Source organism: Mycobacterium sp. pUA109 (assembly GCF_041287095.1).
In the GTDB taxonomy this organism is placed as follows: domain Bacteria; phylum Actinomycetota; class Actinomycetes; order Mycobacteriales; family Mycobacteriaceae; genus Mycobacterium.
The window spans coordinates 56,072-113,325 of the sequence record NZ_JBGGKS010000016.1 but is presented as its reverse complement, the minus strand read 5'-3'; the positions used below and the strand labels follow the sequence as shown (position 1 = coordinate 113,325).

General features: G+C 69.6%; 55 protein-coding genes and 1 pseudogene (2 of these 56 running past the window's edge). 47 read left to right on the top strand and 9 right to left on the bottom strand.

The window, feature by feature from the left end:
- On the bottom strand, positions 1-280 hold the 5' end (the start) of the coding sequence (locus tag ACAG26_RS18820; RefSeq protein ID WP_370484581.1) for a TetR/AcrR family transcriptional regulator. The gene continues 359 nt to the left of window position 1, outside the view; 280 of the gene's 639 nt are visible here — the first part of the coding sequence; its start codon is at positions 278-280; its stop codon lies off the left edge, out of view.
- A 116-nt stretch (positions 281-396) separates the two neighbouring features.
- On the opposite strand from ACAG26_RS18820, the gene ACAG26_RS18815 reads away from it, so the two are divergent.
- From ACAG26_RS18815 to ACAG26_RS18805, 3 genes are read left to right on the top strand one after another with little or no spacing between them, the layout of a single operon-like run.
- Positions 397-1,467, top strand: coding sequence for an oxygenase MpaB family protein (locus ACAG26_RS18815; RefSeq protein WP_370484580.1), 1,071 nt, complete (start codon positions 397-399; stop codon positions 1,465-1,467).
- On the top strand, positions 1,464-2,801 hold the full coding sequence (locus tag ACAG26_RS18810) for an oxygenase MpaB family protein (protein ID WP_370484579.1): 1,338 nt from the start codon (positions 1,464-1,466) through the stop codon (positions 2,799-2,801). The genes ACAG26_RS18815 and ACAG26_RS18810 overlap by 4 nt, the downstream gene beginning before the upstream one ends.
- 20 nt (positions 2,802-2,821) lie before the next feature.
- Complete coding sequence (locus ACAG26_RS18805; RefSeq protein WP_370484578.1) at positions 2,822-4,165, top strand: replication-associated recombination protein A; 1,344 nt, start codon at positions 2,822-2,824, stop codon at positions 4,163-4,165.
- 72 nt (positions 4,166-4,237) lie between these two features.
- On the opposite strand, the gene ACAG26_RS18800 is transcribed toward ACAG26_RS18805, so the two are convergent.
- A complete protein-coding gene (locus ACAG26_RS18800) occupies positions 4,238-4,909 on the bottom strand; it encodes a GntR family transcriptional regulator (RefSeq protein ID WP_370484577.1) in 672 nt (223 codons plus the stop codon).
- 69 nt (positions 4,910-4,978) lie between these two features.
- Between ACAG26_RS18800 and ACAG26_RS18795 the strand changes: the two genes are divergently transcribed.
- From ACAG26_RS18795 to ACAG26_RS18785, 3 genes are read left to right on the top strand one after another with little or no spacing between them, the layout of a single operon-like run.
- Positions 4,979-6,328 carry an LLM class flavin-dependent oxidoreductase gene (locus ACAG26_RS18795; RefSeq protein WP_370484576.1) on the top strand — a complete coding sequence of 450 codons (1,350 nt, stop codon included), beginning with the start codon at positions 4,979-4,981 and terminating at the stop codon, positions 6,326-6,328.
- Between the two features lie 8 nt (positions 6,329-6,336).
- Positions 6,337-7,521, top strand: coding sequence for a CaiB/BaiF CoA transferase family protein (locus ACAG26_RS18790; protein ID WP_370484628.1), 1,185 nt, complete (start codon positions 6,337-6,339; stop codon positions 7,519-7,521).
- Between the two features lie 18 nt (positions 7,522-7,539).
- A complete protein-coding gene (locus ACAG26_RS18785; protein WP_370484575.1) occupies positions 7,540-8,448 on the top strand; it encodes a CoA ester lyase in 909 nt (302 codons plus the stop codon).
- 98 nt (positions 8,449-8,546) lie between these two features.
- Here the strand turns inward: ACAG26_RS18785 and ACAG26_RS18780 are convergent, their stop codons facing one another.
- Positions 8,547-9,167 carry a hypothetical protein gene (locus ACAG26_RS18780; protein ID WP_370484574.1) on the bottom strand — a complete coding sequence of 207 codons (621 nt, stop codon included), beginning with the start codon at positions 9,165-9,167 and terminating at the stop codon, positions 8,547-8,549.
- A gap of 144 nt (positions 9,168-9,311) precedes the next feature.
- On the opposite strand from ACAG26_RS18780, the gene ACAG26_RS18775 reads away from it, so the two are divergent.
- From ACAG26_RS18775 to aroQ, 12 genes and pseudogenes are all read left to right on the top strand, one after another.
- The gene (locus ACAG26_RS18775; RefSeq protein ID WP_370484627.1) at positions 9,312-9,713 is read left to right on the top strand and encodes a secondary thiamine-phosphate synthase enzyme YjbQ; all 402 of its coding nucleotides are present in this window, start codon (positions 9,312-9,314) and stop codon (positions 9,711-9,713) included.
- 111 nt (positions 9,714-9,824) lie between these two features.
- Complete coding sequence (gene alaS / locus ACAG26_RS18770; RefSeq protein WP_370484573.1) at positions 9,825-12,506, top strand: alanine--tRNA ligase; 2,682 nt, start codon at positions 9,825-9,827, stop codon at positions 12,504-12,506.
- Between the two features lie 3 nt (positions 12,507-12,509).
- Positions 12,510-13,007, top strand: a complete 498-nt coding sequence (ruvX, locus tag ACAG26_RS18765; RefSeq protein ID WP_370484572.1) for a Holliday junction resolvase RuvX — start codon at positions 12,510-12,512, stop codon at positions 13,005-13,007.
- Between the two features lie 46 nt (positions 13,008-13,053).
- Positions 13,054-14,235, top strand: coding sequence for an endolytic transglycosylase MltG (gene mltG, locus ACAG26_RS18760; RefSeq protein WP_370484626.1), 1,182 nt, complete (start codon positions 13,054-13,056; stop codon positions 14,233-14,235).
- Positions 14,232-15,026: a shikimate dehydrogenase gene (locus ACAG26_RS18755; RefSeq protein ID WP_370484571.1), complete on the top strand. Its 795-nt coding sequence runs from the start codon at positions 14,232-14,234 to the stop codon at positions 15,024-15,026. The genes mltG and ACAG26_RS18755 overlap by 4 nt, the downstream gene beginning before the upstream one ends.
- 8 nt (positions 15,027-15,034) lie before the next feature.
- The gene (locus tag ACAG26_RS18750; RefSeq protein WP_370484570.1) at positions 15,035-15,442 is read left to right on the top strand and encodes a prepilin peptidase; all 408 of its coding nucleotides are present in this window, start codon (positions 15,035-15,037) and stop codon (positions 15,440-15,442) included.
- A gap of 379 nt (positions 15,443-15,821) precedes the next feature.
- The gene (locus ACAG26_RS18745) at positions 15,822-16,238 is read left to right on the top strand and encodes a hypothetical protein (protein ID WP_370484569.1); all 417 of its coding nucleotides are present in this window, start codon (positions 15,822-15,824) and stop codon (positions 16,236-16,238) included.
- A complete protein-coding gene (locus ACAG26_RS18740) occupies positions 16,226-16,564 on the top strand; it encodes a hypothetical protein (protein ID WP_370484568.1) in 339 nt (112 codons plus the stop codon). Before ACAG26_RS18745 ends, ACAG26_RS18740 begins: the two co-directional genes overlap by 13 nt.
- A gap of 140 nt (positions 16,565-16,704) precedes the next feature.
- Positions 16,705-17,913, top strand: a complete 1,209-nt coding sequence (aroC, locus tag ACAG26_RS18735) for a chorismate synthase (protein ID WP_370484625.1) — start codon at positions 16,705-16,707, stop codon at positions 17,911-17,913.
- A pseudogene (locus ACAG26_RS18730) lies at positions 17,913-18,419 on the top strand (shikimate kinase); the annotation flags it as partial. The gene aroC and the pseudogene ACAG26_RS18730, both read left to right, overlap by 1 nt.
- Before the next feature lie 167 nt (positions 18,420-18,586).
- Positions 18,587-19,675 carry a 3-dehydroquinate synthase gene (gene aroB / locus ACAG26_RS18725; protein WP_370484567.1) on the top strand — a complete coding sequence of 363 codons (1,089 nt, stop codon included), beginning with the start codon at positions 18,587-18,589 and terminating at the stop codon, positions 19,673-19,675.
- Entirely contained in the window at positions 19,672-20,100 is a 429-nt protein-coding gene (gene aroQ / locus ACAG26_RS18720) for a type II 3-dehydroquinate dehydratase (RefSeq protein WP_370484566.1), read from the top strand. Before aroB ends, aroQ begins: the two co-directional genes overlap by 4 nt.
- Here the strand turns inward: aroQ and ACAG26_RS18715 are convergent.
- Positions 20,097-20,774, bottom strand: coding sequence for a B-4DMT family transporter (locus ACAG26_RS18715; protein WP_370484565.1), 678 nt, complete (start codon positions 20,772-20,774; stop codon positions 20,097-20,099). The two genes, aroQ and ACAG26_RS18715, sit on opposite strands and share 4 nt — an antisense overlap.
- Positions 20,775-20,807: 33 nt before the next feature.
- On the opposite strand from ACAG26_RS18715, the gene ACAG26_RS18710 reads away from it, so the two are divergent.
- The 15 genes from ACAG26_RS18710 (at position 20,808) to ACAG26_RS18640 (ending at position 37,121) form a co-directional block, all read left to right on the top strand.
- The gene (locus ACAG26_RS18710; protein ID WP_370484564.1) at positions 20,808-21,908 is read left to right on the top strand and encodes a M24 family metallopeptidase; all 1,101 of its coding nucleotides are present in this window, start codon (positions 20,808-20,810) and stop codon (positions 21,906-21,908) included.
- Between the two features lie 13 nt (positions 21,909-21,921).
- Positions 21,922-22,485 (top strand): elongation factor P, encoded by a 564-nt coding sequence (gene efp, locus ACAG26_RS18705; protein ID WP_071029927.1) that lies wholly within the window; start codon positions 21,922-21,924, stop codon positions 22,483-22,485.
- A 2-nt stretch (positions 22,486-22,487) separates the two neighbouring features.
- Positions 22,488-22,964 carry a transcription antitermination factor NusB gene (gene nusB, locus ACAG26_RS18700; protein WP_370484563.1) on the top strand — a complete coding sequence of 159 codons (477 nt, stop codon included), beginning with the start codon at positions 22,488-22,490 and terminating at the stop codon, positions 22,962-22,964.
- A 38-nt stretch (positions 22,965-23,002) separates the two neighbouring features.
- Positions 23,003-23,344: an antitermination protein NusB gene (locus ACAG26_RS18695; RefSeq protein WP_370484562.1), complete on the top strand. Its 342-nt coding sequence runs from the start codon at positions 23,003-23,005 to the stop codon at positions 23,342-23,344.
- Between the two features lie 404 nt (positions 23,345-23,748).
- On the top strand, positions 23,749-26,517 hold the full coding sequence (locus ACAG26_RS18690) for an aminotransferase class I/II-fold pyridoxal phosphate-dependent enzyme (protein ID WP_370484624.1): 2,769 nt from the start codon (positions 23,749-23,751) through the stop codon (positions 26,515-26,517).
- Positions 26,518-26,567: 50 nt separating this feature from the next.
- Positions 26,568-27,539 carry a phosphotransferase family protein gene (locus tag ACAG26_RS18685; protein ID WP_370484561.1) on the top strand — a complete coding sequence of 324 codons (972 nt, stop codon included), beginning with the start codon at positions 26,568-26,570 and terminating at the stop codon, positions 27,537-27,539.
- A 4-nt stretch (positions 27,540-27,543) separates the two neighbouring features.
- Positions 27,544-28,329, top strand: coding sequence for a fructosamine kinase family protein (locus tag ACAG26_RS18680; protein WP_370484560.1), 786 nt, complete (start codon positions 27,544-27,546; stop codon positions 28,327-28,329).
- A 152-nt stretch (positions 28,330-28,481) separates the two neighbouring features.
- Complete coding sequence (locus ACAG26_RS18675; RefSeq protein ID WP_370484559.1) at positions 28,482-29,231, top strand: GntR family transcriptional regulator; 750 nt, start codon at positions 28,482-28,484, stop codon at positions 29,229-29,231.
- Positions 29,228-29,455, top strand: coding sequence for a ferredoxin family protein (locus ACAG26_RS18670; RefSeq protein ID WP_370484558.1), 228 nt, complete (start codon positions 29,228-29,230; stop codon positions 29,453-29,455). The genes ACAG26_RS18675 and ACAG26_RS18670 overlap by 4 nt, the downstream gene beginning before the upstream one ends.
- A gap of 24 nt (positions 29,456-29,479) precedes the next feature.
- Positions 29,480-30,892, top strand: coding sequence for an ABC transporter substrate-binding protein (locus ACAG26_RS18665; RefSeq protein WP_370484557.1), 1,413 nt, complete (start codon positions 29,480-29,482; stop codon positions 30,890-30,892).
- Complete coding sequence (locus ACAG26_RS18660; RefSeq protein ID WP_370484556.1) at positions 30,889-31,743, top strand: ABC transporter permease; 855 nt, start codon at positions 30,889-30,891, stop codon at positions 31,741-31,743. The genes ACAG26_RS18665 and ACAG26_RS18660 overlap by 4 nt, the downstream gene beginning before the upstream one ends.
- A complete protein-coding gene (locus tag ACAG26_RS18655) occupies positions 31,740-32,480 on the top strand; it encodes an ABC transporter ATP-binding protein (RefSeq protein ID WP_370484555.1) in 741 nt (246 codons plus the stop codon). Before ACAG26_RS18660 ends, ACAG26_RS18655 begins: the two co-directional genes overlap by 4 nt.
- Positions 32,477-35,164, top strand: a complete 2,688-nt coding sequence (locus ACAG26_RS18650; RefSeq protein ID WP_370484554.1) for a fumarate reductase/succinate dehydrogenase flavoprotein subunit — start codon at positions 32,477-32,479, stop codon at positions 35,162-35,164. The genes ACAG26_RS18655 and ACAG26_RS18650 overlap by 4 nt, the downstream gene beginning before the upstream one ends.
- 143 nt (positions 35,165-35,307) lie before the next feature.
- Entirely contained in the window at positions 35,308-35,871 is a 564-nt protein-coding gene (locus ACAG26_RS18645; protein ID WP_370484553.1) for a TetR/AcrR family transcriptional regulator, read from the top strand.
- Positions 35,872-35,954: 83 nt separating this feature from the next.
- Positions 35,955-37,121 (top strand): acyl-CoA dehydrogenase, encoded by a 1,167-nt coding sequence (locus tag ACAG26_RS18640; protein WP_370484552.1) that lies wholly within the window; start codon positions 35,955-35,957, stop codon positions 37,119-37,121.
- Positions 37,122-37,273: 152 nt separating this feature from the next.
- Here the strand turns inward: ACAG26_RS18640 and ACAG26_RS18635 are convergent, their stop codons facing one another.
- Together ACAG26_RS18635 and ACAG26_RS18630 are read right to left on the bottom strand one after the other, a co-directional pair.
- On the bottom strand, positions 37,274-38,479 hold the full coding sequence (locus ACAG26_RS18635) for a serine hydrolase domain-containing protein (RefSeq protein ID WP_370484551.1): 1,206 nt from the start codon (positions 38,477-38,479) through the stop codon (positions 37,274-37,276).
- 60 nt (positions 38,480-38,539) lie between these two features.
- Entirely contained in the window at positions 38,540-39,169 is a 630-nt protein-coding gene (locus ACAG26_RS18630; protein WP_370484623.1) for a class I SAM-dependent methyltransferase, read from the bottom strand.
- Positions 39,170-39,275: 106 nt separating this feature from the next.
- Between ACAG26_RS18630 and pyrR the strand changes: the two genes are divergently transcribed.
- Genes pyrR through pyrF form a run of 7 tightly spaced genes read left to right on the top strand, consistent with a single transcriptional unit; the run spans position 39,276 to position 47,879 of the window.
- Positions 39,276-39,839 (top strand): bifunctional pyr operon transcriptional regulator/uracil phosphoribosyltransferase PyrR, encoded by a 564-nt coding sequence (pyrR, locus tag ACAG26_RS18625; RefSeq protein ID WP_370484550.1) that lies wholly within the window; start codon positions 39,276-39,278, stop codon positions 39,837-39,839.
- Positions 39,836-40,792, top strand: a complete 957-nt coding sequence (locus tag ACAG26_RS18620; protein WP_370484549.1) for an aspartate carbamoyltransferase catalytic subunit — start codon at positions 39,836-39,838, stop codon at positions 40,790-40,792. The genes pyrR and ACAG26_RS18620 overlap by 4 nt, the downstream gene beginning before the upstream one ends.
- A complete protein-coding gene (locus ACAG26_RS18615) occupies positions 40,789-42,081 on the top strand; it encodes a dihydroorotase (RefSeq protein ID WP_370484548.1) in 1,293 nt (430 codons plus the stop codon). The genes ACAG26_RS18620 and ACAG26_RS18615 overlap by 4 nt, the downstream gene beginning before the upstream one ends.
- Positions 42,078-42,578: a transporter gene (locus ACAG26_RS18610; protein WP_370484547.1), complete on the top strand. Its 501-nt coding sequence runs from the start codon at positions 42,078-42,080 to the stop codon at positions 42,576-42,578. The genes ACAG26_RS18615 and ACAG26_RS18610 overlap by 4 nt, the downstream gene beginning before the upstream one ends.
- Positions 42,575-43,699: a glutamine-hydrolyzing carbamoyl-phosphate synthase small subunit gene (carA, locus tag ACAG26_RS18605; protein WP_370484546.1), complete on the top strand. Its 1,125-nt coding sequence runs from the start codon at positions 42,575-42,577 to the stop codon at positions 43,697-43,699. The genes ACAG26_RS18610 and carA overlap by 4 nt, the downstream gene beginning before the upstream one ends.
- Positions 43,699-47,058, top strand: a complete 3,360-nt coding sequence (gene carB / locus ACAG26_RS18600) for a carbamoyl-phosphate synthase large subunit (RefSeq protein ID WP_370484545.1) — start codon at positions 43,699-43,701, stop codon at positions 47,056-47,058. The genes carA and carB overlap by 1 nt, the downstream gene beginning before the upstream one ends.
- On the top strand, positions 47,055-47,879 hold the full coding sequence (pyrF, locus tag ACAG26_RS18595; RefSeq protein ID WP_370484544.1) for an orotidine-5'-phosphate decarboxylase: 825 nt from the start codon (positions 47,055-47,057) through the stop codon (positions 47,877-47,879). Before carB ends, pyrF begins: the two co-directional genes overlap by 4 nt.
- A gap of 58 nt (positions 47,880-47,937) precedes the next feature.
- On the opposite strand, the gene ACAG26_RS18590 is transcribed toward pyrF, so the two are convergent.
- Positions 47,938-48,375 carry a hypothetical protein gene (locus ACAG26_RS18590; RefSeq protein ID WP_370484543.1) on the bottom strand — a complete coding sequence of 146 codons (438 nt, stop codon included), beginning with the start codon at positions 48,373-48,375 and terminating at the stop codon, positions 47,938-47,940.
- A gap of 600 nt (positions 48,376-48,975) precedes the next feature.
- Positions 48,976-49,239, bottom strand: coding sequence for a hypothetical protein (locus tag ACAG26_RS18585; RefSeq protein ID WP_370484542.1), 264 nt, complete (start codon positions 49,237-49,239; stop codon positions 48,976-48,978).
- Positions 49,240-49,624: 385 nt separating this feature from the next.
- Here ACAG26_RS18585 and ACAG26_RS18580 point away from each other — a divergent pair, with 385 nt between their 5' ends.
- Together ACAG26_RS18580 and zwf are read left to right on the top strand one after the other, a co-directional pair.
- Positions 49,625-51,535 carry a glycoside hydrolase family 15 protein gene (locus ACAG26_RS18580; protein ID WP_370484622.1) on the top strand — a complete coding sequence of 637 codons (1,911 nt, stop codon included), beginning with the start codon at positions 49,625-49,627 and terminating at the stop codon, positions 51,533-51,535.
- Positions 51,536-51,546: 11 nt separating this feature from the next.
- Complete coding sequence (gene zwf, locus ACAG26_RS18575) at positions 51,547-52,992, top strand: glucose-6-phosphate dehydrogenase (protein ID WP_370484541.1); 1,446 nt, start codon at positions 51,547-51,549, stop codon at positions 52,990-52,992.
- Positions 52,993-53,065: 73 nt separating this feature from the next.
- On the opposite strand, the gene ACAG26_RS18570 is transcribed toward zwf, so the two are convergent.
- Positions 53,066-53,377 (bottom strand): hypothetical protein, encoded by a 312-nt coding sequence (locus tag ACAG26_RS18570; RefSeq protein WP_370484540.1) that lies wholly within the window; start codon positions 53,375-53,377, stop codon positions 53,066-53,068.
- Between the two features lie 511 nt (positions 53,378-53,888).
- On the opposite strand from ACAG26_RS18570, the gene mihF reads away from it, so the two are divergent.
- The 5 genes from mihF to metK all read left to right on the top strand — a co-directional run.
- Complete coding sequence (gene mihF / locus ACAG26_RS18565) at positions 53,889-54,206, top strand: integration host factor, actinobacterial type (RefSeq protein WP_003932123.1); 318 nt, start codon at positions 53,889-53,891, stop codon at positions 54,204-54,206.
- Positions 54,207-54,300: 94 nt separating this feature from the next.
- Positions 54,301-54,861 (top strand): guanylate kinase, encoded by a 561-nt coding sequence (gene gmk, locus ACAG26_RS18560; protein ID WP_370484621.1) that lies wholly within the window; start codon positions 54,301-54,303, stop codon positions 54,859-54,861.
- 52 nt (positions 54,862-54,913) lie between these two features.
- Complete coding sequence (gene rpoZ / locus ACAG26_RS18555; RefSeq protein WP_370484539.1) at positions 54,914-55,231, top strand: DNA-directed RNA polymerase subunit omega; 318 nt, start codon at positions 54,914-54,916, stop codon at positions 55,229-55,231.
- Positions 55,232-55,276: 45 nt separating this feature from the next.
- Positions 55,277-56,521 (top strand): bifunctional phosphopantothenoylcysteine decarboxylase/phosphopantothenate--cysteine ligase CoaBC, encoded by a 1,245-nt coding sequence (gene coaBC, locus ACAG26_RS18550; protein WP_370484538.1) that lies wholly within the window; start codon positions 55,277-55,279, stop codon positions 56,519-56,521.
- A 108-nt stretch (positions 56,522-56,629) separates the two neighbouring features.
- Positions 56,630-57,254 carry the 5' portion of a methionine adenosyltransferase gene (metK, locus tag ACAG26_RS18545; protein WP_370484537.1) on the top strand. The gene runs 587 nt beyond the window's last position, so only the first 625 of its 1,212 coding nucleotides appear in the window; the start codon lies at positions 56,630-56,632; its stop codon lies off the right edge, out of view.

The following is a 57,254-nucleotide window of genomic DNA, read 5'->3' as shown; positions in this document are numbered from 1 at the left end:
CGGCCACCGCATCCAGGGCCAACCCCTCGGCCAGGGCGGCGACGAGCCGACGCATGATGTCGTCTTCGGTGCGGGCGCGCAGCGCGACGACGATCGAGTCCTTGTCGTTGAAATAGCGGTAGACGGTGCCGATGCTCACATGGGCGTGCTTGGCGATTTGGTTCGTCGACAGACCGTGATAACCCTCCCCATCAAGAAGCTGAGCGGCCGCATCCAAAATCTCGTCGATCGTCTGCTGGGAGCGTTTCTGAACCGGAATACTGCGGTTTGACCTGGCCATATATCGGCCGCCTTCTTCTGCTGGGGTGCCTCAAAAAATGAGTGGAAGTCGAGTTCTCCTCAACTTTAGGCTCGATGTGAGCTAGGGCACAACACCCGAGAGGACGGTGGGCCACGGTGTCGGTTGATGACGTGATCCGCAGGGTGAATCCGCTCGACGCGGTGATCCGCCTGCTGGTGCCGCTGGACGACGGGCCGGCGCCCGACCTGTCACCGCTGTGGGCGGAGCTGCGCCGGCGACCCACCGCCGTGTTGAATCCGATGGACCTGTTCTTCGAGATCCAGCGGCCGGAATACTTCAAGAAGGCCCGCTTCGACGGCCCGCCGTGCGACCCGGGCTGGTTCGGCCCCGACAGCGCCGCCTGGTACGTGCACACCCACACCCCGTCGGTGGTCGTGGGCATGATCAACACCGCGCTGATCGACATCCTGCACCAGGACATCCAGTACGCGGTCTATGACCATTCGAAGCTGGTCGGGCGCCGGCCCGACGGCACCGTGCGCTCGGGCACGTTTTCCAGCAGCGGCCTGGTGGTGCGTGCGGCACACACGTTTTCGTTCTTCACCGGGGTCATCTACGGCTCCACCGAAACCGCGGAGTCGTTGTGCCAGACCGTCAAGGCGATGCACCATCGGGTCAAGGGAGTCCGCCCCGACGGCAAGCCGTATGACGCCGACGACCCAGAGTTCTTCCGCTGGACCTATGCCACCGTGGTCGACGGCCTGGCCGGTGCGCATGAGCGCTATCACCCGAAACCGTTGCGCGGCGCCGACCTGGACCAGTTTTACCGGGAGTATTCGCGGGTGGGCGAGGCGCTGGGCGGCACCGGTCTGCCGCAGAGCAAGGCCGAATGCCGCCGGGTGCTGGTCGAATCCCCGTCGGCGGCCGAGGTGGGGCTCAACGTTGACAACAGCAAGTATCTGCAGTTGCTGAACCCGCCGGGGATCACGCCGCTGCGCCCGGTCTATGACTTCGCCTACTGGGTGATCATGGATATGATGCCGCCGCCGGTGCAGCAGGCGGTCGGTTTTCGGCAGCCGAACCTGTTGGTGCGCCACGGCTATCGGCATCTGGCCCGGGCCTTGCTGAACGCGCCGCGGATGCTGGGCGAGATCCGGGAGGTGCGAGCGGCGTGGCGCCGGGTCTCGGTTGCGCCGGCCCTGATTCCGGAACGGACCGCATCATGACCGTCGTCGCACCCACCGGGCATCCCAACGACTACTACTACCGGCCGGGTATGCCGCTGCGGCCATCGCCGCCGCGGCTGCAACCCGACCCCGCCTGGGCCGACCTGGCGGTGTTCGACGACTTCCGGCCGGCGACGCTGACTCGCCGTCAACAAGACCTGCTGGAGTTGTTCATCGACCACTACTGGCAGGGCGATGCGTTGATGGACGCGGTGGTGGAGCGGTTCCGGGTGATCAGCGTGGCGCGCGGCCGGCTGCTGCTGGAGCAGGCCCTGGATCACGGTATCGACAGCCTGGCTGACCCGCCGGCCGAGCTGGTGGATCTGTTTGCCAGCCTGGACAATCCGCCCGACTGGCACGACCCCAAAGAGTGGGAGCGCGGCCGTCGGCTGTGGATCGACTGCTCACTGGCCGGCAAGGTCGGCATGGCGATCCAGGACGCCATCGGTACCTTCGTCGGCGCCGAGGTGTCCTCGGCGACCGGGGCCACCAAGCGCTTCGTCAACGCCCCGTTGCTGCGCAACGTGGAGACCGCCAAATGGTTCCACGACGCCACCAAGCCGGGCTTCGTCGATCGCTATAGCCCGGAGTTCAAGGAAACGGTGCGGGTGCGGCTCATGCACTCCCAGGTGCGGCTGGGGTTGCGGCGCTCCTGGGGCGACGAGCATTTCGGCCATCACGGCAACCCCATCTCGACCAGCCTGACGATGGGCGCCGCGGTGACGTTCGGTCTGCTGCCGATGCTGACCGACCACCACCACGGCCGGACGCGGTCGACCGCCGAGATGGATGCGGTGATGCGGTACTGGTCGTATATCGCCTACGTGTTTGGCGTCGCGCCGGAGATCATCCCGACCACCGCCGAGGACGGCATCATGCTGGCCGACTATGCGACCGCCACCGCGGGCGGCCCCACCGACTGGACCGCGCAGATGACCCAGGCGGCCTCGGACAACCTAGCGGGCATTCCCGGTGTGCCCGGCGTGCTCGCGCGCGCGGCGGTGAGCCCACTGGTCGGCGCCGTCGCCTACTACAGCGGTGATCCGCTGGCACGCGCGCTGGTGTCGGCCACCCCCTACCGTGACGTACCGATCCAGCCGTGGAAGACGCTGACCGGCTTGGCTGTTCACGCCTGCGTCAAGTCCCGCATGGTGCTGGACCGGGTGCCGGGGGCCGGGCTGCGCCGGGTCGTGCGCGCGGCGCGCGGCGATCCGTGGGAGGCGCTGGGGGTGCGTGTCGCCACGATGGCGGCCCGGCGCCGGGGGATCACCGGCACCCCCTACCGCCACCACGACGACACCCCCAACACCGCCGCCGGGTGCCCGGTGCACTGAGTTCGTCGCGCCCGCGTGGTATGCCTGAAACCGTGTCCGACGGTCTTTTCGACGTGCCCGGCGAGCGGCCCGCACCCAGCGGCGACCGCGGCGTGCCGGCCGGGGCGCCGCTGGCGGTGCGGATGCGCCCGGCGTCCCTGGACGAGGTGGTCGGGCAGGACCACCTGCTGCAGGACGGCTCGCCGCTGCGCCGACTGGTCGACGGCTCCGGTGCGGCCTCGGTCATCCTCTACGGCCCGCCGGGCACCGGCAAAACCACGTTGGCATCGCTGATCTCGCAGGCCACCGGGCGGCGCTTCGAAGCGCTGTCCGCGCTGTCGGCCGGGGTCAAGGAAGTGCGCGCGGTGATCGACGTGGCCCGCCGCGCCGCCGTCCACGGTGAGCAGACCGTGCTGTTCATCGACGAGGTGCACCGGTTCTCCAAAACCCAGCAGGACGCGCTGCTGTCCGCGGTGGAGAACCGGGTGGTGCTGCTGGTGGCGGCCACCACCGAAAACCCGTCGTTCTCGGTGGTCGCGCCGCTGCTGAGCCGGTCGCTGATCCTGCAGCTGCGCCCGCTGGGCGCCGACGACATCCGCACCGTCGTGCAGCGCGCCATCGACGACCCCCGCGGGCTGGGTGGGGGCGTCACGGTGGCACCCGAGGCCGTCGACCTGCTGGTCCGGTTGGCCGCCGGGGACGCCCGCCGGGCGCTGACCGCGCTGGAGGTCGCCGCCGAGGCAGGCGCCGACGTCAGCGTCGAAACCATCGAGCAGTCGCTGGACAAGGCGGCGGTGCGCTACGACCGCGACGGCGACCAGCACTACGACGTCATCAGCGCGTTCATCAAATCGGTGCGCGGCTCCGACGTCGACGCCGCCCTGCACTACCTGGCCCGGATGCTGGTCGCGGGGGAGGACCCGCGGTTCATCGCGCGGCGGCTGATGATTTTGGCCAGCGAGGACATCGGCATGGCCGACCCGACCGCGCTGCCCACCGCGGTCGCCGCCGCACAGACCGTGCAGCTGATCGGGCTGCCCGAAGCCCAGCTGACCCTTGCGCACGCCACCGTGCACCTGGCCACCGCGCCGAAATCCAACGCCGTCACCACCGCGTTGGGTGCGGCGATGGCCGACATCAAGGCGGGCAAGGCGGGCCTGGTGCCGCCGCATCTGCGTGACGGCCACTACTCCGGGGCGCAAGCGCTGGGCAACGCCGTCGGCTACAAGTACTCCCATGACCACCCCGATGGCGTTGTGCCGCAACAGTATCCACCCGATGAGCTGGTCGGCGTGGACTACTACCAGCCCACCGGGCGGGGTGGCGAACGCGAGATCGGCGGCCGGCTGGAACGGCTGCGGGCGATCATCCGCCGTCGCCGCTAGGCCCTTTGCGGCGCCGCCTTCGCGCCGAGTGGGAATTTCACGACGCGACACGCCGGCGATGCGTCGTCGGATTCACTCTCGGCGCGGGGTTGCCGCGCCGGTGCGCGCCAGCCAGTCGGCCAGCGAGCGGCCCGCGTCGAGCACATGCCGCTCGGCGATGGCGCGGGCCCCGTCGGCGTCGCCGTCGGCCAGCGCGGCCACCAGCTTCTGGTGGTCTTCCAGCGAATGGTGTTCGTGCTCGGGGAACACCGTCAAAAAGTTCGTCGGCACCACCCGCACCGCGTAGCGGATCTGCGCCGACAGCCGCGGCGAATGCGCGGCCCGGTGAATTTCCTGGTGGAACCGCCAGTTCGCGTCGCCGATGCTGTCCGCGCCGGCCTGCGCCTCCACCGCGGCCGCCAGCTCCCGCAACCGGGCCACCTCCTCGGCGGTGAGCCGCTGCGCGGCCCACGCCGCGGCCTGTCCGGTCAACACGCCCAGGATGGTGAAACTGTCCAACACGTCGTCGGGGCTGATCCCGATCACGGTGACCCCGCTGCGCGGCGCCACCTTCACCAGGCCCTCGTAGGACAACTCCAGCAGGGCTTCGCGGACCGGGGTGCGGCTGGTGGCGAACTCCTCGGTGATGGCGTCCAGATCCAGCCGGACCCCGGGCGCCAGCGCGCCGGTGAGGATGCGGTTGCGCAGCTCGCGTGCCGCGCGCTCGCGCACCGTGCCGGCGATATCGACGTTGTTGGCCGCCATGGCCCGAGCATAGGGCACGGCCAGTATCTAGCACTTGATATCTGAAATATCAGATGCTAGACACGTCATATGACCACACGCAGCGACCAGATGGCGCTCGTCGCCTTCATGCAAGCGGGCAGCACCTCGGTGTACGCGGGCTCGTGGCGGCACCCCGCCACCGAGCACGGCTACCTCGACGCCTCCTACTACGCCAAGATCGGTCGACAACTCGAAGAGGGCTGTTTCGACCTGATGTTCTTCGACGACCGGCTGGCGATGCCGGGCATCTACGGCGGCTCGGTCGCCGACGCGGTGCGCTTCGGGGCGCGGCCGGTGAAGCTGGACCTGTCCGTGGTGCTCGGGGTGCTGGCCCAGGCCACCTCCCGGATCGGGCTGGGCGCCACCTACTCCACCACCTACTACGCGCCGTTTCACGTTGCGCGCACTTTCGCCACGCTCGATCACCTGTCCCGGGGACGTGCGGCCTGGAACGTGGTCACCTCGGTCAACGACGGTGAGGCGCAAAACTTCGGCCTGAAAAGCCATCTCAGCCACGACGAACGCTACGACCGGGCCGACGAGTTCCTGGATGCGGTCGCCGGGTTGTGGGACACCTGGGAGGACGACGCGATCGTGGCCGACCGGGAAGCCGGCATCTACGCCGACCCGGACAAGGTGCACGAACTGGGGCACGAGGGTCAGTACTTCTCGGTGCGCGGGCCGTTGACGGTGCCGCGCACCCCGCAGGGCCGGCCGGTCCTCATCCAGGCCGGCTCGTCGGGGCGGGGACGCGAATTCGCGTCCCGCTGGGCGGATTTGATCTTCACCGGGGATCCGGGCATCGAGGTGGCCCGCAGCCACTACGCCGACCAGAAGGAACGCATCGACGCCGCCGGCCGGGACCCGTCGTCGGTGAAACTGTGTCCGATGGCCTACGCGGTGGTCGGGGAGTCCGAGGACCACGCCAAACAGCGCGAGCAGGTGTTCCTCAACGAACTGGTGGACCCGATGGCCAGCCTCACCCTGCTGTCGGAGCTGATGAACTACGACTTCGCCAAGCACAACCTGGACGACCCGATCACCGACGAACTGATCGCCTCGGTGTCCGGGATCCGCGGCCTGGTGCAGAACCTGCGCGCCCACATCGGCGACAACCTCACGCTGCGTGACCTGGCCGGGCACCGGGCCACCCTGCTGCAGGGGCCGCGGTTCGTGGGCACCGGACCGCAGGTCGCCGACCAGATGGAGGAGTGGTTCCACGGCGGCGCGTGCGACGGATTCGTGTTGGCCGCCACCCATCTGCCCGGCGCCTTCGAAGACGTGGTGCGGATGGTGGTCCCGGAGTTGCAGCGGCGCGGGCTGTTCCGCACCCAATACCAGGGCAGCACGCTGCGCGAGCACCTGGGTCTGGCCCGGCCCGCCCGCGCGTTCGCATGACCGGCATGATGCTGGACGGCATCCGGGTGCTGGATTTGGCCACCCTGGCGGCCGCGCCGCTGGCGGCCACCTACCTCGGCGAATTCGGCGCCGACGTGATCAAAATCGAGCAGCCCGACGGCGGGGATCCGATCCGCAGCTGGGGCAACCAGCGCGACGACGTCGGGCTGATGTGGAAGTCGGTCTCCCGCAACAAACGGTCGATCACCTGCAACTTGCGGGTGCCCGACGGTCAGCAGCTGGTGCGCAAGCTGGTGGCACACGCCGATGTGGTGATCGCCAACACCCGACCGCAGACACTGCGCAAATGGGGCCTGGACTACCCGGCGCTGCGCGAAGTCAACGACCGCATCGTCATGCTGCACATCACCGGTTTCGGGCTGACCGGCCCGAAAAGTGAGCGACCCGGCTTCGGCACCCTCGGGGAGGCGATGAGCGGGTTCGCCAACATCACCGGCGAGGCCGACGGGCCCCCGACGTTGCCGCCGTTCATGCTGGCCGACGGGGTCGCCTCGCTCAACGGCGCCTACGCGGTGATGATGGCGCTGTATCACCGCGACGTGCACGGCGCGCCCGGCCAGCTGATCGACATCAACCTGATCGACCCGCTGGCGCGGCTGCTCGAGCAGACCCTGCTGGGCTACGACCAGCTCGGGTTGGTGCCCACCCGGGCCGGCAACCGCTGGGACATCTCGGCGCCGCGCAACACCTACCGCACCGCCGATGGCCGCTGGCTGGCGATGTCGGGCAGCTCACCGGCGTTGGCGCTGCGGGTGTTTCGCGCGATCGGGCGCGCCGACCTGGTCGACGACGCCGACTTCTCCGACCCGCAGCGGCGGCTGGCCCGGGCCCGCGAGGTCGACCAGGTGGTCGCCGACTGGGTGGCCACCAAGACGCTGGCCGAGGCGGTGGCGGTCTTCGACGCCGAACAGGTGGCCGCCGCGCCGGTGTATGACATCACCGACCTGGTCGCCGACGAGCAGCTCGCCCACCGCGAGGTGTTCGTCAAGGTCGGCGACTCCCAGCTGGGCGCGATGACCGTGCAGGCCCCGGTGCCGCGGTTCTCCGACGCCGCCGGGCGCGTCGAGCATCTGGGCCCGCGGCTGGGGGAACACAACACCGAGGTGTACGGCGAGCTGCTGAACCTGACCGCATCCGACATCGACGACCTGCGCGCCCGCGGCGTGCTGTGAACTAAGGAGACCACCGAAATGACCTCGCTGTTGCGCCGCTCGGAGCTTGCCGTGCCCGCCAGCAACGACAACATGTTCGCCAAGGCGGCCGCCTCGGAGGCCGACCTGGTGTTCCTGGACCTGGAGGACGCCACCGCGCCCGCCTATAAAGAGGCCGCCCGGGCCAAGGTCATCGCCGCGCTCAACGACCTGGACTGGGGGCGCACCGCGCGCGCCATCCGGATCAACGGGTTGGACACCCAGTGGTGCCACGACGACATCATCGAGGTCGTCACCGCGGCCGGGGCGAATCTGGACACCATCGTGGTGCCCAAGGCGTGCACCGCCCGCGACGTGTGGTGGGTCGACGTGCTGTTGACCCAGCTGGAGGACAAGCTGGGGCTGGATCGCAAGATCCGGCTGGAGGTGCTGATCGAGGAGGTCGAGGGCCTGGCCAACGCCGAGGAGATCGCGAAGGCCAGCCCGCGCGTGGACGCGCTGATCTTCGGTGTCGGCGACTTCTCGCTGTCCCAGGGCGCCCGGGTGGACACCAACTTCGTCCCGCTGGGCGAGTACCCCGGCGACTTTTGGCACTACGCCCGCGCCAAGGTGCTGGTCGCCGCCCGGATCGCCGGGATCGACGCGATCGACTCGCCCTATCCCGACTACGCCGACCTCGACGGCTACCAGAAGGAAGCCCGACGCGCGTCGCTGCTGGGTTACACCGGCAAGTGGGCGATTCACCCCAGCCAGATCCCGGTCGCCAACCAGGTGTACGCGCCGACCCCGGAGGAGATCGCGCTAGCCGAACGCAATATGGCCGCCTACCGCGACGGCGAGGCCAAGGGTTTGGGTGCGGTCGGGGTCAACGGGGTGCTCGTCGACGCTGCGCACGTCAAGATGGCCCAAGCCACCCTGGCGCGGGCCGCCCTGATCAACGGGGCGTAGGCGCCGCCGTGCGCCGAGATCGACACCAGCGCGGCATCCACTCGCTGTTGTTCGCGCTGCTGTCGATCTCGACGCCGGGGGCCTCGCGGGGCTAGCGGCTACACCAGCTCGGGCACCCGCAGGTGAGCCAGCGCCAGCTCGAATTCACATTCGTCGAGTTCCTCGGCGCCCGCCTCCCGCAGCGACCTGAGCTTGAGCTCGGTGGCCTGGTCCCGGTTGCGTTCCATCGCCTCAACGCTGTCGAAGGTGGCGCACGACACGGCGCGCCCCGACGCGCGGTCCACCATCAGGCTGGCGCTGCAGAACCCGGTGAGGTTTTCCAGTTGCGGCAGCACCGAGTCCTTGTAGTGCTGGATGCCCTCGTCGACCCGGTCCGGGGACACCTTGACCCAGGTGGCCCGTACCCCAGAGCCGTCCTGGCTGCGGTGCTCCCGATGCAGCACCGCGATATCCCATTCCTCGACGTCGGGTGCGCCCCCGAACGTCGCCGCGGCCCGGTCCCGAATCGGCCGTACCCGCTCGGCGCTGTCGTGCATCGCCTCGTCGTTCTCCCACGAACTGGTGGCGATGCAGCGACCGGATTGCCGGTCGACCAACAACGACACACCGACACACCCGTCAATCTGCTGGAGGGCGGGCATCACTTCGTCGCGAAGATGCGCAATTCCTGCGTCAATGGACGACGGTTGCGCGGTAATGGTGCTAGAGCGTGCGTACACGATCCGCTCCTCGGTCGGGGCAGCGCCCCGGTGGCGCCACCGGTCCAGGTACCACCTTCCTCCGCTGGATCCGCTGTGGCAATGGGCTTTTGCGTCTGCTCGGCGGAGAGTCTCCACGTAGGGTGGAGACATATGGACACCCACGTGCTCGACATCGACACCGCGCGGCGTCGCACCGTCGACCTCACCGCGCAGGTCCGGTCGTTTTGCGCCGGGCACGGCGACGGCCTGTGCAATGTGTTCGTGCCGCACGCGACGGCCGGGGTGGCCATCATCGAGACCGGCGCCGGCAGCGACGCCGACCTGGTCGACACGCTGGAGCGGCTGCTGCCCCGCGACGACCGCTACCGCCACGCCCACGGGTCACCGGGCCACGGCGCCGACCACGTGATGCCGGCGCTGGTGGCGCCGTCGATCACGGTGCCGGTCGCCGACGGGGCGCCGCTGCTGGGCACTTGGCAGTCCGTGGTGCTGGTCGACCTCAACCGGGACAACCCGCGGCGAACGGTACGGCTGAGTTTTGTTGGGGCTGCCACGGCGCGGTAGCCCCGGTGACCGCGGCCACAGCCGCCGCTTCGTTGGCGTAAAAGAGGGAATGAGAAGACCGGTACTGTAGTGCCGTTAATAAGGTGCGATGCGGCAGGAAAGCGACTTCAAGTGCAGACACACGAGATCAGGAAACGGTTCCTCGATCATTTCGTGAAGGCGGGCCACACCGAGGTGCCCAGCGCCTCGGTGATCCTCGACGACCCCAACCTGCTGTTCGTCAACGCCGGCATGGTGCAGTTCGTGCCGTACTTCCTCGGCCAGCGCACCCCGCCGTACCCGACGGCCACCAGCATCCAGAAATGCATCCGCACCCCCGACATCGACGAGGTCGGGGTCACCACCCGGCACAACACCTTCTTCCAGATGGCCGGCAACTTCTCGTTCGGCGACTACTTCAAGAAGCGCGCCATCGAGTTGGCGTGGTCGCTGCTGACCGCCAGCATCGACGACGGTGGCTACGGGTTTGACCCGGAGAAGCTGTGGGTCACCGTCTATTTGGACGACGACGAGGCCGTGGGGCTGTGGCAGCAGATCGCCGGTCTGCCCGCCGACCGGATCCAGCGCCGCGGCATGGCCGACAACTATTGGTCGATGGGCATCCCCGGCCCGTGCGGCCCGTCCTCGGAGATCTACTACGACCGCGGCCCGGAATTCGGCGTCGACGGCGGCCCGATCGCCAACGAGGACCGCTACCTCGAGATCTGGAACCTCGTGTTCATGGAAAACGAGCGCGGCGAGGGCGCCTCCAAAGAGGACTTCGAGGTGCTGGGGCCGTTGCCGCGCAAGAACATCGACACCGGGATGGGTGTCGAGCGGGTGGCGTTTTTGCTGCAGGGCGTGCACAACGTCTACGAAACCGATCTGCTGCGGCCGGTGATCGACACCGTGGCCCGCAAAGCTCCCCGCGGCTACGACATCGGCAGCCACGACGACGACGTGCGTTACCGCATCATCGCCGACCATTCCCGCACCGCGGCGATCCTGATCGGCGACGGCGTCAGCCCCGGCAACGACGGCCGCGGCTACGTGCTGCGCCGCCTGCTGCGCCGGGTGATCCGCTCGGCCAAGCTGCTGGGCATCGACGGCCCCATCGTCGGCGAGCTGATGGCATGCGTCCGCGACGCGATGGGCCCGTCGTATCCGGAGCTGGTCAGCGACTTCGATCGGATCCACCGGATCGCGGTGGCCGAGGAGACCGCGTTCAACCGCACCCTGGCGTCCGGGTCCAAGCTGTTCGACGACGCCGCCCAGGCCACCAAGGCCGCCGGTGCCACGGTGCTGTCCGGCACCGACGCGTTCACCCTGCACGACACCTACGGCTTCCCGATCGAGCTCACCCTGGAGATGGCCTCGGAAGCCGGCCTGGCCGTCGACGAAGCCGGGTTCCGCACCCTGATGGCCGAGCAGCGGCAACGCGCCAAGGCCGACGCCGCCGCCCGCAAACACGCCCACGCCGACCTGAGCGCCTACCGGGAGCTGATCGACGCCGGGCCCACCGAGTTCACCGGGTTCGACGAGCTGACCTCGGAGGCGCGGATCCTGGGCGTGTTCGTCGACGGCAAACGGGTGCCGGTGGTGAGTCACGGTGACGCGGTGAGCGCCGACCGGGTGGAGCTGGTGCTGGACCGCACCCCGCTGTACGCCGAAGCCGGCGGGCAGATCGCCGACGCCGGCACGATCAGTGGCGGCGCCACTGCCAAGGCCGCCGTCACCGATGTACAAAAGATTGCCCAAACACTGTGGGTGCACCGGGTCAACGTGGAGTCCGGGGAATTCGTCGAGGGCGACACCGTCATCGCCGCGGTGGACCCGGCGTGGCGCAAAGGCGCCACCCAGGGTCATTCGGGCACCCACATGGTGCACGCCGCGCTGCGGCAAGTCTTGGGGCCCAACGCCGTTCAGGCCGGGTCGCTGAACCGGCCCGGGTATCTGCGGTTCGACTTCAACTGGCAGGGCCCGTTGACCGACGAGCAGCGCCGCCAGGTCGAGGAGGTCACCAACGAGGCGGTGCAAGCCGACTTCGCGGTGCACACCTTCACCGAAGAGCTGGAGAAAGCCAAGGCGATGGGCGCCATGGCGATGTTCGGGGAGCGCTACCCCGAGCGGGTCCGGGTGGTCGAGATCGGCGGCCCGTTCTCGCTGGAGCTGTGCGGCGGCACCCACGTGCACAACTCGGCGCAGATCGGCCCGGTCACCATCCTGGGCGAGTCCTCGGTGGGTTCCGGGGTGCGCCGGGTGGAGGCCTACGTCGGGTTGGAGTCGTTCCGGCACCTGGCCAAGGAACGGGCCCTGATGGCGGGGCTGGCGTCGTCGCTCAAGGTGCCCTCCGAGGAGGTGCCGGCCCGGGTGGCCACCCTGGTGGACCGGCTCAAGGCCGCCGAGAAGGAACTCGAACGCGCCCGACTGGCCTCGGCGCGGGCCGCCGCCGCAAATGCCGCCGCCGGCGCCGAGCGCATCGGTAATGTCCGACTGGTGGCGCAGCGGATGTCCGGCGGGATGACGGCGGGGGACCTGCGGTCGCTGGTCGGTGATATCCGCGGCAAGCTCGGCAGCGATCCCGCCGTGGTGGCGTTGATCGCCGAGGGCGACGACTCGGTGCCCTACGCGGTTGCCGTCAACGCCGCCGCCCAGGACGCCGGGCTGCGCGCCAACGACCTGGTCAAAGCGTTGGCGGTGCAGGTGGACGGCCGCGGCGGCGGCAAGGCCGACCTGGCACAGGGGTCGGGGAAGAATCCGTCCGGGATCGAGGCTGCTCTCGACGCGGTCCGGGCCGAGATCGCGCGGAGTTAGCCGGTGACCGACACACATCGTCTGCCGGACCGGCCCGCCGGGCCGGTCCGGGGGCGGCGGCTGGGCATCGACGTGGGCAGTGTGCGGATCGGGGTGGCCTGCAGCGACCCGGACGGCATCCTGGCCACCCCGGTGGAGACCGTGCGTCGGGAGAAGTCCAATACCCACCTGGCCCGGATCGCCGAGCTGGTCGCCGAGTACGCGGCCGTCGAGGTCGTGGTCGGCTTCCCGCGCACCCTGGCCGACCGGACCGGGCCCGCGGCCCGCGATGCGATCCACCTGGCCGACGCGTTGGCGCGGCGCATCGACCCGATCCCGGTGCGGCTGGCCGACGAGCGGCTGACCACGGTCAGCGCGCAGCGGTCGCTGCGGGCCGCCGGGATACGCGCCAAGGGCCAACGCGGCATCATCGACCAGGCGGCGGCGGTGGCGATCCTGCAGAGCTGGCTGGATCAGCAGCGCGGCGCGCTGACGCCGCCCGGGGGGGTCAACGGTGCCTGAATCCCGCCGAGCCCGCCCGGAGGCCGTCGGACCGCCCCGCCGGGCGATGAGCCGCGCCGAGCGCAACCGGGCCCAGCGGGGTCACCGCCGGCATCGCCTCGCCAGCGGGTTCGCCATCGCCGCGCTGATCGTGGTCATCGTGGCCGCGGTGTTCCTCGGCTCCAAGCTGTGGCACAGCTTTTCCGGCCCGTCTAACGACTACCGCGGCGACGGCAAACGGGATCTGGTGATCGAGGTCCACACCGGCGACTCGACCACCGCGATCGCCGAGACGCTGCACACCCACGGTGTGGTGAAAACCGTCAAGGCGTTCGTCGACGCCGCGCACGGCAACTCCAAGATTTCGGCGATCCAGCCCGGTTTCTATAAGACCCGCACCGAGATCCCGGCATCGTCGGCGGTCACGCGGCTGGTCGACCCCAACAACCGGGTGGGCCGGCTGGTGATCCCGGAGGGCCGTCAGCTCGACGACACCACCGACATGAAATCCAACGCGGTCACCGACGGCATCTTCAGCCTGATCTCCAAGGCCAGCTGCGTGGATCTGGACGGGGACCGGCGCTGCGTCAACGTGGACGACCTGCGGGCGGCGGCCGGCACCGGCCCGCTGGCCGCGCTGTCGGTGCCGCCCTGGGCCACCCAGCAGGTGACGGCGATGGGCGACGACCATCGCCGGGTCGAGGGCCTGATCGCGCCGGGCACCTGGAACGTCAACCCGTCGGCCTCGGCCCAGAAAATCCTGGGCACCCTGATCGCCGACAGCGCCGCCAGCTACGCGCAGTCCGGGCTGCAGGACACCGCCACCGCGTTGAACATGACGCCCTACGACGTGCTGGTGGTGGCGGCGCTGGTGCAGCGCGAAGCCAAGCCACAGGACTTTCCCAAGGTGGCCCGGGTCATCTACAACCGGCTCAACGAGCACCGCAGCCTGGAATTCGACTCGACGGTGAACTACCCGTTGGACCGTCGGGAGGTGGCCACCACCGACGCCGACCGCGCCCAGCACACGCCGTGGAACACCTATCTGCTGCACGGGCTTCCGGCCACCCCGATCTGTTCCCCCGGGGTGGAGGCGCTCGGTGCGGCCGAGCGGCCGGCGGAGGGGGACTGGCTGTACTTCGTGACCATCGACGACGCGGGCACCACGCTGTTCACCCGGGACTACCAGCAGCATCTGGCCAACATCGAGCTGGCCCGACGCAACGGTGTCCTCGACAGCACCCGATGAGCGCCCGCAAGGCGGCCGTGCTGGGGTCGCCGGTCGCGCATTCGCGCTCCCCGCAGCTGCATCTGGCGGCCTACCGCGCGCTGGGCCTGCACGACTGGAGCTATGACCGCATCGACTGCGGCGCCGACGAGTTGCCGCGGCTGGTCCGCGGTTTCGGGCCGGAGTGGGTCGGGGTGTCGGTGACCATGCCGGGCAAGTTCGCCGCGCTGGCGTGCGCCGACTCGGCGACGGCGCGCGCGGAGTTGGTCGGCTCGGCCAACACCTTGGTACGCGGCGCCGACGGGTGGCACGCCGACAACACCGACATCGACGGGGTGCGCGGCGCACTGGGCGCGGTGTCCGGGCGCGCCGTGGTCCTCGGCTCGGGCGGGACCGCCCCGGCGGCGGTGGCGGCGCTGGCCGATCTCGGCGTCGACGGGATCACCGTGGTGGCCCGCAACCCGGACAAGGCCGCCCGGTTGGTGGACCTCGGCGCCGGGCTGGGGGTGCCGACCGTCTTCTGCGGCCTCGACGATGCCGGATTGGCCGAGGTGGCGGCGGCCTCGGCGGCGCTGGTGTCCACCGTGCCGGCCGAGGTGGCCGCGCGGTACGCGCCGGTGCTGGCGCCGGTGCCGGTGCTGCTGGACGCCATCTACGACCCGTGGCCGACGCCGCTGGCGGCGGCGGTGGCGACCGCCGGTGGCCGGGTGATCAGCGGCCTGCAGATGTTGCTGCATCAGGCGTTCACCCAGGTGGAATTGTTCACAGGGCGCCCGGCTCCGCGAGCGGCGATGGAGGCGGCGCTGGGTTAGCCTGCCGCATGCTGGCGGGGGCGGTGCTGCTGTGGCTGGGGGCGCTCAGCGGCTACGACGCGGTGTGCCGTCGGCTGCCGAACTGGCTCACCCTGCCCGGCGCGGTGTCGATCCTGGCCGGTGCCGCGCTGGCCGGCCGCGGCGGGCCGGCGGCGGCGGGGGCGTTGGCGCTGGCCGGGGTGTATCTGCTGGTGCACCTGGTGGTGCCGACGGCGTTGGGCGCCGGGGACGTCAAGCTGGCGCTCGGTGTCGGCGCTTTGACCGGGTGTTTCGGTGTCGACGTGTGGGTGTTGGCGGCGCTGGGCGCGCCGGTGCTGACCGCGGGGTGGGCGCTGCTGCGCGGGGTGCGCGTGGTGGCGCACGGGGTGGGGATGTGTGTGGCCAGCGCCGTCGCGGTGGGGCTGGTGCTGTGGTGAGCATTTCTTCCGGGTGACGCGCAGCACCCCCCGGTCACTTGGCTACGTCTGGCCACTTGGCTACCAGGAGCCACTCCGGCATCCGCTCCCAACCAGGTGGTATTGCTCGAAGTCGATGGCATATCCGATATCACCGCTGGTCTGCTATCAATGGCGATATCCGTTCCGCGAAGGCCCTAATCCTCCGGACAGCGACGCAAGAGGCTGCTGAGGTTCCTGAGGCCTGACCGGGTGCCCGAACATGTCGTAGGCCGTTGGTACTACCAGCTCGTACACACGACGACAGGTTTCGCCATGAACACCATTCCGAAGACGGCTTCCGCAATTTCTGTCTGCGCGTTGCCCGTCACGCTGGCCGCGGTGTAGGTGTGGTTCGGCTATGCAGGGCGGCGATGCGGGTTGTCGGGGCAGTGTCGATCGCTCGCGGGTGCGCCATGTAGCACAGCACGAACTCGACACCGCGGCTCGGTTGGCGAAGTTCGGTTTCCGCGTCGTGCTGCGTGAAGCAGACGTTGAGTCGACGGCCGACGCGTACGTCAATGATGTACTGGCCGATTTCAAGTGGTCCTCATCGAGCAGGACGGGAAACATTCAAACCCAGGTAAAGAAGCGGCGCGACAACCAAGGACCACGGTTCATCGTGGACATCTCCAGTTCGTCGCTTGCGATCGATGAGGTAGCGCCCGCCATGCAGCGGCTTTGCGACCAGTACCCCGACAGGATCGTCACTATCATGGTGGTCGATCGGATGGCGATGCGAGTAGTTGGTGAGGAGGTGCCACAGTGGCGGCTGTAGACGACATCGACATCGCTGGCGCCGACTCGATGAACCAAGTTGCGGAGACCGTCTCCGCCCTGCTGTCGGTGCCAGTGTCTTGCTTGCACGACGGTCGGCCCTATCTGCAGGTCGATGACCGCACACGAGTCCTGCTATACCCGCACAGCGATTACCCGGGACAGTGGATCGTCGAGGTGTACCACGCGGGCGATGTCGCTACCCGTCAACGCCTTGCGCGGCGGATCTATCACCACTTGGCGGACCACACTAACTGGGATCTCACTCTCAATTCCGACGACGACCCCGGCTACGTCGTCGCATCCCGAACCAAGACGCACACCTAGTCCGCGGGTCACCGATCGCCGAGTGTGCAGCCAGGGCGACAATCGCGCCCAGATTCCACCCTGAGCGCACGTTGGGTGTCGCCGGGCGGCACGGGCCCGGTTTTTGGGCCGGTAGCACCCGACATGGGAAGATGGGACACGTGTTGCGTTGGACGACCGCCGGTGAATCCCACGGCCGCGCGTTAGTGGCCGTCGTCGAAGGCATGGTCGCCGGGGTGACGATCACGTCTGAGGACATCGCCGACCAGCTGGCCCGCCGCCGGCTCGGCTACGGCCGCGGCGCCCGGATGAAGTTCGAGCGCGACCAGGTGACGCTGCTGGCCGGGGTGCGGCACGGCGCCACCCTGGGCGGGCCGATCGCCGTGGAGATCGGCAACACCGAATGGCCCAAGTGGGAACAGGTGATGGCCGCCGACCCCGTCGACCCCGCCCAACTCGACGTGGCCCGCAACGCGCCGCTGACCCGGCCCCGGCCCGGCCACGCCGACTACGCCGGCATGCTCAAGTACGGCTACGACGACGCCCGGCCGGTGTTGGAGCGGGCCAGCGCCCGCGAGACGGCCGCCCGGGTGGCCGCCGGGACGATCGCGCGGCAGTTCCTCAAGCAGGCCCTCGGCGTCGAGGTGCTCTCGCACGTCGTGTCGATCGGCGCGTCGGAACCCTACGACGGCCCGCCGCCGCAGCCCGCCGACCTGCCCGGCATCGACGCCAGCTCGGTGCGGGCCTACGACAAGGCGGCCGAGGAAGCCATGATCGCCGAGATCGAAGCCGCCAAGAAGGACGGCGACACCCTCGGCGGCGTGGTGGAGGTGGTCGCCAGCGGCCTGCCGGTCGGGCTGGGGTCGTTCACCAGCGGCGACAACCGGCTCGACGGGCAGCTCGCCGCCGCGGTGATGGGCATCCAGGCGATCAAGGGCGTCGAGATCGGCGACGGGTTCGCCACCGCCCGCCGCCGCGGCAGCGCCGCCCACGACGAGATGTATCCGGGCCCCGACGGCGTGGTGCGCTCCACCAACCGGGCCGGTGGGCTCGAAGGCGGCATGACCAACGGCCAACCGTTGCGGGTGCGGGCGGCGATGAAACCGATCTCCACCGTGCCGCGGGCGCTGGCCACCGTGGATATGACCACCGGCGAGGAGGCCGTCGCCATCCACCAGCGCTCCGACGTGTGCGCGGTCCCCGCCGCCGGGGTGGTCGTCGAAACCATGGTGGCGCTGGTGTTGGCTCGCGCCGCGCTGGAGAAGTTCGGCGGCGACTCGCTGACCGAAACCCGACGCAACATCGAGGCCTACCGGCACGCGGTGGCCGAGCGGGAACCGGCGACCGACGACGTGCGGGCCTCGGGGTGATGGCGCCCAAGGCCGTACTGGTGGGGCTGCCCGGCTCGGGTAAGTCCACGATCGGGCGTCGGCTGGCCAAGACGCTGGGGGTGGACATGCTCGACACCGACGCCGCGATCGAGCAGCAGACCGGACGGACCATCGCCGACATCTTCGCCACCGACGGGGAAGCCGAGTTCCGCCGCATCGAGGAGCAGGTGATCCGGCAGGCCCTCGACGAGCACGACGGGGTGCTGTCGCTGGGCGGCGGCGCCGTCACCACCGACGGGGTCCGCGACGCGCTGGCCGGGCACACCGTGGTCTTCCTGGAGATCAGCGCCGCCGAAGGGGTGCGGCGCACCGGCGGCAACACGGTCCGGCCGCTGCTGGCCGGCGGGGACCGCGCCGAGAAATTCCGGGCCCTGATGGCCCACCGGGTTCCGTTGTACCGCCGGGTCGCGACGTTTCGGGTGAACACCAACCGGCGCAACCCGGGCGCGGTGGTCCGCTACATCGTGGCGCGGCTGGAGAACCCGGTGGCGCCCGCGCGGCGGCGGCCCAGCTCGGCGCGGTGGCGCCGTTCCCCGGCCCGCAAGTCCCCGCCGGTGCAACTGGAGACCGCGGCCGGTACCGCCGAGCCGTCGTCGCCGCCCACCCCGGCCACGCCCGCCGCGCTGGCCGCCCGGCGGGCCGGGATCCGCAAATGACCGCCGACACCGCGCCGGTCACCGTGCAGGTGGCCGTCGACCCGCCGTACCCGGTGCTGATCGGCACCGGGCTGCTTGGCGAGCTGGGCGAGGTGCTGGCCGGGCGGCACCGGGTCGCGATCCTGCACCAGCCGACGCTGACCGAAACCGCCGAAGCGGTCCGCAGCTACCTGGCCGAGCGGGGCATCGACGCGCACCGCATCGAAATCCCCGACGCCGAAGCCGGCAAGGATCTGCCGGTCGTCGGCTTCATCTGGGAAGTGTTGGGCCGCATCGGGATCGACCGCAAAGACGCGTTGGTTAGCCTGGGCGGCGGCGCGGCCACCGATGTGGCCGGCTTCGCCGCGGCGACCTGGCTGCGCGGGGTGTCGATCGTGCACGTGCCGACCACCCTGCTGGGCATGGTCGACGCGGCCGTCGGCGGCAAAACCGGCATCAACACCGACGCCGGCAAGAACCTGGTGGGCGCCTTCCACCAGCCGGCCGCGGTGCTGGTCGACCTGGCGACCCTGGAAACGTTGCCGCGCAACGAGATCGTGGCCGGCATGGCCGAAATCGTCAAGGCCGGTTTCATCGCCGACCCGGTGATCCTGGACCTCATCGAAGCCGACCCGGCCGCCGCGCTGGACCCCGCCGGTGCGGTGCTGCCCGAGCTGATCCGCCGGGCGATCATCGTCAAGGCCGAGGTCGTGGCCGCCGACGAAAAAGAGTCGCAGCTGCGCGAAATCCTCAACTACGGGCACACGTTGGCGCACGCGATCGAGCGCCGGGAACGCTACCAGTGGCGGCACGGCGCGGCCGTGTCGGTGGGGTTGGTGTTCGCCGCCGAGCTGGGCCGGCTGGCCGGCCGGCTTGATGACGCCACCGCCGACCGGCACCGGACGATCCTGACGTCGCTGGGTTTGCCGGTCAGCTACGACGCCGACGCGCTGCCCCAGCTGCTGGAATACATGGCTGGCGACAAGAAGACCCGGGCCGGCGTGTTGCGGTTCGTCGTGCTGGACGCGCTGGCCAAACCCGGCCGGCTCGAGGCCCCGGACCCGTCGCTGCTGGCGGCGGCCTACGCGGAGGTGGGCACCCGATGACCATCAACGTCTTCAACGGTCCGAATCTGGGTCGGCTGGGCCGCCGCGAACCCGAGGTGTACGGCGACACCACCCACGACGACCTGGTGGCGCTCCTGGAAGTCGAGGCCGCCGACCTCGGCGTGAAAGTGGTGGTGCGGCAAAGCGACAGCGAAGCCCAGCTGCTGGAATGGATCCACGCCGCCGCCGACGCCGGCGAACCGGTGATCCTCAATGCCGGTGGCCTGACCCACACTTCGGTGGTGCTGCGCGACGCGTGCGCCGAACTGCGTGCCCCACTGATCGAGGTGCACATCTCCAATGTGCATGCCCGCGAGGAGTTTCGGCGGCACTCCTATCTGAGCCCGATCGCCACCGGCGTGATCGTAGGCCTCGGCGTGCAGGGCTACCTGCTGGCGCTGCGGTACCTGGCGGAAACCGGTTAGGGCTGCGGCCGGTCCTCGGGACGGATGACGCCGGTGGTCTCCTCGTCCGGCGCAATACCGCCGGCCGCCTCGGTGGGGAACTCCTGGACCGGGCCGGCGTCGCGGTAGTGCGCGCCCCCGGAGGTCACCGCGCTCGCGGCCGCCGTCGCGTCTTCGCCGGCCTCGGCACCGCCCACGCTGACCGCGGCGAACACGTCGGTGTCGGCCCGGTCCTCGCCGGCGGCCAGGCCGTGGTGCCGCACCGGCGCCTTCGCCAGCTGCCGGTCGACCCGCCACCGGCCGATCGCCACCCCGGCCAGCGCCGCCAAGAACACGAGCAGGGCGGTGAACGCGGCGAAGGTGGTGAGCTCGTTGAGGATCCCGCCGGTGTACAGCGCCTTGTCGAACAGCCCGAGCAGCCACGCCACCACGCCGCTCAGCGCCCCGGCCACCAGACCGGCGACCAGCCAGACCATCGCCAAGTCGGCCCGGCGATCCGGGTCCGGGTTGGCCATCGCGTCGGCGCGGCCGTCGCGCAGCCCCCAGACCACCGCCCCGATCGCGAACAGCAACACCAGCGCCACGCTGATCAACCCCGACCACGTCGGGAAGGTGTTGATCAGCGCACCCTGCACCACCCGGACCACGAGCATCGCGGCCGCCAACACCAATCCGCGCAACAACCAGTTCCTCATGGGGCCACAGCGTAGCGAGTACCGTCGACGGACGTGACACATTCCCAGCGCTGCGACAACCTGCGCGCCCGCCTACAGGCGGCCGAACTGGACGCGATGCTGGTCAGCGACCTGACCAACGTGCGCTACCTGTCCGGGTTCACCGGCTCCAACGCCGCGCTGCTGGTGTTCGCCGACGAGCGGCCGCCGGTGCTGGCCACCGACGGCCGCTACCGCACCCAGGCCGCGCAGCAGGCCCCCGACCTCGAGGTGGCCATCGAGCGGGCCTGCGGGCGGCACCTGGTGGCGCGGGCCGCCGCGGCCAAGGTGGGTCGGCTGGGCTTTGAGAGCCACGTGCTCACCGTGGACGGGTTTGAGGCGCTGACCACCGAGGTGGACCCGGCGACCACCGAGCTGGTGCGCGCGGCCGGCACGGTGGAGGCGCTGCGCGAGGTCAAGGACGCCGGCGAGCTGGCGCTGCTGCGGCTGGCCTGCGAGGCCGCCGACGCCGCGCTGACCGACTTGCTGGACCGGGGCGGGCTGCGGCCGGGCCGCACCGAGCGCGAGGTGGGGCGGGAGCTGGAGGCGCTGATGCTCGACCACGGCGCCGACGGGGCGTCGTTCGAGACGATCGTGGCCGCCGGGGCCAACTCGGCCATCCCGCATCACCGGCCGACCGACGCGGTGTTGGCCGCCGGCGACTTCATCAAGATCGATTTCGGGGCGCTGGTGGCCGGCTACCACTCCGATATGACCCGCACGTTCATCCTGGGGCCGGCCGCCGACTGGCAGCGCGACGTCTACCGGTTGGTGTCCGCCGCCCAGCGGGCCGGCCGCGACGCGCTGGCGGCCGGCGCCGACCTGGCCGAGGTGGACGGCGCGGCGCGCCGGGTGATCGCCGACGCCGGCCACGGCGAGCGCTTCGGCCACGGCCTGGGCCACGGGGTGGGGCTGGAAATCCACGAAGCGCCCGGGATCAACGCGAAGGCCGCCGGTACACTGCTTGCGGGCTCCGTGGTGACCGTGGAGCCCGGTGTCTATTTGCCCGAGCGCGGCGGTGTTCGCATTGAGGACACGCTGGTCGTGGCCCCGGACACCGCCGGGCAGGACCCGGAATTGCTGACCCGGTTCCCCAAGGAACTGACCATCTTGTAGGAGACATACCGACGTGGCATCCACTGCCGACTTCAAGAACGGACTCGTGCTGGTCATCGACGGCCAGCTGTGGCAGATCGTCGAGTTCCAGCACGTCAAACCAGGTAAGGGTCCGGCGTTCGTGCGGACCAAGCTGAAGAACGTGGTGTCCGGCAAGGTGGTCGACAAGACCTACAACGCCGGGGTCAAGGTGGAGACCGCCACCGTGGACCGGCGCGACACCACCTACCTGTACCGCGACGGCTCGGACTTCGTGTTCATGGACAGCGAGGACTACGAGCAGCACCCGCTGCCCGAGACGCTGGTCGGCGACGCAGCGAACTACCTGCTGGAGAGCATGCCGGTGCAGATCGCGTTCCACAACGGCGCCCCGCTGTACCTGGAGCTGCCGGTCAGCGTCGAGCTGGAGATCACTCACACCGAGCCGGGCCTGCAGGGCGACCGGTCCAACGCCGGCACCAAACCGGCCACCGTGGAAACCGGGGCGCAGATCAATGTGCCGCTGTTCATCAACACCGGCGACAAGATCAAGGTCGACACCCGCGACGGCAGCTACCTGGGCCGCGTGAATGCCTGACCATGCCTGACGGCAAGCCGGTCAAGGGCCGGCATCAGGCCCGCAAACGCGCCGTCGACCTGCTGTTCGAGGCCGAGGCCCGCGGGTTGACCCCGGCGGCGGCGGCCGAGGCGCGCACCGCGCTGGCCGCGGCCAAACCGGAGGTGGCCGCGGTGCACCCGTACACGGCGGCGGTGGCCCGCGGGGTGACCGAGCACGCCGCCCACATCGACGACCTGATCACCTCGCATCTGCAGGGCTGGACGCTGGAGCGGCTGCCCGCGGTGGACCGGGCCATCCTGCGGGTCGCGGTGTGGGAGCTGCTGCACGCCGACGACGTGCCGGAGCCGGTCGCCGTCGACGAGGCGGTGCAATTGGCCAAGGAGCTGTCCACCGACGACTCGCCGGGTTTCGTCAACGGCGTGCTGGGGCAGGTGATGTTGGTGACGCCGCAGATCCGCGCGGCCGCCCAAGCAGTGCGGGGCAGCCAGGAACCGTGACCCGCCGGTAGCGAAGCGATGAGGAGGAGCGGCACCTCGTGACCCGCCTGGAGCTGCGCGTGCTGATCGCCGGGGCAATGGCGGCGACGGTGGTGCTGGGCGCGGTGGTGTGCGCGGCTTACGGGTGGGCGGCGCTCGCCGCGGCGTTGGCGATCTACGCGCTGGGGGTGGGCGCCTGGCTGTACCACGCGATCGAGCGGCTCGTCGTCGCGCGCCGCATCAGCACGGTGCGGTCGGTGGCCAAGCCGTTGCAGCCGATGCTGCCGCTGATGGCGGCGATCATGGGGTTGACCCAGGCCGTGGTGCGCTCGCTGTCCGACGTCACCGAGGTCCCGGCGCGGCGCTGGCGGGCGATCGGTCGGCGCAGCGACGAAGACTGACCTCGCCGCCCCACGCACTGCGCCGAGCGTGCCCGCCCGTCGCGCCGGACGACTCGATGCGCCGAGCGTGCTCGCCCGTCGCGCCGAGCGTGCGTCCAGGGCGGAAAAACCGCGAAAATGCCGCCGTAGCCGCACGTTCGGCGAACGGGCAGCGCGCCGTGCCGGTCGGCCCGGGTGGACCTACCGGGGCGGCACCTACGCTTTGGTCTTGCCGCCGAACACGATTCCGCCGATACAGCACCCGGTGATCAGCACGCACATCGCCGCGGTCAGCCAGGCCGACGGGCCGGTGCTGACATCGTAATGCTTGTTGGACCCGTGCTCCGAACGCCGAACCTCGGCCTGCCGCCGGCGCCTGGACGTAACATCGGCGGGTGGACAATCCGGAAGCGGTAGGTGACGACATGTATCGAGACGACGGGGGCCCACGACGACTTCGCGTTTCGGCGCTGGCCGCGGTGGCCAACCCGTCGTACTCGCGCATCGACACCTGGAATCTGCTGGACGACGCGTGCCGTCAACTCACCGAGGTCGACCGGGCCGGGCAGGACACCACCCACTACGCCGCCCGAGTCAAGAGGCTGCTGGACCGGCTGGGCGCCTACGAGCGGTACTGGCTGTTTCCCGGCGCGGCCAAACTGGCCACCTACCGCCGGTACCTGAACACGCTGGCCACCGTGTCGCTGAGTTCCCGGGTGTCGCTGGCGGTGCGCCTGCTGTCCGAATACGGGGACCGGGCAGCGCTGTTCGACACCGCCGCGCCGCTGGCCGCACAGGAACTGGTGGCCAAAGCCAAACAGCAGCAGTTCTACACCGTGCTGCTGGCCGACGACTCGCCGCCGGGCGCGCCGGAAAGCCTGGCCGAGAACCTGCGGGCGCTGCGCGACCCGTCCGATGACGTGCAGTTCGAGCTGTTGGTGGTGGCCAGCGTCGAGGACGCCATCACCGCGGTGGCGCTCAACGGCGAGATCCAGGCGGCGATCATCCGCCACGACCTGCCGTTGCGGTCCCGCGACCGGGTGCCGCTGATGAACACGCTGCTGGGCGCCAACGACGACGCGGTGGCCGCCGACTGCAGCCACGACTGGGTGGAATGCGGCGAGTGGATCCGGGTGCTGCGCCCCCACATCGACTTGTATCTGCTCACCGACGAATCGATCGCCGCCGAGACCGAGGGCGGACCCGACGTCTATGACCGCACCTTCTACCGGCTCAACGATGTCACCGACCTGCATTCCACCGTGCTGGCCGGCATCCGGCGCCGGTACGACACACCGTTTTTCGACGCGCTGCGGACTTACGCCGCCGCGCCGGTGGGCCAATTCCACGCGCTGCCGGTCGCGCGCGGCGCCAGCATCTTCAACTCCCGGTCGCTGCAGGACATGGGGGAGTTCTACGGCCGCAACATCTTCATGGCCGAGACGTCGTCGACCTCCGGCGGGCTGGACTCGCTGCTGGACCCGCACGGCACCATCCGGGCGGCGATGGACAAAGCCGCCCGCACCTGGCACTCCCAGCACAGCTATTTCGTCACCAATGGCACCTCCACCGCCAACAAGATCGTCGTGCAGGCGCTGACCCGACCCGGCGACATCGTGCTGATCGACCGCAACTGCCACAAATCGCACCACTACGGGCTGGTGTTGGCCGGGGCCTACCCGATGTATCTGGACGCCTACCCGTTGGAGCAGTTCGCGATCTACGGCGCGGTGTCGTTGGACACCATCAAAAAGGCGCTGCTGGACCTGGAGGCCGCCGGGCAGCTGGACCGGGTCCGGATGCTGTTGCTGACCAACTGCACCTTCGACGGCGTTGTCTACAACCCGCAGCGGGTGATGGAAGAGGTGCTGGCGATCAAGCCGGACATCTGCTTTTTGTGGGACGAGGCGTGGTATGCGTTTGCCACCGCGGTGCCGTGGGCGCGGCAGCGCACCGCGATGGTGGCCGCCGAGCGGCTGGAGACCAAGCTGGCCTCGCCCGACTACGCCGAGGAGTACCGGCGTTGGGCGGCGTCGATGGAGGGAGTCGAGCGCGCCCAGTGGCGCCACCACCGCCTGCTGCCCGACCCGCAGCGCGCCCGGATCCGGGTGTACGCCACGCATTCCACCCACAAGTCGCTGTCGGCGCTGCGGCAGGCGTCGATGATCCATGTCCGCGACCAGGATTTCAATGCGCTGTGCCGCGAGCAGTTCGTGGAGGCGTTTTTGACCCACACCTCCACCTCGCCCAACCAGCAACTGTTGGCGTCGCTGGACCTGGCCCGTCGCCAGGTCGACATCGAGGGCTTCCAGCTGGTCCGCGGCGTCTACGACATGGCGTTGGTGTTTCGGCACCGGGTCCGCAAAGACCGGCTGATCAGCAAGTGGTTCCGCATCCTCGACGAAGCCGATCTGGTGCCCGACGAGTTCCGGGCCTCGGCGGTCAGCTCGTATCGGCAGGTGCGCCAAGGCGCCCTGGCGGAGTGGAACGAGGCGTGGCGGTCCGACGAGTTTGTGCTCGATCCCACCCGGGTCAGCCTGTTCATCGGCAAGACCGGGATGAACGGCTACGACTTCCGCGAAAAAATCCTCATGGAGCGGTTCGGGATTCAGATCAACAAGACCTCGATCAACAGTGTGTTGCTGATCTTCACCATCGGCGTGACCTGGTCGAGCGTGCACTACCTGCTCGACGTGCTGCGCCGGGTGGCCACCGACCTGGACCGGGTCGAGGGTGCGGCCAGCCCCGCCGACCGCGCCCTGCAGCAGCGCCGGGTCGACGAGATCACCACGGATCTGCCGCCGCTGCCGGACTTCAGCGAGTTCGACGCCGCGTTCCGCCCGCCCGGCGCCACGGCGTTCGGTGACATGCGGGCCGCGTTCTACGCCGGCTACGACGAGGCCGACCGCGAGCATGTGCTGCTCGGTGAGGCGGGCCGCTACGTCGCCGACGGCAGGACCCTGGTATCGACGACGTTTGTGGTGCCCTATCCGCCCGGTTTCCCGGTGTTGGTGCCCGGTCAGGTGATCTCCAAGGGGATCCTGTATTTCCTCGCCGAGCTCGACGTCAAGGAAATCCACGGCTACAACCCGGATCTGGGGCTGTCGGTGTTCACCGACGCCGCCCTGGCCCGGTATGCGCGCACGATTGACTCTGCGGCCACCACGGCCCCTACCCGCACGTCGGCGCAGTGAACGCAGCGTCAACGGCGACCGGGCAGCCCGCCGGCATCAACGCCGCGCGCGTGACGGACTGGTTCACCCGGTATGTCGGCGGGGTGTGCCCGCCGCTGACGTTCGACCCGGTGCCCGGTGGCCGGTCCAACCTGACCTACATCGTTATCGACGACGCCGGGAACCGCTGGGTGCTGCGCCGGCCGCCGACCGGAAACGTGCTGCCCTCGGCGCACAACGTGCTGCGCGAGTGGGCCATCCAATCCCGGTTGCAGCACACCGGGATCCCGCTGCCCGTCATGATCGGGCGCAGCAGCGACCACGACGTCACCGGCGCCGACTTCTACGTGATGAGCTACGTCGACGGCGTGGTCCTGGACAGCGACGCAACCGCCGAACGGATTCCGCTGCCGGCCCGGGCGCAGGCCTGCGGCAATATCGTGGAGAGCCTCGCGGCGATCCACCGTGTCGATTGCGGCACCGCCGAATTCGATGACCTGCGCCGGCCCGGCGGCTACCTGGACCGCCAGCTGCGCCGCTGGATCAAACAGCTCGACGCCTCGGGCAGCGCCAACACGCTGCTGCGCGAGGTGCACGGGCTGCTGGCCCGCAACCCGCCGCCGGAGCGGTGGACCGGCCTGGTGCACGGCGACTTTCGCCCCGGCAACATGATCCTGGGCACCGACGGCACCGCGCGGGCGGTGCTGGATTGGGAGCTGTGCGCGATCGGCGACGTGCTCGCCGACCTGGGTTGGTTGGCCGCGGTGTGGACCTCGCGGGAAGTGATCGGCTGGGCGCCGGAACCCGAACACGGCTTTTGGCCCGTCGATCAGGTGATCGCCCACTATCACACGGCCACCGGGCGAGACGTCTCCGATATCGGCTACTACCAGGCGTTTGCGCTGTGGCGACTGGGCTGCATCGCCGACGGGGTGTATCAGCGCTATCAGGCCGGGGTGATGGGCGACCACGACGTCGACCTGGACATGCTGTCGCGGCGCCCGGACCTGCTCGCGGAGCTCTCCCGTGGCCTGCTGCGCTAAGGAGATGACGTCCTCCTTCGTCAAGCGCAACGCGGCGGCCCCGCCCGGCCTGTTCGCTTGGGAAGCCGCGGGGCTGCACTGGCTTTCGGCGGTCGCCGGCGGTGTGCCGTGCGCCGAGGTGCTCGCCCACGACGACACTAGCTTGACGCTGCGCCGGTTGCGGTCGGTCCCGTCCGACCGCGACGCGGCGCGAGACTTCGGTCAGCGGTTGGCCGTCACCCACGACGCCGGCGCACCCGGGTTCGGCGCGCCGCCCGCGCACTGGCAGGGTCCGGGCTTTTTCGGGCCGCTGGATCAGGCGCCGCCGATGCCGACCACCGTCCACCGAAGCTGGGGGGAGTTCTACGCCGACCAGCGGTTGACGCCGATGGCCGAACACGCCGCGGCCCACCTCGACGCCGCGACCCGGCGGGCGCTCACCGCGGTGGCGGCCCGATGCCGCTCCGGTGACTACGACGACGAGGACGCGCCCGCCCGGCTGCACGGCGACCTGTGGAGCGGCAACGTGATGTGGACCCCCGACGGGGTGGTACTGATCGATCCGGCCGCCCACGGCGGCCACCGCGAAACCGACCTGGCCATGCTGGCGCTGTTCGGCTGCCCGCACCTGGAGGCGGTGCTCGACGGCTATCAGCAGGTCCATCCGCTGCGCCGCGGCTGGCGCGACCGAATCGGCCTGCATCAGCTGTTCCCGCTGCTCGCCCACGTCGCGCTGTTCGGGGCCGGCTACACCCACCCCGCCGCGGCCGCCGCCCGCGAAGCCCTGGATTTCACTCACCGCGATTGTTAACCGGTCCACCGGCCGCATGGCGGCGCAATACCGACCCGGCGGCCCCTTTCTGCAGGAAGCCGGTAGGCCGGGGGCGGCGCAATGCGTCGACCGGTCGCAGCGGGCCTATCGGCGCAGCACGGGCGGCCGTGCTGCGCCGATAGCGTGGCGGCATGCCCCAGGCCCACGCCGTACCGCTGCCGCTCCGGCGGCCCCGCGCGGACCGGGCCCGGCAGGTGGCCGACGTGCTGCGCCACCAAATCCATGCCGGCGCCTACGACGACGGGCTGCCCGCCGAGCAGGACTTGGCCACGGAATTCTTCGTTTCCCGGAATACCATTCGTGAGGCGCTGGCGGTCCTCAAAACCGAAGGGTTGATCGACCGCGGCCCCAAGGTGGGCACGCATGTCGCGCAACACAAACTCGACCACGGCCTGGACGCATTGCTCGGGCTCAAGGAAACCTTCAAAGGCCACGGCGAGGTGCGCAACGAGGTGCGGGCCGCCACGCCGGTGGCCGCCCCGCCGTCGGTGGCCCGCCGACTGCGCCTGCAACCCGGCGAACAGGTGGTGTTCATTGAGCGGCTGCGCTACCTCGGTGACCTGCCGCTGAGCCTGGATCTGACCTACCTGGTGCCCGACATCGGCGCCGAGGTGCTGGGGCATGCGCTGGAATCCGAGGATGTGTTCCCGCTGATCGAGCGGGTCAGCGGGCAACCGCTGGGCTCGGCGAGCCTGGCGCTGGAAGCGATCCCGGCCGACCCGCACACGGCGGCCACCCTGCAGCTGCCCGACGGGGCGGCGCTGCTGATGCTGGAGCGGCTCACCAGCCTCGACGACGGCAGGCCCGTCGACCTCGAATACATCCGGATGCGCGGTGACCGAATCACCATGCGCGGCAGCCTGACAAGGAGCAGCACATGACCCTGGTCAACAATCGCGCCGACGTCCCAGTGACGATCGACGAGTCGCTGTGCATCGAGGGCTGCACGCTGTGCGTCGAGATCTGCCCGCTGGACTCGCTGGCGATCAACCCCGACTCCGGCAAGGCCTTCATGCACGTCGACGAGTGTTGGTACTGCGGGCCCTGCGCCGCGCGGTGTCCCACCGGCGCGGTCACCGTCAACATGCCCTATCTCCTTCGCTGAACTCGTTAATCCTCAGGATATTTCATGAACAGACCCGTGATCGGGCTGGCGGCGGTGGCCGTCGCGGCAACCGTCGCCGCGGCCGGTTGCTCGCTGGACTCCTCGTCGGCCGGTGACGCGGTCGAGGTGGTGGTGGGCTACCAGTCCAAGACCATCAACGCGGTGACCGCCGGTACCCTGCTGCGCGCCCAGGGCTACCTGGAGCATCGGCTCGCCGATATCACCACCCGCACCGGCACCAAATACCGGGTGGTGTGGCAGGACTACGACACCGGTGCACCGATCACCGCGCAGATGGTCGCCGAGAAGATCGATATCGGCTCGATGGGCGACTACCCGATGCTGATCAACGGCTCCAAAACCCAGGCCAACCCGCGGGCCCGCACCGAGATCGTCTCGGTGACCGGCTACAACCCCAAGGGCGCGCTGAACATGGTGGTGGTGGCGCCCAATTCGTCGGCGGCGGTGCTGACCGACCTGGCCGGCGCGAAGGTGTCGGCCAGCGTCGGGTCGGCCGGGCACGGCACCTTGGTACGCGCCCTGGCGCACACCCGCGCCGGAGTCGAGGTGCTCAACCAGCAACCCCAGGTCGGGGCCTCGGCGTTGGAATCCGGCCAGGTGCAGGGGCTGTCGCAATTCGTCGCCTGGCCCGGTCTGCTGGTCTACCAGGGCAAGGCCAAGCTGCTGTATGACGGTGCCGAGCTGAACTACCCGACCCTGCACGGTGTGGTGGTGCGCCGCGCGTATGCCCACGACCACCCGGAGGTGCTCGGCGCGTTCCTGCAGGCCCAACTCGACGCCACCGACTTCCTCAACCACAAGCCGCTGGAGGCCGCGCGCCTGGTCGCCGAGGGCAGCGGCCTGCCCCAAGAGGTGGTCTACCTCTACAACGGGCCGGGCGGCACCTCGTTTGACACCACCGTGAAACCGTCGCTGGTGGACGCGCTGAAAAACGATGTGCCCTACCTGAAGTCGATCGGTGACTTCGCCGACCTGGACGTTGGCGAGTTCGTGCACGACGGGCCGCTGCGCGCGGCGTACCGGGCCCGCGGCCTGGACTACGATGCCGCGGTCGCCGCCACCGCCAACCCGTCGGTGTTGGGCGGCACCGACCCGGTGTGCCACACCGCCATCACCGACCCCGCCCAGGCCAGTGAATTGTGGCTGGCCGGCGCCGACACTACCCAACCCGCCGCCAGCCCCGGCTGCCTGCTCAAGGCCGTCCGCGAGGCGACCGCCCGCGGCGCCACGGTGCGCGCCGCCTACGTGCCCGACGCCGAACTGGGCACCCGCTGGTTCGCCGACAAATCGGTCTGGGTGCGCGACGGCGCCGACTACCGCCCGTTCAGCACCCCGGCCGGGGCGCGACGCTACCTGGACGCGCATCCCGGCAGCCTCACCGTGGACTACCCGCAGGCCGTGGCGGGGGCGGCATGACCGCGGTCCAGGTGCGCAATCCGGTTGCGGCACCGGCCGAACCGGTGGGCGTCGCAGCGCGGCGGGTGCCGGCGGTGTGGCGGTCGCGGCTGCTGCGGCTGGCGTCGGTGGCCGTCGCGATCGGGCTGTGGCAACTCCTGACCGCCGGGCACGTGCGTTTTTGGCTGCGGTTCGACACCTTGCCCACCGTCGGCGAGATCGCCGCCACCCTGCTGCGCCGGTTGGGCACCCACGACTACTGGCTGGATCTGGGCCAGTCGCTGATCCGGATCCTCACCGGCTTCGGTGTGGCCGCGGTCGCCGGGGTGGCGACCGGGATCCTCCTGGGCCGCTCCCGGGTGGCCGCCGACGTGCTCGGCCCGCTCACCGAACTGCTGCGGCCCATCCCGGCCATTGCCGTGGTCCCGGTGGCGATCCTGCTGTTCCCGACCGACGAGGCCGGGATCGTGTTCATCACCTTCCTGGCGGCCTACTTCCCGATCCTGGTCAGCACCCGGCACGCGGTGCGCGCCCTGCCGACGATCTGGGAGGACTCGGTGCGCACCTTGGGCGGGGGACGCTGGGAGGTGCTGCGCCAGGTGGTGTTTCCGGGCATCCTGCCCGGGGTCTTCGGCGGCCTGTCGGTGGGCATGGGGGTGGCGTGGATCTGCGTCATCTCCGCGGAGATGATCTCCGGGCGGCTGGGGGTGGGCTACCGCACCTGGCAGGCTTACACGGTGCTGGCCTATCCCGACGTGTTCGTCGGCATCATCACCATCGGGGTGCTCGGCTTCGCGACCGCGGCCGCCGTGGAACTGATCGGACGGCGGGTCACCCGGTGGCTGCCCCGCGGCGCGGAGACCACCCGATGAGCACGGGCATGAGCCTCGAGCTGGACCGGGTCCGGCTGTCCTACACCGGGGCGCCGGTGATCGACGAGTTGAGCCTGGCGGTGCGGCCCGGCGAAATCTTGGTGCTCACCGGGCCCTCCGGTTGCGGCAAGTCCACCGTGCTGCGCGCGTTGGCCGGGCTGCTGCGCCCCGACGCCGGGCGGGTGCTGGCCGACGGCACCGCCGTCACCACCACCTCCGGAGATCGCGGCGTGGTGTTCCAGGACAACGCGCTGCTGCCGTGGCGGACGGTGCGGTCCAACATCGAGTTGGCATTGCGGTTGCGCGGGGTGCCGCGCGTCGACCGGCGGACGGCCGCCGAGCGCTGGATCACCGAAGTCGGCTTGACCGGGTTCGGCAACTACCTGCCCAAAAGCCTGTCCGGCGGGATGCGGCAACGCGTCCAGCTGGCCCGCGGCCTGGCCGGGGCCCCGCGGGCGGTGATGATGGACGAGCCGTTCGGCGCGCTGGACACCCAAACCCGGGCGGCCATGCAGCGGCTGCTGATCGACACCTGGCAGGCGCACCCCACCACCATCGTGTTCGTCACCCACGACGTCGACGAAGCGCTCGCACTGGGCGACCGGGTGGCGGTGCTGGGCCGGGCCGGTCAGCCGCTGCGGGCCCTGGTCGACGTGCCGCAGCCGCGCAGCGGAGCAACCTATCCCGAGCTGCACACGGATATCGTGGCAGCGCTACAACATTCGGTGGCAGCATGATCGAAATCCCCGACCCCACCCAGCCGCTGCGGCTGGACTGCGATGTGCTGGTGATCGGCGGCGGCACCGCCGGCACCATGGCCGCGCTCACCGCCGCCGAACACGGCGCCCAGGTGCTGCTGCTGGAAAAGGCGCACGTTCGGCACTCCGGTGCGTTGGCGATGGGGATGGACGGCGTCAACAACGCCGTCATCCCGGGCAAAGCCGAACCCGAAGACTACGTCGCCGAGATCACCCGCGCCAACGACGGAATCGTCAACCAGCGCACCATCTACCAGACCGCCACCCGCGGCTTTGCGATGGTGCAGCGCCTCGAGCGTTACGGGGTGAAGTTCGAAAAGGACGAACACGGCGAATACGCGGTGCGCCGGGTGCACCGCTCCGGCTCCTATGTGCTGCCGATGCCGGAAGGCAAAGACGTCAAAAAAGCGCTGTACCGGGTGCTGCGGCAAAAATCGATGCGGGAAAAGATCCGCATCGAAAACCGGCTGATGCCGGTGCAGGTGCTGGTCGAGGACGGTCGGGCGGTGGGCGCGGCCGCATTACACACCCGCACCGGCGAATTCGTCGCCGTCGGCGCCAAAGCGGTGATCCTGGCCACCGGGGCGTGCGGGCGGCTGGGGCTGCCGGCGTCGGGCTACCTGTACGGCACCTACGAGAACCCGACCAACGCCGGCGACGGATACTCGATGGCGTATCACGCCGGCGCGGAGCTGTCCGGGATCGAATGCTTCCAGGTCAACCCGCTGATCAAGGACTACAACGGCCCGGCCTGCGCCTATGTCGCCAACCCGTTTGGCGGATACCAGGTGAACGCGTTGGGGGAGCGGTTCGTCGACTCCGACTACTGGTCCGGACAGATGATGGCCGAGGTCAAAAACGAGATCGAGTCCGCACGCGGGCCGATCTACCTCAAGGTGTCGCATCTGCCCAACGAGACGCTCACCGCGCTGGAGAACATCCTGCACACCACCGAGCGCCCCACCCGGGGCACCTTCCACGCCAACCGCGGCCACGACTACCGCACCCACGACGTCGAGATGCACATCTCCGAAATCGGGTTGTGCTCCGGGCATTCCGCCTCCGGGGTGTGGGTCGACGAAAACGCCCGCACCACGGTGCCCGGTCTCTACGCCGCCGGGGACCTGGCGTGCGTGCCGCACAACTACATGATCGGCGCCTTCGTGTTCGGCGACTTGGCCGGGGCGCACGCCGCGTCGACGCTGCCCGAGGTGGCGGCGCCGCAGCAGCTGCCGACCGATCAGTTGGTCGAGGCGCACGAACTGATCTACCGCCCGCTGCGCCACCCCGACGGCCCGCCGCAGCCGCAGGTGGAATACAAGCTGCGCCGGTTCGTCAACGACTATGTGGCGCCCCCGAAGACGGCCGCCAAGCTGTCGCTGGCGGTGCACACGTTCGAGCGGATGCGTGGTGAGATCACCGAGATGGGGGCGCGCACCCCGCACGAGTTGATGCGCGCGGCCGAGGTGTCGTTCATCCGGGACTGCGCCGAACTGGCCGCCCGCTCGTCGCTGACCCGCACCGAATCCCGGTGGGGCCTCTACCATGAGCGCGCCGACCTGCCCGGCCGCGACGATGCGCAGTGGGGATATCACCTCAACGTGCGCAAGCGCGCCGATGGCGCCATGGAATTCCTGAAACGCCCGGTGGCACCGTATTTCGTGGCGGTGCCCGGACTGGATGCGCTGCCGCCGACAGACCAGTCGGTGCATCCGGTGGCCGAGCCGCCGCTGCTAGGCGGGCAGGCGCCGGCGACCGCGCGGTCCCGGATCACGCCGGGCGCCGCCGGCCATCCACCGTCGCCGCGGATCGCCGAAGTGCTCGCGCTGGAAGAGCCGACGCTGGCGGAATTGGCGGGCTATCTGCGAGACCCCGATCCGGGGGTGCGGCGCACCGCGGTCGCCACGCTGACCGAACACACCCCCGACGGGTACGCAGCCGCGCTGCTGGACGCGCTGGCCGACGCGGATGTCGCGGTGCGCCGCGCGGCCGCCGACGGCGCCCGCGAACTCGTCGAAGTGGTGGGCCAACCCGAAGCCGCCCGCGCCCATCTGGGCTCGGCGGACCCGGTGGTCCGGGCCGCGGCGGTGTATCTGCTGGCCGCCCGCCGGGTGGGCGCGGCGACCGAGTACCGTCGGGCGTTGACCGACCTCGACCACCGGGTGCGCATCGAGGCGGTGCGCGCGTTGGTGTCGGTCGACGACGCGGCCGGGGTGGCCGCGGCCGCCGGCGACGACAACCGCGAGGTGCGGATCGCGGTGGCCAACGCGTTGGCCACGCTGCGCGCCGGCGTCGACACCGTGCGCGGTCTGGTCGGCGACCTCGACCCGTTGGTGCGGGCGGCGGGCTTGGCGGCGTTGGGTGAACTCGGCTGCGGCGGCGAGGATTTCGCCGGGGTAACCCGGGACTTGGGCGCGTCGGCGTGGCAGGTGCGGGTGGGTGCGACCCGGGCGTTGGCCGGCGCCCCGGCCGAGTTCGCGCTGCCGCTGCTGTCGCGGGCACTCGACGATGAGCACCTCGACGTCCGCAAGGCCGCGGTGCTGGGGCTGACCCGATGGGCCGCGTCCGAGGTCGCCGCACGCGACGCGTTGGGCCTGGCCCTCAAGGACGTGGACGCCGACGTGCGCGCCTACGCGCGGCACGCGCTGGCGTCGGTCGATTAAATTGCGCCGACCGTGCAATGTCATACGCGATAGGCGGCTCAGAGCGTATGAGACCGCACCGTCACGAACGCGTTGACGGGCTTTTGCGTCTGGTCGCGGGGAAAAGCAGCGCGAACCGGGCGCCGTAACTAAACTTATGGATCATGACGACCTCGACCTCAGCCAATTCCCGGCTTTCCGTGGAGGACTGGGTGCAGACCGGCTTCCGCATCCTGGCCGAGGAGGGTGTCAAAGCCCTCACCATCGACCGGCTGTGTCGCAAACTGGGCGTCACCAAGGGCAGCTTTTACTGGCATTTCAGCGATATGAAGGCCTATCGTCGCGCGCTGGCGGACACCTTCGCCGCGGTGCGCGACGAGGACCGCGGCGATTTCGCCGAGCTGGCGACGCTGCCGCCGCGCGAGCGGCTGTCCCGGATGATGACCTCGTTGGTCGGCCCCCGGCACTGGATGCTGGAGCGCGCGATGCGCGAATGGGCGCGGTCGGAGGACGCTATCGCCGCGGCAGTGCGCGCCTCGGATCGGCGGGTGCTCGAGGCGGTGCGGCAGGTGTTCCTCGACGACGGGTTCGACGCCGACGACGCCGACATGCGGGCCAACGCCACCTTCGCGGCCGGTATCGGCTTCTTGCACCTGGCAGGTTCGCGGCCCAGCCCGCGTGCCGTCGGGCGCCGTGAACAATTCCTGGATGTGATGCTGCGGCACTGAGCTGCCCGGCGCCGAAATCCCGCGCACGACCAGCGCTTAACCACGTCCGCTTTCCATACCAAAAGGTATGGTACGGTCCTGATATGACGACACCGCCCGGGCTGGTGCCCGGAGTCACCGAGGAATTCATTGCCCGGCTGGCCGATCGGGCCGGCGAGGCCGAGCGGCTGCGGCGGTTGCCGCAGGCCACCATCGAGGACTACCGGGCCTCGGGTCTGGCCAGCCTGCTGCTGCCCGCGCGCTACGGCGGCCGGCAGGCGGAGTTCCCGGCGATCCTCGACCCGATCCGGCGGATGGCGCACGGCTGCGCGTCGAGCGCGTGGACGCTGGGTTTTTACACCCTGCACAACTGGATGCTGGCCCTGTTTTGTGAGCAGGTGCAAGACGAGGTGTTCGCGGCCGGGCCGGTGCTGTGCCCGGCGCCGCTGGCCCCGACCGGGCGCGGGCTGCCGGCCGACGGCGGAATCCGGCTCAGCGGCCGGTGGTCCTGGGCGACCGGGGTGGCCGACGCCGATTGGGTGCTGGTGGGGGCCATTTGCGGGCCCGACGAGGCGCCCTATCCGGCGCTGGTGTTGCTGCCGGCCGCCGATATCCGGATCGAGGATGTGTGGCACACCGCCGGGATGCGGGCCACCGGCTCCAACGACGTTGTCGTCGACGATGTGTGGGTGCCCGCGCACCGGCTGACCAACGTCGTCGACATCTACGGCGGCACCACCCCCGGTGCCGCCCTGCACGACGCCGCCCCCTACCGCTGGCCGATGGTGCCGGCGCTGGCGCTGGTGGCCGCGATGCCCGCACTGGGCTCGGCCGAACGGGCCGCCGACCTGTACGCGCACCGACTCGGCAACCGGGTGCTGGCCTATTCGGGTGCGGCGCAAAAGGATCAGCCCGCCGCGCAGATCCGGCTGGGGGACGCGCGGGTGCGGCTGCGCGCGCTGCGAGGACTGCTCGACGACACCGTCGACGCCATCCAGGCGACGGTGGCCAACGGTGAGCGGGTGCACCGGGCGGCCCGGGCGAACGCGCGGGTCGCCGCCGCGCACATCGTGCACGAATCGCGCGCGGTGATCGGCGATCTGCTCGAGGCGTCCGGGGCCAGCGCCCATTTCCTGGACAACCCGCTGCAGCGGATCAAACGCGACGTCGACATCATCTGCGGGCACGTGGTTTTCGACTACGACGTGGCACGGGAACTCGCCGGCGCGCTGGAGGTCGGGGTGAAAGTCTCACCGATCGCCATGCTGTGAGCGCCGCCGCGCGGCTTTGCTGACCTTAGCCCACCTTAGCCCGCCTTAGCCGTGCCGAGATCGACGCTAGCGTGACGTGTTCTCGAAGTTTCGCGCGCTGACGTCGATCTCGGCGCCGCGGAAAGCGATCTCGGCGCCGCGGAAAGCTCGCGCTAGAGATCCAGCGCGCGGTAGGTGCGGTGCACGAACTTCGGCTGCGCGGTCTGCAGTTTGGCGATCGAGGTGTTACCGGCGACGGCCGCGGCGGACTCGGTCGACAGGGTCGGATGGTTTTGGATCAGGTACAACAGGATCAGCTCCGCGCTGGGATCGGCTTGCCACCAGGTGCCATACGCGCCGGGCCAACTGAACGTCCCGGCCCCGCCCGGCCCGTACAGCGGCCGCGACGCGGCCGGATCGGTCACCACCGACAAGTTCAACCCGAACCCGCGGCCCACCCAGAACGGGGCGCCCAAAAACGGGTGCCGCTTCTGCTCGGCGGTCAGCCGGTCGGTGCGCATCGCCCGCGCCGCGTCGCTGGACAGCACCCGGGTGCCGTCGAACACGCCGTCGGCCAACAGCATCCGGGCAAACGCCAGATAGTCGTCGATCGTCGACCACAGCCCGCCGCCGGCGTTGGGGAAGGTGGGCGGCGCGATGTGCGGCGGACCCATCACGTCGTGGCGCAGCGTGTTGTCCTCACCGAGGCTGTACATGGTCGCCGCGCGGCGGCGGGCGGCCGCCGAGACGAAGAACCCGGTGTCGGCCATGCCCAGCGGAGCCAGGATCCGTTCGTCGAGCACCTGGTAGAAGGGTTTGCGCTCGATCCGCGACAGCAGCACCCCCAGCACGTCGATGCCGTGGCTGTAGGTCACCCGCTCCCCGGGCTGATGCACCAGCGGCAGCCCGGCGAGCGCGGCCGCCCAGGCGTCGGGTCCCTGCCCGAACGGCAGCCGCTGATACGCCCTGGCGATCGGCCCGTCCACGGTGAACCCGTAGGCCAGGCCGCTGCGGTGGGTCATCAGGTCCTCGACCGTGATCGGCTGCCGCGCCGGGCGGGTCTTGTCCAGCGGACCGCACGGGTCGGCCAGCACGGTCATGTCGGCGAACTCGGGCAGCCAGCCGGTGATCGGGTCGCGCAGCGCCAGCTTGCCCTCGTCGACCAGGGTCATCGCCGCCGCCACGGTGACCGGTTTGGTCATCGACGCAATCCGAAACAGCGTGTCGCGCTGCATCGGCAGCCCGGCGTCGACGTCGCGGTAGCCGATCTCGTTGACCTGCAGCACCTTCCCGCCCTGCCAGACCAGGGTCACCGCGCCGGCCAGCAGCCCGGCGTCGCAGGCCTCGCGGATCGAGGCCTGATTGCGGTCGAGATTCACCCGCTCAGGTTAGCGGCGAGCGCAAACGCGGCGGAGCCGGGCGCAGCCGGGTCGCCGCCCTCAGCTTCGGCGCCGCGCCACGACGTACCAGAACGTCATCTCCCCGCCCCACCCTTCGCGGTACACCGTGGCCGGGGTCAGCGACGCGATGTCCCAGCCCGCGCCGTCCAGGATGTCGCGCAGGGCCTGCTCGGTGACCATCGGGCGTGGCCGGTCCGGGTCGGGCGGGTCGTTGGCGTCGGAAAAGCAGGACAGCAGCAAGGTGGCGTCGGCCCGGGTGGCGCGGTGCAGCGCGGCGACGTAGCGGCGTTTGTCGTCGTCGTCGAGGCAGTGGAACATGCCGCTGTCCACGACGGTGTCGAACGCGTCGGTGTAGCCGTCCAGCCGGGTGGCGTCGGCCACCGCGAACCGCACGTTGACCCCGGCGTCGGCGGCGCGGCGTTCGGCGGTGATCAGCGCGGTCGGGGAGATGTCCAGCCCGGTCACCGCGAAGCCTTGCTGCGCCAGATAGACCGCGTTGTCGCCCAGCCCACAGCCGATGTCCAACACCGTGCCGTGCACCAGGCCCTGGGCGTGCCAGCCGAGGACGTTGTCCTTGGGCGCTTTGGTGTCCCACGGCGGTGTGGTCATCGGCGGGATGCCCTCGCCGGGGCTTTCGCCTCGGTACAGGGCGTCGAAGTCCAGCGGCATTCCGGTCATTTTCGCCAGCCTAGCGGGCAGGTGCTAGGCTGCCGGGCAGTTCGACATCCTTTAACGATCCGTCCCGTGAGGCGGAGAAGGAGGTCTGCGGTCGCGCATGGGCGCTGCAGGTAATGCCAGCACGGACCGGGAATTAATGTCCTCGGCCGACGTCGGGCGCACCATTTCTCGTATCGCCCACCAGATCATCGAAAAGACCGCACTCGACGCCCCCGACGCCCCACGGGTGGTGCTGCTGGGCATCCCGACCCGCGGGGTCACCCTGGCCCAGCGGCTGGCCGGCAAGATCAACGAATTCTGCGGTGTTGACGTCGCGCATGGCGCGTTGGACATCACCCTGTACCGCGACGACCTGATGCGGCAACCGCCGCGGCCGCTGGAGACCACCTCGATTCCGGCCGGCGGCGTCGACGACGCCCTGGTGATCCTGGTCGACGACGTGCTGTTCTCCGGACGCTCGGTGCGCTCGGCGCTCGACGCGCTGCGCGATTTGGGCCGGCCCCGCGCGGTGCAGCTGGCGGTGCTGGTCGACCGCGGCCACCGTGAACTGCCGGTGCGCGCCGACTACGTCGGCAAGAACGTGCCGACCGCGCGCGGGGAGAGCGTGCACGTGCTGCTCAGCGAACACGACGACCGCGATCAGGTGGTGATCTCGCGATGACCCCCCGACACCTGCTGGCCGCCGGCGACCTGAGCCGCGACGAGGCCACCGCCATCCTCGACGACGCCGACCGGTTCGCGCAGGCCCTGCTGGGCCGCGAGGTCAAGAAGCTGCCGACGCTGCGCGGCCGCACCGTGATCACCATGTTCTACGAGAACTCCACCCGCACCCGGGTGTCCTTCGAGGTGGCCGGCAAGTGGATGAGCGCCGACGTCATCAACGTGTCCGCGACGGGATCCTCGGTGGGCAAGGGGGAGTCGTTGCGCGACACCGCGCTGACCCTGCGGGCCGCCGGCGCCGACGCGCTGGTCATCCGGCACCCGGCGTCCGGCGCGGCGCACCTGCTGGCCGACTGGACCGCCCGCGACGACGGCGGCCCGGCGGTGATCAACGCCGGTGACGGCACCCACGAGCACCCCACCCAGGCGCTGCTGGACGCGCTGACCATCCGGCAACGCCTCGGCGGTGTCGAGGGCCGACGCGTCGTCATCGTCGGCGACATCCTGCACAGCCGGGTCGCCCGCTCCAACGTCATGCTGTTGGCCACCCTGGGGGCGGAGGTGGTGCTGGTGGCACCGCCGACCCTGCTGCCGGTCGGGGTGGCGGACTGGCCGGTCACCGTGTCCCACGACTTCGACGCCGAACTGCCCGCCGCCGACGCGGTGTTGATGCTGCGGGTGCAGGCCGAACGGATGACCGGCGGGTTCTTCCCGTCGGCGCGGGAGTATTCGGTGCGCTACGGGCTGTCCGAGCGCCGCCAGGCGATGCTGCCCGGCCACGCCGTGGTGCTGCACCCCGGGCCGATGCTGCGTGGTATGGAGATCACCTCCTCGGTGGCAGACTCCACTCAATCGGCGGTGCTGCAACAGGTTTCCAACGGCGTGCACGTGCGGATGGCGGTGCTGTTCCATCTGTTGGTCGGCGCGGGGTCCGCGGGGGAGGAAGTGGCGTGACGGCGCTGATTCGCGGGGTGCGCTTGTACGGCGAGGGGGACCCGGTCGACGTGCTGGTCGACGACGGCCAGATCGCTGAGATTGGGGTGGGGCTGGGTATTCCGGCCGACGCCGAGGTGATCGACGCCACCGGGCAGGTGCTGTTGCCCGGGTTCGTCGACCTGCACACCCACCTGCGCGAACCCGGCCGGGAATACGCCGAAGACATCGAAACCGGTTCGGCCGCCGCGGCGCTGGGCGGCTACACCGCGGTGTTCGCGATGGCTAACACCACCCCGGTCGCCGACTCCCCGGTGGTCACCGACCACGTCTGGCACCGTGGCCAACAGGTCGGGCTGGTGGATGTACACCCGGTCGGGGCGGTCACCGTCGGGCTGGGCGGCACCGAACTCACCGAGATGGGCATGATGGCCGCCGGCGCCGCCGGGGTGCGGATGTTCTCCGACGACGGCCTGTGCGTGCACGATCCGCTGGTGATGCGCCGCGCGCTGGAGTACGCCACCGGGCTGGGAGTGCTGATCGCCCAGCACGCCGAGGAGCCGCGGCTGACCGTCGGCGCCGTCGCCCACGAAGGACCCAACGCCGCGAAGCTGGGGCTGACCGGGTGGCCGCGGGCCGCCGAGGAGTCGATCGTCGCCCGCGACGCCCTGCTGGCCCGCGACGCCGGCGCCCGGGTGCACATCTGCCACGCCTCCACCGCCGGCACCGTCGAGATCCTGAAATGGGCGAAAGGGCAGGGTATTTCGATCACCGCCGAAGTCACCCCGCACCACCTGCTGCTGGACGACCACCGACTGGCCAGCTACGACGGGGTGAACCGGGTGAACCCGCCGCTGCGCGAGGCCGCCGACGCCCAGGCGCTGCGGCAGGCGCTGGCCGACGGGACCATCGACTGTGTGGCCACCGACCACGCGCCGCACGCCGAACACGAGAAGTGCTGCGAGTTCTCCGCGGCCCGCCCGGGCATGCTGGGGCTGCAGACCGCGCTGTCGGTGGTGGTGGCCACCATGGTGCGCCCCGGCCTGCTGACCTGGCGCGACGTGGCCCGGGTGATGAGCGAAAACCCGGCGGCCATCGTCGGGCTGCCTGACCAGGGCCGACCGCTGGAGGTGGGCGAGCCGGCCAACCTCGCCGTGGTCGACCCCGACGCCGACTGGACCGTGGTGGGCACCGAGCTGGCCAGCCGGTCGGCCAACACCCCGTATGAGTCGATGAGCCTGCCGGCCAGCGTGACCGCCACCTTGTTGCGGGGCACGGTGACCGCGCGGGACGGAAAGTGCCCGGCATGAATTCGGGAACCCTGATCGCGTCGCTGATCTTCGCCGGCATGCTGGTGGTGCTGATCGGCTTCCTGATCCAGCTGATGGTGCGGGGCTGGCGGCGCCGCGCGCAGCGCCAGGCCGCGGTGATCGGCACGCTGCCGCCGGTGCCCGACACGGTGGGGCCGCCGACCGTGGCGGCCACCCGCGGCCTGTATGTGGGTTGCACCCTGGTGCCGAGCTGGAACGATCTGGTTGCGGTCGGCGACCTGGGCTACCGCACCAAGGCGGTGCTGACCCGCTATCCCGAGGGAATCATGGTGCAGCGCAGCGCCGGTCGACCGATCTGGATTCCGCAGGATGCCATCATCGCGGTCCGCACCGAGCGCGGCATCGTCGGTAAAGCGTTGACCCACGAGGGGATCCTGGTGATCCGGTGGCGGCTGCCGTCGGGCAGCGAGATCGACACCGGCTTTCGCGCCGACAACCGCAACGACTACGACCGCTGGCTACAGGGGGAGCAATGACCACCACCAAAGCCGTCTTGGTGCTCGAGGACGGTCGGATCTTCACCGGCAAGCCGTTCGGCGCGATCGGCCAAACCCTGGGCGAGGCGGTGTTTTCCACCGGCATGTCCGGCTACCAGGAGACCCTCACCGACCCCAGCTATCACCGCCAGATCGTGGTGGCCACCGCACCGCAGATCGGCAACACCGGCTGGAACGACGAGGACGCCGAGAGCCGGGGCGACAAGATCTGGGTGGCCGGTTACGCGGTGCGCGACCCGTCGCCGCGGGCCTCGAACTGGCGGGCCACCGGCACGCTGGAAGACGAACTGATCCGGCAAAACATCGTCGGGGTGGCCGAGATCGACACCCGCGCGGTGGTGCGGCATCTGCGCAGCCGCGGATCGATGAAGGCCGGGGTGTTCTCCGGTGACGCGCTGGCCGAGCCCGAGGAACTGCTGGAGCGGGTGCGCGGCCAGCAGCCGATGCTCGGTGCTGACCTGGCCGGCCAGGTCAGCACCGAGGCCGGCTATGTGGTGGACCCGCACGGCCCGCACCGGTTCACGGTGGCCGCCTTGGACCTCGGGATCAAAACCAACACCCCCCGCAACTTCGCGGCCCGCGGGGTCCGCAGCCATGTGCTGCCGGCCTCGGCGACCTTCGAGGCGATCACCGACCTGCGGCCCGATGGGGTGTTCTTGTCCAACGGGCCCGGCGACCCGGCCACCGCCGATCACCTCGTCGCGGTGACCCGGCAGGTGCTGGGCGCCGGGATTCCGCTGTTCGGCATCTGTTTCGGTAACCAGATCCTGGGCCGGGCGCTGGGGCTGTCCACCTACAAAATGGTGTTCGGTCACCGCGGCATCAACATCCCGGTGATCGACCACGCCACCGGTCGGGTGGCGGTGACCGCGCAGAACCACGGGTTCGCGCTGGAAGGCGAGGCCGGTCAAGGGTTCGACACCGACTTCGGGCCGGCCGTGGTCAGCCACACCTGCGCCAACGACGGCGTCGTCGAGGGTGTCAAACTCGTTGATGGAAGGGCGTTCTCGGTGCAGTACCATCCGGAGGCCGCGGCCGGTCCGCACGACGCGGAATACCTGTTCGACCAGTTCATCGACCTGATGGCAGGGGAGCGCTGATGCCGCGCCGCACCGATATCAACCACGTCCTGGTCATCGGGTCCGGACCCATCGTGATCGGGCAGGCCTGCGAGTTCGACTACTCGGGCACCCAGGCCTGCCGGGTGCTCAAGGCCGAGGGCCTGCAAGTCACCCTGGTCAACTCCAACCCGGCCACCATCATGACCGACCCGGAGTACGCCGACCACACCTACGTCGAGCCGATCACCCGGGACTTCGTGGAGCGGGTCATCGCCCAACAGGCCGAGCGCGGCAACAAGATCGACGCGCTGCTGGCCACCCTGGGTGGGCAGACCGCGCTCAACACCGCCGTCGCGCTATACGAGGGCGGGGTGCTGGACCGCTACAACGTCGAGTTGATCGGCGCGGACTTCGACGCCATCCAACGCGGCGAGGACCGGCAGCGCTTCAAAGACATCGTCGCAAAGGTGGGCGGTGAATCCGCACGCAGCCGAGTCTGTTTCACCATGGACGAGGTCACCGAAACGGTCGCCGAGCTGGGACTGCCGGTCGTGGTGCGGCCGTCGTTCACCATGGGCGGGCTGGGCTCGGGGCTGGCGCACAGCATCGAAGAACTGGAGCGGATGGCCGGGGCCGGGCTGGCCGCCTCGCCGAGCGCCAATGTGCTGATCGAAGAGTCGATCTTCGGCTGGAAGGAATACGAGCTCGAGCTGATGCGCGACGGCCACGACAACGTGGTGGTGGTGTGCTCGATCGAGAACGTCGACCCGATGGGCGTGCACACCGGCGACTCGGTGACGGTGGCACCGGCGATGACGTTGACCGACCGGGAATACCAGAAGATGCGCGACCTGGGCATCGCCATCCTGCGCGAGGTCGGCGTCGACACCGGCGGCTGTAACATCCAGTTCGCGGTCAACCCGGCCGACGGCCGGCTGATCGTGATCGAGATGAACCCGCGGGTGTCGCGGTCGTCCGCGCTGGCGTCCAAGGCCACCGGCTTCCCGATCGCCAAGATCGCCGCCAAACTGGCCATCGGCTACACCCTCGACGAGATCCTCAACGACATCACCAAGGAAACCCCGGCCTGCTTCGAACCCACCCTGGACTACGTGGTGGTCAAGGCGCCCCGGTTCGCGTTCGAGAAGTTCGTCGGCGCCGACCCCACCCTGACCACCACGATGAAGTCGGTGGGTGAGGCGATGTCGTTGGGGCGCAACTTTGTTGAGGCGCTCGGCAAGGTGATGCGCTCGCTGGAGACCAGCCGCATCGGGTTTTGGACCGGCCCGGACCCCGACGGAGGGGCCGACGAGGTGTTGACCCGGCTGCGCACCCCGACCAAGGGCCGGCTCTACGACATCGAACTGGCGCTGCGGCTCGGCGCCGCCGTCGAACAGGTGGCCGAAGCCTCCGGGGTGGACCCGTGGTTCGTCGAGCAGATCAACGCGCTGGTGAGGTTGCGCTCCGAGCTCTACCACGCCGCCGTCCTGGACGCAGACCTGCTGCGGCGCGCCAAATACCACGGGCTGTCGGATCGCCAGATCGCCGCGCTGCGGCCGGAACTGGCCGGCGAGGACGGGGTCCGGTCGCTGCGGGGACGGCTGGGCATCCATCCGGTGTACAAGACGGTGGACACCTGCGCGGCGGAGTTCGAAGCGAAAACGCCCTACCACTACAGCAGCTACGAACTTGACCCCGCCGCCGAGACGGAGGTGGCGCCGCAGACCGACAAACCCAAGGTGCTGATCCTGGGGTCGGGCCCCAACCGCATCGGGCAGGGCATCGAGTTCGACTACAGCTGCGTGCACGCCGCGACGACGCTGTCCCAGGCCGGTTTTGAGACCGTGATGGTCAACTGCAACCCGGAAACGGTGTCCACCGACTACGACACCGCCGACCGGCTGTACTTCGAGCCGCTGACGTTCGAGGACGTGCTGGAGGTGTTCTACGCCGAATCGCAGTCCGGGATCGGCGGCCCCGGCGTGGTCGGGGTCATCGTGCAGCTCGGCGGCCAAACCCCGCTGGGGCTGGCCCAGCGGCTGGCCGACGCCGGGGTGCCGATCGTCGGGACCCCGCCGGAGGCCATCGATTTGGCGGAGGACCGCGGCGCGTTCGGTGACGTGCTGAACGCCGCTGGGCTGCCGGCCCCCCGCTACGGCACCGCCACCAGCTTCGACCAGGCCCGCCGCATCGCCGCCGAGATCGGCTACCCGGTGCTGGTCCGCCCGTCCTATGTGCTGGGTGGGCGCGGGATGGAGATCGTCTACGACGAGGAAACCCTGCGCGGCTACATCACCCGGGCCACCCAACTGTCGCCCGAACACCCGGTGCTGGTGGACCGGTTCTTAGAGGATGCCCTGGAGATCGACGTCGACGCGCTCTGCGACGGCACCGAGGTCTACATCGGCGGCATCATGGAGCACATCGAAGAAGCCGGTATTCACTCCGGCGACTCGGCGTGCGCGCTGCCGCCGGTGACGCTGGGCCGCCAGAACATCGAGCAGGTGCGCCAAGCCACCGAGGCCATTGCGCACGGTGTGGGCGTGGTGGGACTGCTCAACGTGCAGTACGCGCTCAAGGACGATGTGCTCTACGTGCTGGAGGCCAACCCGCGCGCCAGCCGTACCGTGCCGTTCGTGTCCAAGGCCACCGCGGTGCCGCTGGCCAAGGCGTGCGCGCGAATCATGCTGGGCGCCAGCATTGCTCAGCTGCGCGACGAGGGCCTGCTGGCCGCGTCCGGGGATGGCGCGCACGGCGTGCCCGGGGCGCCGATCGCGGTGAAGGAAGCCGTGCTGCCGTTTCACCGGTTCCGCCGCGCCGACGGCTCGAGCATCGAGTCGCTGCTGGGTCCGGAGATGAAGTCCACCGGCGAGGTGATGGGGATCGACCGCGACTTCGGGAGCGCGTTCGCCAAGAGCCAGACCGCCGCCTACGGGTCGCTGCCCGCCGGCGGCACCATCTTCGTGTCGGTGGCCAACCGCGACAAGCGCTCCCTGGTCTTCCCGGTCAAGCGACTCGCCGACCTGGGCTTTAGGGTACTGGCCACCGAGGGAACCGCGGAAATGTTGCGCCGCAACGGTATCCCGTGCGACGAGGTGCGCAAACTGTTCGAGGAGCCCAGCCCGGGCCGCCCGGAGGCCTCCGCGGTGGACGCGATACTGGCCGGCGCTGTCGATCTAGTGATCAACACGCCCTACGGCAATTCCGGTCCGCGGATCGACGGTTACGAGATCCGGTCGGCCGCGGTGAGCATGAACATCCCGTGCGTGACGACGGTGCAGGGCGCGGCGGCGGCCGTGCAGGGCATCGAGGCCGGGATCCGCGGTGATATCGGGGTGCGGTCACTGCAAGAACTGCACAGCGCATTGGGCGAGGCCTCGGCGGGCACCGCGGGATGACCGGCTTCGGTGCCCGGTTGGCCGCGGCGACGGCGCGGCGCGGGCCGCTGTGCCTGGGCATCGACCCGCATCCCGAGCTGCTGCAGGCCTGGGGGTTGCCGGCCACCGCCGACGGCCTGGCCGCGTTCTGCGAGACCTGCGTGGCCGCCTACGCCGACTTCGCGGTCGTCAAACCGCAGGTGGCGTTCTTCGAGTCCTACGGCGCGGCCGGGTACACGGTGCTGGAATCCACCATCGCCGCGCTGCGCGCGGCCGGGGTGCTGGTGCTGGCCGACGCCAAACGCGGCGATATCGGCTCGACGATGGCGGCCTACGCCGCCGCGTGGGTCGGCGACTCGCCGCTGTCGGCCGACGCGGTGACCGCCTCGCCGTATCTGGGTTTCGGGGCGCTGCAGCCGCTGCTGGATGTCGCCGCCGCCAACCAGCGCGGTGTGTTCGTGCTGGCGGCCACCTCCAACCCCGAAGGGGCGAGCGTGCAGCGCGCCGACGCCGGCGGGCGGTCGGTGGCCCAGGCGATTGTCGACGCCGCCGCGGCAAAGAATCGGGCGGCGCGTCCCGACCCCGGGTCCGTCGGCGTCGTCGTCGGCGCCACCCTGTCCGACGTGCCCGACCTGAGCGCCCTGGGCGGTCCGGTGCTGGTGCCCGGCATCGGGGCCCAGGGCGGGCGCGTCGACACGCTGAACGGCCTGGGCGGGGCGGCCGCCGGGCAGCTGTTGCCCGCGGTGTCGCGGGAGGTGCTGCGGGCCGGCCCGGACGTCGGCGCCCTGCGGGCCGCCGCGGAACGGATGCGCGACGCGGTGGCCCATCTGTCGGCCCGGTAGTCGGGACCCCGACGCGGGCGCCGCAAGGATGCTGGCGCCCGCGCGGGACTGTCGACGCTTACCAGCCGAGGTTGGCGCCCCCGCCGCTGTTTTCGTGGGCGCCGCCCCCGACGCCGTCCGGACCCAGGTTCAGGCCGCCGCCGGTGTTTTCACCGCCGCCGCCCCCGATGCCCTCCGGACCCAGGTTGGCGCCCCCACCGGTGTTGTCGTGGAAGCCGCCGTCGACCGGACCGAGGTTCAGGTTGGCGCCGGCATTGTCGTCGACGCCGCCGCCCAGGCCGTTCGGCCCGAGGTTGAGGCCGCCGCCGGTGTTGTCCTGGAAGCCGCCGCCGACCGGGCCGACGTTGACCTCGGCGCCGCCGTTGCTGCTGGCGCCGCCGCCGACGCCACCGTCGGGATCAGCGCTGGCGACACCGGCCCCGACGCCGAACGCGCCGAGAGCCAGGGCCGTGGCGGAAGCCAGAGCCCACCGGGAAAGGGAACGAGGCATCTTCATCCGATTCTTCTTTCGTTGCTGAACGGGTGCAACTCAGCGGAAACACATTTGTACGAACCGGTCGCCGTGTTGAATCCCCAGGTGGACCATCCACCTGAGTCCGAATCGTATCCGGACAACCCAGGCGTGACAAATTGTTTTAGCTATGAATTACGTAGGTGACTGCGGCAAGTCGCGCGGTATCGGAGCGGCTTATTTGACGGGGTTGTCAAAGCTGTTGCCGGTGCGGAGCATTCCGCCGTGGGCGGGGGGAACGAGTCTGTTGGATCCGCGCTCTGGGTGTTGGCGCGCAACGGGATTCCGGCACGCGTGACGGGTCAACAGGGCAACGCGGTGTGGCACGGCGCCGCGCCCGCTATCACGGTGGAGCGCAAAACTCGGTATTTGATGCTGCGAGGGGACAAATCCCGAACGAAAATAAATATTCGATCGGCAACCGCTGAATCGACGGCCGTATCGGCAAAACAATGGTGTCCGCATTAACCGGAAGACCCCGACGACGACGCCGCTCAGGCGAGGTGCAATGGCTATCTGGCCGCCACAGTGCGACACGGCGGACCACCGGATGGTGGCCCGCCGTTGTGTGTCGAGTCGGAGTGCTCAGCGGCGACCCGCGGTGGGAGTCACGTAGGCGCGGTGGTGCTTGAGTTCCTTCTTTTCCTGCTTGACGGCCTTCTTGCGGTCGTGGTGGTCGAGCTTGATGTCGGGACTCGGCTGCGGGCTGGGCGAGCCCTTGCTGGCAGCGATCGGTGCATTGCCCGGTAGCGGAGCAGCATTCGCGATTGCCATTCCAGTGCCGAAGAGTCCAGTGAGTCCGATCCCGGCGGCCAGTGAGGATGCGCACAGCACGCGCTTTACGTTCATGACATCAGCTCCTTTTCCGTTATCTGCGGTGTTCCCGCTGACATGGACGACGTTAATCCCCGGACCCTTGGAAAGGCTGTGCCAACTCCGTAAGGTTACTGATAATGCGAGCTGAAATCCCAACGGGCTGTGTGCGTTTCGGTCTGCCGCGGTGGTCGCGGTATTGTCAGGAAATCCACAGGGGCGGGATGTAACGTTTTTAATGACGCGCAGGTCAGAAGTGCATTTTCCAGACACGCCGTAGCCGGCGGACCATGATGACCCCATGGGGAGCACCAAGAAGCGATCAGAGGTTATCGAGCAACCGAGCACGCTCACCGGCGATAGCGGGGCCGTCGGGAACGGGCAGCCCGCCCCGGCCCTCAGCGAAACCGGGGCGCTGGAAATGGCGCTGTCGACCCGCAGCCCGTTCCCACCGATCGACGAGTACGCGTTCTTGTCCGATTGTGAGAACACCTGTTTGATCGCCCCCAACGGTGCGGTCGAGTGGATGTGCCTGCCGCGCCCGGATTCCCCCAGCGTGTTCGGCGCCATCCTGGACCGCGGTGCCGGCCACTTCCGGGTCGGCCCGTACGGGCAAAACGTGCCCTCGCAGCGGGTGTACCGGCCCGGCGGGCTCATCGTGGAAACCACCTGGCAGACCGAGACCGGCTGGTTGACCGTGCACGACTGCCTGGTGATGGGCGAATGGCACAACACCGACAAGCGCTCCAAGACCCACCGGCGCGCCCCGACCGATTGGGATGCCGAACACATTCTGCTGCGCACGATCAAATGCGTCAGCGGCACGGTGGAGCTGGAAGTCAGCTGTGCGCCCGCGTTCGACTATCACCGGCAGGAGGCGCGCTGGGCGTACACCGGCGAGGTCTACGAGGAGGCCACCGCCACCTGCAAAGGCGCTGCCGGGGCGGGCCATCCCACGCTGAAGTTGACCACCAACCTGCGGTTGGGCATCGAAGGGCCCGAAGCCACCGCCCGCACCCGGATGACCGAGGGCGACGAGGCGTTCGTGGCGCTGTCCTGGTCGCCGCTGCCGGCGCCGCACACCCAGGAAGAAGCCGCCCAAAAGATGTGGCAGACCTCCGAATGCTGGCGGCAGTGGATCACCATCGGCAAATTCCCGGACCATCCGTGGCGCGGATACCTGCAGCAAAGCGCGTTGGCGTTGAAAGGGCTCACCTACGCGCCGACCGGCGCGCTGATGGCTGCATCCACCACGTCGTTGCCGGAAACCCCTGGGGGAGTGCGTAACTGGGACTACCGGTACGCCTGGGTGCGGGACTCGACATTCGCCCTGTGGGGGCTGCACACCCTTGGACTGGACCGCGAAGCCAACAACTTCTTCCATTTCCTGTCCGATGCGGCCGTCGACGAGGACGGCCAAGCCCAGACGCTGCAGGTGATGTACGGGGTGGGCGGGGAGAAAACGCTGACCGAAGCCGAACTGAAGCATCTGTCCGGCTATGACGGCGCCAGCCCGGTGCGGATCGGCAACGGCGCCTACGACCAGCGTCAACACGACGTGTGGGGGGCCATGCTGGATTCGGTCTATCTGCACGTGCGCTCCCGCGACGAGCACGTGCCCGAACAGCTGTGGCCGGTGCTGAAAAAGCAAGTGGAACAGGCCATCGAGCATTGGCGGCTGCCCGACCGCGGCATCTGGGAGGTGCGTGGCGAGCCGCAGCACTTCGTCTCGTCGAAGGTGTTCTGCTGGGTGGCGCTGGATCGCGGCATGAAGCTGGCGCTGCTGCACGGCGAGAAGGAGTACGCCCGCGAGTGGGCCGCGATCGCCAGCGACATCAAGGCCGACATTTTGGCTCACGGCGTCGACGCCCGCGGCGTCTTCACCCAGCGGTACGGCAGCGACGCGTTGGATGCGTCGGTGCTGATGATCCCGTTGCTGCGGTTCCTGCCGCCCGAGGACCCGCGGGTGCGCGCGACCGTGCTGGCCATCGCCGACGAACTCACCGTCGACGGGCTGGTGCTGCGCTACAAGGTGGAGGAGACCGACGACGGGCTGGTCGGCGAGGAGGGCACTTTCACCATCTGTTCGTTCTGGCTGGTGTCGGCGCTCGTCGAGATCGGCGAACTGCACCGGGCCAAGCAGCTGTGTGAGCGGCTGCTGGCCTTCGCCAGTCCGCTCAGCCTTTTCGCCGAGGAAATCGACACCCGCACCGGGCGTCATCTGGGCAACTTCCCGCAGGCGTTCACCCATCTGGCGCTGATCAACGCCGTGGTGCACGTGATCCGGGCCGAGGAGGATGTCGCGGCCGGCGAATTCCAGCCGGCGTACTGAGGGGGACCACGATGGTTGCGACCGAAAAGGGGGGCGCCGCTCCGCATGTTGTCGTGTTGTTCGGTGCCACAGGCGATTTGGCGCGCCGCAAGCTGCTGCCGGGCTTGTTTCACCTGTCCATGTCCAAGCTGGCGCCGGAACTGCGCATCGTCGGCACATCGTTAGACGACCTGGACGACGACGGATTCCGTCACCTGGCCGCGCAGGCGTGCGAGCAGTTCTCCCACACCGCGGTGCCGGCCGAAGACCGCAAGCAGTGGGTGCAAAGCCTGCGCTATGTGCCGCAGGCGGCCGGTCCGGGCGCGCTGTCGACGACGGTGGCCGAAGCCGCGGCCGGACTCGGCGGTGACGTCAAACTGCTGCATTACCTGAGCGTTCCGCCCAAGGCCGCGATCCCGGCGATCCGCACCCTCGAGCAGGCCGGTCTGGTCAAAGACGCCGGGGTGGTGATGGAGAAGCCGTTCGGCACCGACCTGGACAGCGCGGTCGCGCTCAACGCGTCGATCCACGAAACCTTCAACGAATCGCAGATCTTTCGGATCGATCACTTCCTGGGCAAGGAGCCGGCCCAGAACATCCTGGCGTTCCGGTTCGCCAACGGGCTGTTCGAGCCGATCTGGAACCGGACGTTCATCGACCACATTCAGATCGACATCCCCGAGAAGCTGTCCCTGGAGGGCCGGGCGGCGTTCTACGAGCCGACCGGCGCGTTCAAGGACATGGTGGTGACTCACCTCTTTCAGGTGCTGGCCTTTGTCGCGATGGAGGCGCCCACCGCGCTGGCCTCCGACGCGATCGGCGTCGAGAAGAACAAGGTGTTTCGGTCCATGGTGCCGCTGGATCCGCGCAACGTGGTGCGCGGCCAATACCGCGGATACCGCGACGAGCCCGGCGTCGCACCGGATTCGGACACCGAGACGTTTGTCGCGCTCAAATGCGAGATCGACAACTGGCGCTGGGCCGGTGTGCCGTTCTATCTGCGCACCGGCAAATGCCTGGCCGAGGGGCAGCGGATCATTTCGATCGCATTTCGGGAACCGCCCAAGAGCATGTTCCCGCCGGGATCCGGGGTGGGCGCGCACGGTCCGGACCACCTCACCTTCGACCTCGCCGACCAGTCCAAGGTGTCGCTGTCGTTCTACGGCAAGCGGCCCGGGCCGGGGATGAAGCTCGACAAGCACAGCCTGCAGTTCGGGTTGGCCGACACCGACACCGTCGGCGACGTGCTGGAGGCCTACGAGCGGTTGATCCTGGACGCGATGCGCGGCGATCACACGCTCTACACCACCTCGGAGGGCATCGAGCGGCTGTGGGAGGTTTCCGCGCCGCTGCTGGCCGATCCGCCGCCGGTGCGCGGCTACGACGTCGGCTCGTGGGGCCCCAATGCCATCCATCAGCTGATCACCCCGCACGCCTGGCGGCTGCCGTTCGACCGGGTGTGGCGCAGCAGCAAGTGAGCCCAGGTTCTCGCCGAGTGTGAATCTCCCGACGCGACACGCCGCGGCGGCGTCGCCCGATTCCCACTCGGCGTCAGTGGTGGTGCGGAATCTTGTCCAGCACCGACCGGCACTCGGCGGTGGCGCCGAGCCGCTGGCAGGCGTTCTGGGCGATCCGCGCGGCCTGTTCGGGGGTTTGGGTGGTGCCGTTGTCGACCTGCCAGACGTAGCCGCGGCCCTCGTCGGCCAGGCAGCGCACCGCGGTGCCGGCGCTGGACTTCGTCGACAGGTTCAGCTGGCCGCTGTCGCAGCTGGAGCCCGCCGCGGGGCCGTCGGCGCGGGCCAGCGCGGGCGGGGTGACGATCATCGTCGCGGCGAGCACGGCGGCGGTCCCTGCGATTGTCATCCACTTCATGTCCGCTATGTCGAGACCGGGCCCAGCGGCGTTACCGTGCGCCACGTCACAGCCGTCTCATTCGCATCTACTACCTAGCGTCGTTGCCGGTTCGACCGGCGAAAAGGCTGTTCGACACGCCGCGCGACACGCGCGACACGCAACGCGATCTGGAAAATATGCGAAACCAGCAATGCTTCGATGGCAGGTGCTGTCGTGACCGCCGGCCGCCGAATCGCCCTGACGTGCCGGCGGACCGTGTCAATCGCCCAAAACCGCTGCTAGACAACGTTTTCAGGAAACCTGCTTACGTGCCGGCGCGGCGCGGACGGTTGCCGGCAGGTCGATACCCGACGGTCGCGCCGAATCGCCGCTCGGCCCATACGCTGGGCATTTGTGGCCCTAACCAGGGGGGTGGGGTTAGATTTCGTCTGGCGGGGTGGGTACGGTCGTCGTCGCTGGCTGGAGTACCCGGCCGAGATAAACAAACATCGATGCCAATCGATGACGATGAGGAGGAATCGTGGCCCTTCCCCAGTTGACCGACGAGCAGCGCGCGGCCGCGTTGGAGAAGGCTGCTGCCGCACGTCGAGCCCGAGCCGAACTCAAGGACCGGCTCAAGCGTGGTGGCACCAACCTCAAGCAGGTGCTCAAGGACGCCGAGACCGATGAGGTCTTGGGCAAGATGAAGGTTTCGGCGCTGCTCGAGGCGTTGCCGAAGGTGGGCAAGGTCAAGGCGCAGGAAATCATGACCGAGCTCGAGATCGCACCGACCCGCCGGCTGCGCGGCCTGGGTGACCGTCAGCGCAAGGCGCTGCTGGAAAAGTTCGACTTTTCCTAACCCGGCCAGCATGCAGGCCGACGATGGCCTGAGGCGGGGTGGAAACCCGGACGATGAGCGCGACCCGCGTGCGCGGCCCCCGGCCGTCGCGCGCGTGGTCGTGCTGTCCGGTCCCTCCGCGGTCGGTAAGTCCACGGTGGTCCGCTGTCTGCGTGAGCGGATCCCCGACTTGTACTTCAGCGTGTCGGCGACCACCCGGGCACCTCGGCCCGGCGAGGTCGACGGCGTCGACTACCACTTCGTGACGGCGGAGCAGTTTGCGCAGCTGATCGAAGAGCACGCGCTGCTGGAGTGGGCCGAGATCCACAACGGCCTGCACCGCTCCGGCACCCTGCGCGAACCGGTCCGAGAGGCCGCCGCCGCCGGGCATCCGGTGCTGATCGAGGTCGATTTGGCCGGGGCGCGGGCGGTGAAGCGGGCCCTGCCGGAAGTCATCACGGTGTTCCTGGCGCCGCCAAGCTGGGAGGTGCTGGAGGCCCGATTGGTGGGCCGCGGTACCGAAACGCCGGCGGTGCGGCAGCGCCGGTTGGCCACCGCACGCGCCGAACTGGCAGCTCAGGGCGACTTCGACCACGTCGTGGTGAACCGCCAATTGGAGACAGCCTGCGCCGAATTGGTATCCTTGCTGGTGGGAACCGCCCCGGACCCGGAGTGAGCCGCCCACCAGTCCTTCAGACGCCAGTCTTTACCCGCCAGGAGATAGCTACGTGACTACGCCCCAGACCGACGCGCCGTTGGCGGCCGTCCCCGACGAGTTCGACGTGTCCGTCGGTGGCTACGACACCCCGCTGGGCATCACCAACCCCCCGATCGACGAGCTGCTGGAGCGCGCGTCGAGCAAGTACGCGCTGGTGATCTACGCCGCCAAGCGGGCCCGTCAGATCAACGACTACTACAACCAGCTCGGCGACGGCATCCTCGAGTACGTCGGCCCGCTGGTGGAGCCGGGCCTGCAGGAAAAGCCGCTGTCCATCGCGCTGCGGGAGATCCACTCCGACCTGCTCGAACACACTGAAGGCGAGTAAGGGGAGCAGGCGGTCCGCGATGAGCCTCCGAGGCGACGAGCAGTCGTGAACGAGCGCAAGCGGATCGTCGTCGGGGTCGCCGGCGGCATCGCCGCCTACAAGGCGGCCACCGTCGTGCGCCAACTCACCGAGGCCGGGCATCAGGTCCAGGTCATCCCGACCGAATCGGCGTTGCGGTTCGTCGGCGCCGCCACCTTTGAGGCGCTGTCCGGGCAGCCGGTGCGCACCGGGGTCTTCGAGGACGTTCCGGCCGTGCCGCATGTGGCCATCGGGCAGCAGGCCGATCTGGTCGTGGTGGCCCCGGCCACCGCGGACCTGCTGGCCCGGGCCGTTTCCGGCCGCGCCGACGACCTGCTGACCGCCACCCTGCTCACCGCGCGATGTCCGGTGCTGTTCGCGCCGGCGATGCACACCGAGATGTGGCTGCACCCGGCCACCCAGGACAATGTCGCCACCCTGCGGCGGCGCGGGGCGGTCGTCTTAGAGCCCGCGTCGGGCCGGCTGACCGGCAGCGACACCGGCGCCGGCCGGCTGCCCGAGGCCGAGGAAATCACCACCTTCGCCCACCTGCTGCTGGAGCGCCACGACGCCTTGCCCTACGACCTGGCCGGCCGCAAGGTGCTGGTCACCGCCGGGGGCACCCGCGAGCCGATCGACCCGGTCCGTTTCATCGGCAACCGCAGCTCGGGCAAGCAGGGCTACGCGGTGGCCCGGGTGGCGGCCCAGCGCGGCGCCGAGGTGACGCTGATCGCCGGGCACACCGCCGGGCTGATCGACCCGGCCGGGGTGGACGTGGTGCACATCAGTTCGGCGCAGCAGCTGCGCGACGCGGTGTCCAAACACGCCCCCGAGGCGCATGTGCTGGTGATGGCGGCCGCGGTGGCGGACTTCCGGCCGGCCCAGATTGCGCCCGCCAAGATCAAAAAGGGCAGTGCGGCGCCGCCGACGATCGACCTGGTCCGCAACGACGACGTGCTGGCCGGCGCGGTGCGGGCCCGCACCGATGGGCAGCTGCCCAATATGGCCGCGATCGTCGGATTCGCCGCCGAAACCGGCGACGCCAACGGTGACGTGCTGTTTCACGCCCGCGCCAAGCTGCGCCGCAAGGGCTGTGACCTGCTGGTCGTCAACGCCGTCGGGGAGGGCAAGGCGTTTGAGGTGGACCACAACGACGGCTGGCTGCTGGCCGCCGACGGTGCCGAGTCGGCCCTCGAGCACGGCTCCAAGACGTTGATGGCGAGTCGTATCGTGGACGCCATCGTCACATTTCTGCACGGGCACAGCGGGTAGCGGCCGGCGGTGCGGACCTGGCCACCGAGCCGGGCTGCCCGGGCGCGTCGAGCCCACAAACGATATGATTTGGTTAGCTAAGTTTTATATGGTGGAAGGATGACAATCGTGAGCAATAAGGGTCGGCTGTTTACCAGCGAATCGGTGACCGAGGGGCATCCGGACAAGATTTGTGATGCGATCAGTGATTCGGTGCTGGATTCGTTGTTGGCGGCCGATCCGCGTTCGCGTGTTGCGGTGGAGACGTTGGTGACCACTGGTCAGGTGCATCTGGCTGGGGAGGTGTCCACCACCGCGAAGGAGGCGTTCGCCGATATCACCAACACGGTCCGGGAGCGGATCTTGGACATCGGCTATGACTCTTCGGAGAAGGGTTTTGACGGCGCGACGTGTGGGGTGAACATCGGGATTGGTGCCCAGTCGCCCGATATCGCCCAGGGGGTGGACACCGCGCATGAGGCCCGGGTGGAGGGTGCGGCTGATCCGCTGGACGCCCAGGGTGCCGGTGATCAGGGGCTGATGTTCGGGTACGCGATCTCCGATACCCCGGAGTACATGCCGCTGCCGATCGCGTTGGCGCACCGGCTGGCGCGTCGGCTCACCGAGGTCCGCAAGAGCGGTGTGTTGGACTACTTGCGCCCGGACGGCAAGACCCAGGTCACCGTGGCCTACGAGGGCAACACCCCGGTGCGGCTGGACACCGTGGTGTTGTCCACCCAGCACGCCGACGGGA

Coding starts and splice junctions, on each gene's coding strand:
- ACAG26_RS18810 (WP_370484579.1), top strand. CDS start 1,464: ATGACCGTCGTCGCACCCACCGGGCATCCCAACGACTACTACTACCGG.
- ACAG26_RS18805 (WP_370484578.1), top strand. CDS start 2,822: ATGCCTGAAACCGTGTCCGACGGTCTTTTCGACGTGCCCGGCGAGCGG.
- ACAG26_RS18800 (WP_370484577.1), bottom strand. CDS start 4,909: ATGGCGGCCAACAACGTCGATATCGCCGGCACGGTGCGCGAGCGCGCG.
- ACAG26_RS18795 (WP_370484576.1), top strand. CDS start 4,979: ATGACCACACGCAGCGACCAGATGGCGCTCGTCGCCTTCATGCAAGCG.
- ACAG26_RS18790 (WP_370484628.1), top strand. CDS start 6,337: ATGCTGGACGGCATCCGGGTGCTGGATTTGGCCACCCTGGCGGCCGCG.
- ACAG26_RS18785 (WP_370484575.1), top strand. CDS start 7,540: ATGACCTCGCTGTTGCGCCGCTCGGAGCTTGCCGTGCCCGCCAGCAAC.
- mltG (WP_370484626.1), top strand. CDS start 13,054: ATGAGCCGCGCCGAGCGCAACCGGGCCCAGCGGGGTCACCGCCGGCAT.
- ACAG26_RS18755 (WP_370484571.1), top strand. CDS start 14,232: ATGAGCGCCCGCAAGGCGGCCGTGCTGGGGTCGCCGGTCGCGCATTCG.
- ACAG26_RS18750 (WP_370484570.1), top strand. CDS start 15,035: ATGCTGGCGGGGGCGGTGCTGCTGTGGCTGGGGGCGCTCAGCGGCTAC.
- ACAG26_RS18745 (WP_370484569.1), top strand. CDS start 15,822: ATGCAGGGCGGCGATGCGGGTTGTCGGGGCAGTGTCGATCGCTCGCGG.
- aroB (WP_370484567.1), top strand. CDS start 18,587: ATGACCGCCGACACCGCGCCGGTCACCGTGCAGGTGGCCGTCGACCCG.
- aroQ (WP_370484566.1), top strand. CDS start 19,672: ATGACCATCAACGTCTTCAACGGTCCGAATCTGGGTCGGCTGGGCCGC.
- ACAG26_RS18715 (WP_370484565.1), bottom strand. CDS start 20,774: ATGAGGAACTGGTTGTTGCGCGGATTGGTGTTGGCGGCCGCGATGCTC.
- nusB (WP_370484563.1), top strand. CDS start 22,488: ATGCCTGACGGCAAGCCGGTCAAGGGCCGGCATCAGGCCCGCAAACGC.
- ACAG26_RS18690 (WP_370484624.1), top strand. CDS start 23,749: ATGTATCGAGACGACGGGGGCCCACGACGACTTCGCGTTTCGGCGCTG.
- ACAG26_RS18680 (WP_370484560.1), top strand. CDS start 27,544: ATGACGTCCTCCTTCGTCAAGCGCAACGCGGCGGCCCCGCCCGGCCTG.
- ACAG26_RS18675 (WP_370484559.1), top strand. CDS start 28,482: ATGCCCCAGGCCCACGCCGTACCGCTGCCGCTCCGGCGGCCCCGCGCG.
- ACAG26_RS18670 (WP_370484558.1), top strand. CDS start 29,228: ATGACCCTGGTCAACAATCGCGCCGACGTCCCAGTGACGATCGACGAG.
- ACAG26_RS18665 (WP_370484557.1), top strand. CDS start 29,480: ATGAACAGACCCGTGATCGGGCTGGCGGCGGTGGCCGTCGCGGCAACC.
- ACAG26_RS18660 (WP_370484556.1), top strand. CDS start 30,889: ATGACCGCGGTCCAGGTGCGCAATCCGGTTGCGGCACCGGCCGAACCG.
- ACAG26_RS18655 (WP_370484555.1), top strand. CDS start 31,740: ATGAGCACGGGCATGAGCCTCGAGCTGGACCGGGTCCGGCTGTCCTAC.
- ACAG26_RS18650 (WP_370484554.1), top strand. CDS start 32,477: ATGATCGAAATCCCCGACCCCACCCAGCCGCTGCGGCTGGACTGCGAT.
- ACAG26_RS18645 (WP_370484553.1), top strand. CDS start 35,308: ATGACGACCTCGACCTCAGCCAATTCCCGGCTTTCCGTGGAGGACTGG.
- ACAG26_RS18640 (WP_370484552.1), top strand. CDS start 35,955: ATGACGACACCGCCCGGGCTGGTGCCCGGAGTCACCGAGGAATTCATT.
- ACAG26_RS18630 (WP_370484623.1), bottom strand. CDS start 39,169: ATGCCGCTGGACTTCGACGCCCTGTACCGAGGCGAAAGCCCCGGCGAG.
- pyrR (WP_370484550.1), top strand. CDS start 39,276: ATGGGCGCTGCAGGTAATGCCAGCACGGACCGGGAATTAATGTCCTCG.
- ACAG26_RS18620 (WP_370484549.1), top strand. CDS start 39,836: ATGACCCCCCGACACCTGCTGGCCGCCGGCGACCTGAGCCGCGACGAG.
- ACAG26_RS18610 (WP_370484547.1), top strand. CDS start 42,078: ATGAATTCGGGAACCCTGATCGCGTCGCTGATCTTCGCCGGCATGCTG.
- carA (WP_370484546.1), top strand. CDS start 42,575: ATGACCACCACCAAAGCCGTCTTGGTGCTCGAGGACGGTCGGATCTTC.
- carB (WP_370484545.1), top strand. CDS start 43,699: ATGCCGCGCCGCACCGATATCAACCACGTCCTGGTCATCGGGTCCGGA.
- pyrF (WP_370484544.1), top strand. CDS start 47,055: ATGACCGGCTTCGGTGCCCGGTTGGCCGCGGCGACGGCGCGGCGCGGG.
- ACAG26_RS18590 (WP_370484543.1), bottom strand. CDS start 48,375: ATGAAGATGCCTCGTTCCCTTTCCCGGTGGGCTCTGGCTTCCGCCACG.
- ACAG26_RS18585 (WP_370484542.1), bottom strand. CDS start 49,239: ATGAACGTAAAGCGCGTGCTGTGCGCATCCTCACTGGCCGCCGGGATC.
- ACAG26_RS18580 (WP_370484622.1), top strand. CDS start 49,625: ATGGCGCTGTCGACCCGCAGCCCGTTCCCACCGATCGACGAGTACGCG.
- zwf (WP_370484541.1), top strand. CDS start 51,547: ATGGTTGCGACCGAAAAGGGGGGCGCCGCTCCGCATGTTGTCGTGTTG.
- ACAG26_RS18570 (WP_370484540.1), bottom strand. CDS start 53,377: ATGACAATCGCAGGGACCGCCGCCGTGCTCGCCGCGACGATGATCGTC.